This is a genomic window from Glaciecola punicea (genome assembly GCF_001756615.1).
GTDB classification, from domain to species: domain Bacteria; phylum Pseudomonadota; class Gammaproteobacteria; order Enterobacterales; family Alteromonadaceae; genus Glaciecola; species Glaciecola punicea.
Map to the genome: position 1 here is coordinate 115,344 of NZ_LZXY01000005.1, position 57,671 is coordinate 173,014.

Genomic DNA, 57,671 nt, shown 5'->3' on the forward strand with positions numbered 1-57,671 from the left:
GCTTCGCTTGTGGTAAGTGGGGGAACAACACCTAAACCACTATTTATGGTGCTGTCGCAGATAGACCTAGCCTGGGACAAGGTAGTGATCACCCTTGCTGATGAACGTTGGGTAAATGCGAGTCATCCTGACAGCAATGAGAAATTAGTGCGTGAAAACTTATTGCTAAATAAAGCTTCGATAGCTACTTTTGTGAGCTTGACAACCTCGCACAAAGATCCACAAGACGCAGAACGTGAGGTAAGTGTACGTGTAGATGCTATCGATGAGTCTTTCGATGTTTTGATTTTAGGCATGGGCGAAGACGGTCATACCGCCTCGCTTTTCCCCTGTAGTGAGCAAATAAGTGAAGGCTTGAATTTGTCGCGTAGCTTAAGTGCAATTGCGACAACACCCGCTACCGCGCCGCATCAGCGGATGTCTATGTCGTTGGCAAAAATTGTAAATGCAAAGCAGGTTTTTCTGCATTTAACAGGCACAAAGAAGAAAGCCATATTAGACGATGCCTTAGCTAACTTTTCCGAGTTAGAGAAGCCCATAATAGCCGTATGCCAGCACGCTAATGTTAATCTAATGTGGTCACCGTGAGGAATTTATATGAATACTATGATACAAGAAGTAACCGACCGAATTATAGCACGCAGCCAAGTGTCAAGAGCTGCTTACCTAGCCAAAATTGAACGTGCGCGCAAGCAGGGCCCATTAAGAGGCGAGCTGTCGTGTGGCAATTTGGCTCATGGCTTTGCTGCGTGTGGCAAAGAAGACAAAGTTGACTTGCGCAACATGATCAAAGCAAACATTGCTATTGTGTCGTCATACAACGATATGCTAAGCGCGCATCAACCTTATGAAGATTATCCGCAAAAACTCAAGAAAGCGATTTCTGAAGTAGGCAGCGTTGCACAGTTTGCTGGCGGTGTGCCGGCTATGTGCGATGGCGTTACACAAGGTAATCCCGGTATGGAATTGAGCTTAATGAGCCGCGACAATATTGCAATGGCCGCCGCTATTGGCCTTTCTCACAATATGTTTGACGGTGCGCTTATGCTGGGCATTTGCGACAAAATAGTGCCTGGTTTACTCTTAGCCGGCCTAAGTTTTGGCCATTTACCGACTATCTTTGTGCCTGCAGGGCCGATGCCATCAGGCTTACCTAACAAAGAAAAAGCGCGCATTAGGCAAGAATTTGCGCAAGGCAAAGTAGGTCGCGAGGAGCTGCTTGACGCGGAGTCACAGTCATATCATTCACCAGGAACATGCACTTTTTATGGTACCGCAAACAGTAACCAATTAGTGGTTGAAATGATGGGTCTACACTTACCAGGTTCATCTTTTGTGAATCCTGGTACTGAACTACGAGAAGCCCTAACCGGCGCCGCCGCTAGACAAGTAACACGATTAACCGACTTAGGCGATAACTACATGCCTATTGGTCATATAGTCGATGCTAAAGCGATGGTTAACGGTCTTGTTGGCTTATTAGCCACAGGGGGTTCAACTAATCATACGATGCATTTGGTGGCTGTCGCTCGGGCAGCAGGTTTGATTGTAAACTGGGACGATTTTGCTGATTTATCAAGCGCTATTCCTTTAATTACGCGTATCTACCCTAATGGCTCAGCCGATATTAATCACTTTACCGCCGCGGGTGGCATGTCTTTATTGTTTAAACAACTGCTAGACAAAGGGCTATTGCATAACGATGTAAACACAATCTGTGGTTACGGTCTTGAGCGATATACCCAAGAACCGCGCATTGTAGATGGAGAGCTTACGTGGGTTGAAGGGGTTGCAGAATCTTTCGACAAGGAGGTGGTTGCTGACATCAACTATCCATTCAAACCAGATGGCGGTTTGTCGGTGCTTACGGGTAATTTAGGGCGTGCGGTAATGAAAACATCGGCGCTGCGTGAACCGCATTGTAAAATCAAAGCACCCGCGGTTGTATTTGAAGACCAGTATTCTTTTGACGCAGCGTTCAAGTCAGGTGAGCTTGATAAAGACTGTGTGGTTGTGGTGCGTTTTCAAGGACCTGCGGCAATAGGCATGCCTGAATTACATCGTTTAACGCCGCCCTTGGGCGTACAGCAAGACAAGGGCTTTAAAGTCGCCTTGGTAACTGATGGCAGAATGTCGGGCGCATCAGGCAAAGTGCCAGCCGCCATACATTTAACACCAGAGGCATTTAAAGGCGGTCTTATTGGTAAAATTAACACCGGCGACTTAATTGAAATTGACACCTCAACGGGTAAGTTGACCCTGCACGTTAGTGAAGTCGATTTAGCCGCTCGCACCCAAGCAAGCCTAGATTTAACAGCCAGTCATCAAGGTATGGGCCGAGAGCTTTTTGCGGGTATGCGTTCAACCTTAACGGGTGCAGAACAGGGTGCCTGTTCTTTATTTATTGAGCAAGACAAACTAGATTCAGGATTGCTTTGAGATGTCGCACCGCTTTGTAGCTGACGTAGGCGGCACTAATATTAGGTTAGCGCTTATAGAAAATGGCAAGGTAGCTAAAATAGAGAAATACTTATGCGCTGATTTTGACAGCATCGGCGAAGCTATTTTGCAGTTTCAGGAAAATACCACTAGCGATCATTTTAGTGCAGGTTGTATTGCCATTGCGTGCCCTGTCAGTAATGACCTTGTGAAAATGACTAATCATTCATGGGCGTTTTCACAAACTAAGCTCAAAGCCCAACTGGCACTAGATAACTTGTATGTTATCAACGACTTTACTGCGGTTGCTCACTCACTGCCTACGCTAATTCATAATCAGGTGATTCAGCTTGGCCAAGGCAGTGCGAAAGAGCACGGCAACATTGCGGTTTTTGGTCCAGGAACGGGCTTAGGTGTTGAGCATTTAACGTGGACGTCTAGCGGCTGGAAAACGTTAGACGGTGAGGGTGGTCACGTTGATTTTGCGCCTACCGACGAAATCGACATAGTAATATGGCAGTACCTGCAGAAGAAGTACGGTCGCGCGTCTGCTGAAGAAGTACTCTCTGGGCGGGGGATTGTAAACATCTACAGCGCGCTTTGCCTGCACTATGGTCATGAAATTAGGCTTAAAAACCCTTCCAGTGTTACCGCCTCTGGATTAGACAACAGTGACGTAATGGCTGCGCTAGCCATAAAGCAGTTTTGCCGCATAATGGGCAGCTTTGCAGGTAATTTAGCGTTAAACCTTTGTACCACAGGCGGTATCTTTATTGGCGGTGGTGTAACGGGTCATTTAGGTGATTATTTCTTACAAAGTGATTTTAGGGCAAGATTTGAAGCAAAAGGGGAATTTGCCTACTACGTTAAGAATGTTCCCACTTATTTAATTAGAGAGCCTGACCATGGCTTGTTAGGAGCTTTGGCTTACCTTATACAACATACTGTAGAGAACGAATGAATATGAATAACTGGACCATCACCTCAGCGGATGTATTTAGTCAAGGCCCGATAGTACCTGTGCTTGTGGTAGAAAAACTGGAAGATGCCTTACCCATTGCCCGTGCCCTTTTAGCCGGGGGTATCAATGTGCTTGAAGTTACCTTACGCACTAAAGCAGCATTAGCGGTAATAGAAGCCATTGCAAAAGAATTACCCGAAGCCTACGTTGGTGCAGGCACGGTTACAAACGAAGAGCAATTAAGAGCGGTGACCAACGCTGGCGCAAAATTCGCCATAAGTCCCGGCTTAACAGAAGCCTTATTAAGCGCTGGAATAAAAGGCAGTATTCCACTTATTCCAGGTGTTTCCAATATTTCTGATTTGATGAAAGCAAATGATGCCGGTTACGATCATCTGAAGTTCTTTCCGGCAGAAGCAGCCGGCGGCGTTAAAGCACTTAAATCTATCGGCGGCCCTTTCCCCAATACTATATTTTGTCCCACCGGGGGTATTGGTCCCGACAATTATAAAGAATATCTCGCCTTACCTAACGTAGCGTGTGTAGGCGGCTCATGGCTCGTACCAAACGATGCTATCGAAAACAAGCAGTGGCATGTACTCACCGCGCTAGCTAAAAAAGCGATGGCTATTTAAATTTAGTTTTGACCTCTTTTATTTCATTTTAAAATATTGTTTGCGATAGTTTGTGGGTTTGAAGCGGTCCTAGTATTAGTGGTTTTTTTGCATTCGCTGTATTTGCAGCCTCTATACAAAGCATTGTTTTATAACCATTGTTTTGCATATCCTTCATGGCCGCTGATGTATCAACCCACGGGTTCCATACAACAGTAGCATCGTGTCCGGTTTGTTCTATCATTTGACTAACCATATGCTGGCTGTTTTGAGGCGGTGCAGCGTGTGTTTTGCATATATTTATTGTCTGCTTATGTGTGTATAGAAGGTGATTAAAGAGATGGATCCTATCCACCTCTTTTGTGAAATTGTAAACATCTGGCGGCTTGTTGTTTTTAGTAGCGTTGACTTTATCATCATAAGGCGTATTAACACCGCTAAGGTGAACTTGATGAATGTCGTCAACTAAAAAGTAGCTGTGCAATGCCTGCGTTAGCAAAACTGCTTCGCAGCCTTTATTTGTGGAAACTATTTCAACGCACAGCCTGTCACTGAGTGTAACAACTAATGACATATCAATATTTGAGTAAGCATATTGTTCTAATTGAGAGGGTACTAAGGTGACGCTAGTGCTATGTATCTTATTGCTACTTGCTGTTTCTTGTGCATTTAACAGGCGAAACATTTGCGTACGCGCATATCCATGACTTGGATAATCAGCATTTGTTGTGTGGTTGCTAAACCAAGGCCAGCAAATAGGAATGCCTCCTCTGATTGGGGCTTTGCCATCAAAAATAGCCAGTTTACTTAGCCATAGCCTTTCTTTATTATCAAACTTATTAATATACGATAAAACCTGTCCACCAAAGAGGCTTATTACCACGCGGCAATAGGCGTTTTCCAAGATTAAACAATGGCCATAACGCTCCAATTGCTGAATATCTACGCTGCCTACTTTATCTATTACCGCTAGACACTCGTTTACTATTTCTGTCTGGCCTTGCGACTGGTGTTGCATAGATGGATATCTCCTAATCAATAAAAAAGCGACCGAGGTCGCTTTTTAAGGTAATGCCTAGTGTGCTACATTATTATTTAGAGATATGCGCAACCAAGTCAAGCACCCTATGTGAATAGCCCATCTCATTGTCATACCACGATACCACCTTCACAAAGGTGTCAGTAAGTGCGATACCTGCAGCGGCATCGAACACAGAAGAGTGAGTATCGCCAATAAAATCGTTAGACACAACTGCGTCTTCAGTGTAACCCAAAATGCCCTTTAACTCGCCGTTAGCGGCTGTTTTCATAACTGCGCAAATTTCATCGTAGCTAGCTGGCTTTAACAAATTGACAGTTAAATCTACTACCGATACGTTTGCAGTAGGTACGCGCAGTGCCATACCCGTGAGCTTGCCATTCAAGGCAGGTATTACTTTTCCAACGGCTTTGGCAGCGCCAGTAGATGAAGGAATGATGTTTTGCAATGCGCCACGGCCGCCGCGCCAATCTTTTAAAGACGGGCCATCGACCGTTTTTTGTGTGGCGGTAGTAGCATGCACGGTCGTCATTAAGCCGTCTTTAATACCAAAACTATCATGTAGTACTTTTGCAATAGGCGCTAGACAGTTGGTTGTGCAAGAAGCGTTAGATACAATTAATTCTCCCGCGTAATCATTATGGTTTACACCCATAACAAACATAGGCGTAGCATCTTTACTAGGTGCAGATAAAACGACTTTTTTGGCACCCGCATCAATATGTTTTTGTGCGGTTTCTTGTGTGAGGAATATGCCCGTTGCGTCAATTACCACATCGACGCCAACATCGTCCCACGCTAGATTTGCGGGATCACGCTCACCAGTAACACGCACTGTTTTACCGTTTACGAGCAAATGGCCGTCTTTTACGTCAGCGCTGCCGTTGAAGCGACCGTGTGTTGAATCGTATTTAAGCATATAGGCAATATAGTCAATGTCTATTAAATCGTTTACTGCCACAACTTCTATGTCGTTGCGTGCCATGGCCGCACGCATTACTAAGCGACCAATTCTGCCAAAGCCATTTATTCCTAATTTAATTGTCATGATGCTCTCTATTTTTTTGTAATTTAATTACGAAATTATGCACAATATTTTACTATAAAGCAAAGTTTTATTGGCATCTGTTGTTTTATTACATATACAGTAGGCAATGAAATAAAGTGATTACTGCCTTCCTTAATATTATAATATGCATGAGATAATTAACTGATCAAAGCGAAACGATACGATGCGCGCTAGTAGTTCACTAAGGCCATAAAGTATGTGATCCTAGCAGTAGGCGACTACTTCATTTGCTGCCGCTGTCGATTTTTTAGTAAACAATTTTCATAAAAGCTAAAGCCACTTGGGATTTATACAATAATGACACAACTAACAGACTATTTAATTGAGCAACAAGGTATAGGTTCTAATTATATAGACGCATGGGGTAAACCAGCGATAATCCAGCGTGAAACCCAACAAGAGCTGCTCAAATCGATGGGCTATCAAGTAGACGACGAAAACATCTTAGCGCAGCAGCTCGAAGCCCAAGCCTCTGATTATTGGTTACGCCCGCTGGCGCCTGTTCTTGTGCTAAGAATAGGCGCCAAACTGACGGTTAATATGCGCACATCTATTAGCAACGCAGCTAAGCTTCACACCTTTAAATTTGTGCTGGAATCGGGTAAGTCGATTATCTATAAATTTACACCTGTTGATGCGCATCTCTTAGCAGCGCGAGAAATTGAAGGTTTAGAATGGCAAGAATACCTCATTGAGCTTCCGTTAAACGTGCAAAAAGATATTTATGCAGAAAAAAATAAGGCCCTTGGTTACCATGAACTACAGTTGCTAATGGGCCGCAAAATAATGAGCAAAAGCAATCTTATTATTGCGCCCCTTCGCTGCTTTATTCCAAAAGACATTCGCCAAGGCAAAAAAATATGGGGCTTGAGCGTCCAGCTCTACTGCTTGCGTAGCCAGCGCAACTGGGGCATAGGTGACTTTACTGATCTAAGTCGTTTAGTAAATGAGTTGGCTGTTTTAGGCGCAGACTTCATTGGCCTAAATCCTATTCATGCTTTATACCCGGTTAATCCAAATATATGTAGCCCTTATGGACCAAGCTCGCGCCGCTGGCTCAATTATTTGTACATTGATGTGACCATCATCGACGGTTTCACATCAAACGCAGTGCAAAGCTGGATGCAGGAAAATAACATTGAGCACAAACTGATTGAACTACGTGAAGTCGATTTTGTTGACTATGCAGGTGTGGCTGACATTAAGCATACTGTTTTATCACTGATATTCACTGAGTATAAAAAACAATTTCTAAGCAAAAAATCACCTCAAAATGAAGCCTTTAAAGCGTTTATTAAAACAGGCGGCAAAAGTCTACACACCTTAGCCACTTTCGAAGCATTGCAAAATACCTTAAAAAAAGAAGGCAAAGAACACTGGGGATGGCCAGCATTTGAGCAGCAATACAGTAGTGCAGATTCACCTGAAGTTGCTCAGTTTGCTAAGCAAGAAAAGAAACTAGTTGAGTTTTATTTGTTCTTGCAATGGGTAGCCGCTGATCAGTTTGCAACAGCTAGTAAGGCTGCTATTAAGGCTGGTATGGAAATTGGCTTATATCGCGACCTAGCCGTGGGCGTGAGCGAGGGCGGCGCCGAAATTTGGGGTAATAAAGATCTGTATTGCACTGATGTTAGCATTGGCGCACCGCCTGATGTACTTGGGCCATTGGGGCAAAAATGGGGCTTGCCGCCCATGATACCTAGTGTTATGCAAGAACAGCAGTATCAACCTATTATCGACTTGTTCTCTTCAAACATGGCAGGCTCTGGTGCGCTGCGTATAGATCACGTAATGGCGCTGTTGCGTTTATGGTGGGTGCATAAAGAAAACAATGCCACGAAAGGCGCATACGTTAATTATCCAGTAGACGACCTACTTGCTATTTTGGCCTTGGAAAGTGTTCGTCATAAAAGTATGGTGATAGGAGAAGATTTGGGCACTGTTCCTGACGCTATACGCGAAAAACTTGAGGCTAACGGCATATATTCATATCGGCTTTTCTTTTTTGAACAGGCCCACGATGGAGGATTTTATTCTCCGTCGCATTATCCTGTGCAGTCTATGTCAACCTTAACCACCCATGATATGCCCACTTTGAGCGGCTATTGGCACTGCGATGATTTGGCGCAAGGCAAAGAACTTGGCATATACCCAGACGCAGAGATGCTAAAAACGCTATACGACACCCGGCATGAAAATAAGCAGCATATACTAGATAGTTTACACGGTCACGGTGCTATTCCTCATTCAATTAGCTTGGATGTGCACCACGTGGGCATGACGCAAGCGCTCAACTTTGGTATGCAGACGCACATGGCGGCCGGCACGAGTGCCTTGCTTAGTTTGCAGTTAGAAGATTGGTTGCAAATGGATAAACCTGTTAACATTCCCGGTACATTTAATGAATACCCTAATTGGCGGCGTAAGTTGAGTCATGACTTGGAAGATATTTTTACCAAGCCAGAAATAAGAGTACTTGCTGAGCAATTAAATGCGCGTCGTAAATATGCCAGTGGTAATTAAGTCTGCGCTAATCAAGTTGCAAAATCCTAGCAGGCCATCGATATTATAACAACGAGGTTATACATGCACTTTGAGCAACAACTTTTAGAAGGCTGCTGTATGCATCCATTTTCGCAGTTGGGCTGGATAAGCAGTGCTAATAAAGCGTTTGTCAGTGTTTGGTTCCCCCAAGCTTCGGCCTTATCAATTCGAGATGCAAAAAGCCATGAAAAAATTGCTGATTTAAAAAAGTCAAACGCGGGCTTATTCACGGTAAACCTCAAAAGTGAAAAATCCAAATATCGGCTTTACGAGGTGGTTGCCCATACCCAAGACGGCGAATACATTTATACCGACCCTTACCAGTTTTCTGAAACGGCTTATAGCGCGGTGCACTTTATTGATCGTGCGCCACAAAACCTATATGAACAGGCTGGTGCGCAGCTAGTGACTAGCGACAATGGTGTTAAGGGTGTTCGTTTTGCAGTGTTTGCACCCAATGCCAGTGCAATATCACTCATTGGTGATTTCAACCACTGGGATAAGCAACTACATCCCATGCAAAAAACAGACATGGGCTACTGGGTACTATTTATCCCAAACTTAACGCCCGGTGCGCTATATAAATTTGCTATAAAAGACGCCCACGGTCATCAACTTCCAGACAAATCAGATCCCATAGGCTTTAGTCAACATCAGTATCCATCGCATTCATCAGTGGTGTATGACCATAAAGCTTATAAATGGAATGATGCTAAGTGGCATCAGACTAAAAAAGATCCTTATAAGTCGCCTATGAGCATATATGAGGTGCATTTAGGCTCGTGGAAGCGCCCAAGTGATCTTCACAAAACTTACCTAAGCTATGTGGAACTTGCGCATGACTTGATTGCTTATGTTAAAGAAATGGCCTACACCCATATAGAGGTCTTGCCCGTTTCTGAATTTCCGTTTGACGGCTCATGGGGGTATCAGCCGGTAGGCTTGTTTGCGCCTACTAGTCGTTTTGGCAGTCCCGACGACTTCAAATTTTTTGTAGACACATGTCATCAACAAAATATTGGCGTTATTGTGGATTGGGTGCCGGCGCATTTCCCTGAAGATGGCCACGGCCTTGCGCAATTTGATGGTACGCATGTCTATGAGTATGCCGATCCCCGTAAAGGCTGGCATCCAGACTGGAACTCATGTATCTATGATTTTGGTAAAGACACCGTGCGGCAGCTACTGGTGGCTAATGCGCTGTTTTGGTTTGATAAATATAAAGTAGATGGTATTCGGGTAGACGCCGTTGCCTCTATGCTGTATCTGGATTACTCTCGTAATCAAGGCGAGTGGCTACCTAATGTAGACGGCGGTAATCACAATTATGAAGCGATAAGCCTGCTGCAGTGGATAAACACAGCCGTGTATGCTCAATTTCCACAGGCCATTACGATAGCCGAAGAGTCAACCTCTTTTGCGGGCGTGTCAAAGCCGGTTTCTGCTGGCGGCCTAGGCTTTGGCTTCAAGTGGAATATGGGGTGGATGCACGACTCGCTTCACTATATTGCCAAAGACTCAGCTTACAGAGCTTATCATCATTGTGAGCTGACGTTTTCAATGGTATATGCCTATGACGAAAACTTTGTGCTGCCTATCTCTCACGATGAAGTGGTGCACGGCAAAGGTTCTATGATCCAAAAAATGCCGGGTGATGAATGGCAAAAATTTGCTAATTTACGCGCGTATTACGGTTTCATGTTCGGGCACCCGGGTAAAAAACTGCAGTTTATGGGAAATGAAATAGCACAAATCGCTGAATGGGATCACGACTTGTCTTTAGACTGGGACTGTTTGCAAACCCAAGGCGGCGATGGAAACTTTCACACTGGCATAAGTAATCTTTACAGGGCGCTTAACAAAGTATACGTAAAGGAGCCATGCTTGCACGCACTTGACCATGAACATAGTGGATTTAGATGGATAGACATTAACAATGCGCAGCACAGTATTCTATCCTTTGCCCGATTTAGCGGCTTACAAAACGATGTGGTCTTAGTTGTGAATAACTTCACCCCATCGGTATATGAACACTTTAAAATAGGTGTGCCTTTTGCGGGTAAATATAAATTAATACTCAATACCGACGATGCAGATTTTGGCGGCAGTGGCTATAAAGTTAAGCAAACCGTTAGCAGTAAAGCCATCGCCGCGAATGATTTTGATAACAGCGTCGATATTATTGTGCCGCCTCTGGCAACAATGTTTTTTAAAATTTTAGCGCGCTAGTTCGCCTGCATATACCTTCGCTACTAGCCTACAACAGAGTATCTTATTAACATGAGTCAGCAGTCTCAAACGACAAATATTGAAAAAGAATTCGTGGCCAGTGCCTTTGAATTACTGCCTGGAAATATGCAAGAGCTAGGCGCCGTATTATGTAAGCAAGGCTGTAATTTTGTGGTGTACGCCCCCGACGCTGAAGAAGTATTTATTTGCCTTTTTGACGAGAATGAGCAAGCTTTAGCGCAAATTTCCTTGCAAGAGCGAAGTAAGTCCAAATGGTTTGGCATCATTTCAAATGTTAAGCATGAGCATTTATATGCTATTCGTGTGCGGCCTAAAAAAGATAAACGTAGCCATCCGAATTCTCATATGAATAAGTTGCTCATCGACCCGTATGCAAAGGCACTTAATAGGCCATTGCAGTGGGACCCGAGTTTATATGAAGGTGACTCGCATGCTTTAGTGCCTAAAGCGCGCATAATGCAAACGTCCAGTACAAAGCTTGAACCCCTCAACGTTAAACCTGAGCAGCGAATTATTTATGAAACACATATTAAAGGTTTAAGCGCGAATCACCCTGAGGTGCCTCAAGCCATTAGAGGTAAATATTTAGGCGCGTGTCATCCTGCAATTATTGCTCATTTAAGCGAATTGGGAATTAGTAGCGTGCAGTTTTTACCCTTAATGTCGTTTATGCCTGAACCCTTTATTACTAAAAAGGGTCTGAGCAATTATTGGGGCTATAATCCTATTAATTTTTTTGCTGCTGAGCCGCGCTATGCGTTAAATGACGCGTTTACTGAATGCAAAGAAATGATACAAAGCTATCGAGATGCAGGCATAGAGGTCATTTTAGATGTGGTATTTAACCATACCTGTGAAAGCGGCCCCGATGGTCCAGTGCTCAGTTTTAGAGGCTTATGTGAGTCGCACGCTTACCTAATGCAGCATATTGATGAGTCAGAAACACCCCAGTATGTTAATTATTCAGGCTGTGGCAATACCGTAAAGGTGTCTGATCCGTTTATGCTGAATTTGCTGGTGGATGCCTTGCGTTATTGGGTCAGTGAGATGGGGGTTAGCGGTTTTCGCTTTGATCTGGCCAGTATTTTAGGCAGAGAAGCGTTTGACTTTAAAAGTAACGCGACTTTTTTTACAATTTTAAGACAAGACCCTATTTTAAACAAAGCGCTCATGCTTGCAGAGCCTTGGGATATCGGCCCTGGAGGATATCAGCTTGGGCAATATCCCGATTATTGGCTAGAAGTGAACGATAAATACAGAGACGTTGTGCGCGGCTTCTGGCGCGGCGATAAAGGTCTAAAAGGAGAGTTTGCAACCCGTCTCTTAGGCTCCAGAGATGTGTTTCATAAAAATGTTAGGCCTATGCATGCTAGTGTGAACAACGTGAGCTATCACGACGGTTTTACGCTGCATGATATTGTGTGCTATGAGCAAAAACATAATGAGGCAAACTTAGAAGAAAACCGTGATGGGCATGATCACAACTTAAGCGCTAATTATGGCGTTGAGGGGCCCAGTACTGATAAAAAAATAATTGCTCTGCGTGAGCAGCAAAAACGTAATTTATTTGCGACTTTAATTCTCAGCCAAGGCACGCCGCATATTTTAGGCGGGGATGAGATAAGCCGCACGCAAAGCGGAAACAACAATGCCTACTGCCAAGACAATAATATCAACTGGTACGACTGGACTTTAGATTCAACTAAGCACTCTTTTCTCGAATTTTGCCGCTATATGACTAGCTTGCGCAACAACAATCCGTTACTGCAGCAAATGAATTTCGATGATGATCTTTACGATAATAGACAAAACGTCACGCAAGCCAACTGGTATCGTCGCGATGGTAGCCTTAAGACAGACATAGACTGGGTTAATCATGAGCATCATTGCTTTGCGCTGCACATTGTGGGCGAAATAGTCATTGACAACAACGCAGAGTCCCAAGAATGGTTGCTGTGCATCAACAGCTTAGATAAAGATCGCGATTTCACTTTACCTATTTTAAAAAGCAGTGAGCCATGGCAGTGCTTTTTAAACACGGCGCAGGCAAATATGAGTACTTATGCAACTTTGCCAATTGAACCATCGTTTAGTTTACAAGCGCGTTCTATGCACTTATATAGAAAAACTAGTGTTGAATCAGCGGCTGGTCTTGCGCCGCTATGACGCTTATATTACTCAGGCGGTTTTATTATTTTACTGGTTATTACCCCAGAGATCATGGAGCCTGATACATTCAACGCGGTGCGCGCCATATCAATTAAAGGTTCGATTGAAATGAGTAAGGCGACCACCTCAATCGGCAAGCCCATGGTGGGTAGAACCACTAAGGCTGCAAAAGTAGCGCCGCCGCCAACGCCCGCGATCCCAAATGAACTAATCACCACAATGCCAATGAGTGGCAGTATAAAGCCTAAGGTCATAGGATCGATGCCTACGCTTGGCGCGACCATTATGGCTAGCATGGCAGGATAAATGCCGGCACAACCGTTTTGTCCTATAGTGGCACCAAATGAAGCTGATAAGTTGGCAATAGCCGGTGGCACCTTAAGCTGATTAATTTGCACTTCAATATTCATAGGAATAGCGGCTGCTGAACTGCGCGAACTAAAGGCAAAGGTAAGTACCGGCCAAATCTTTTTGAAAAACTCTTTAGGGTTAACGCCCGCTAAACTAAGCAAAAAGCCATGCACTATAAACATCAGCAAAATGGCCACATACGAAGCAACAATAAAGGCGAGTAAGTTTAGAATATCACTGCCGCTTGAGTTTGCTATTACGCTAGCCATAAGCGCTGCAACGCCAAAGGGTGTAAGTGAAATTATCATCTTAACTAGGCTCATAACGGTCGCCTGTAAAGCGTTTACACCTGTTTTGATGGGGCCTGCTAAGTCAGTGCGCTGTAATACCACTTTGCGCGCCGCAATGCCGACTAACACACCAAAAATAACAACGGCAATAATCGAGCTAGAACGATCATTGCTTAAATCAGCAAAGGGGTTTTGTGGGATGAAACTTAGCAACATTTGCGGTACCGTTAAGTCTGCAACATCGTTTGCTTTGCTTTGTAAGTTCGTCATTTGCGCAGTTTCGCGGGCGCCTGACACTAAGCCATCTATATTTAAGTTAAATCCGTAGGTTACGGCGATACCTATAATAGCGGCAATAGCCGTGGTAAATAATAAAATGGAAATGCTCACAAAAGAGATTTTGCCTAAGGAACCTTGCTTTTCAAGCTGCACTACTGCGGCAATCATAAACACCAGTACCAACGGCATTATTATCATCTTCAACAGCCCAACATAGCCTTGACCCACGAGCGCAACCCAACTTAATACTGCGCTGGTGACCTCGGGCTGAGTTGCAAATAAAAATTGTAGCAACAAGCCATAAACACTGCCTAGCAGCAAGCCAAATAATACATTGCGAGAGAGGCTTTCGCTCTTTTTTGAAAATGCATAAATAGCAAACAATAAACCAACAAATAGTGCGAGCATTAAGACTACGCTAAACGACATGACATTCTCTTTTACACGATAATTCAGCGCGGCACTTTAACGCTTTAAAAATATTTAAGAAAATACGCTTTTGCTATGACTTAAACGAAATTGATATGGTCTTATTATTTTTGCTACGCATTAACCGACACGTGAAATGCACATCGACTTTGTCAATCATGATGATATTGCTATGAGGCACTACTAAATGTCTTTATACTTATAGGGTCGAATCTAATGGGGCCACAAATATGACAAATAAAATAGTAGAACATGGCGAAGAAGGGCACGTTCATGGTCCAGAGTGCGGCCATCACCATGAGTCTCAAACTCCTATTGTTAGAGGCGGCGCTAAAATTGGCCGAAATGACCTTTGTCCATGCGGTAGTAACAAAAAATACAAAAAGTGCTGCGCTAAATAGAGCTCCCTCTTGCCCGTCTACTTTTTTAGATGTAAAGGAAGCTATGCGCAAAGCACTCGCTCAAGCTGTTTTTCGACGTCATGTAGGTGGTTTTGTTTTAGCCACAGCCGTACAGGTGTTTTTGCTGTTAACACTAGCGGCTCGTCAACAGCTTTACGCAACCATGAGAACTTAAACATAGTAATTGCGTGTGTATTGCTTTGCAGATCAGCTTCTCCGTGTAGCATAAATATTTCAATCCCCTTGTGATGGTTAATTGCGAATACTTCATTAGGCCTTAATGTCACGCAAAACACTTGTTCGTATTTACTTTCAAATAACGACTGTTTGTGAGATTGATCCACATTTTTTATCTTGGCGGCCATTTGATGTTGGTCATTTGGATCAAACTGCCACAGCTTCACAAAAATAGTACAGCCTACTTCAGAGCCAGGAGTGTGCGATGATTGCGGCGGATTTCTCATATAAGTACCGACAGGATAATCGCCGTGTTCGTCTTGAAAAACACCTGTAAGAACAACGAATTCCTCACCACCATTGTGAACATGAGGTGAAAATTGACTGCCTGGCGCATATCGCACGATGCTAGTAGCACGGGCTACTTCATTCCCCACACGATCAAGCATCTTTCGCTCAACACCTTGCATAGGCGACGCTATCCATTTACGTTCCTGAGCATGAACCACCACCGTGGTATCGAAATTTGCATTTATATTCATATGTACTTTAGCCTGAAGGTGATCTACTTGATTTTACGCTTTTGCTTATTGCTTTTCTTCAATAGCTTTTACTCTAGCACGAATATCATTGAGCACTAGAAAAGCTCCGAAAAAGACTGCACCAAATATTGCAGAAGCAACAAGGCCCACTATTGCACCTATGACGCCTCCCGATTGCCAGCCGCCAACGAAACCTGCAATGAGTAAAAGCCAAAGTCCTATTTCCAAAAGAAGCGTGTAAAGATTTACCACTATTTTTGATAACATTATAATTTCCTTTTTATTAATCCCCCTCGTTTTTTCACACAAGATTTGTGAGGTGGAAACCAAATCTTTACTTCTATAAAAACTCTAAAGGAGTTAGTGCTAACGTGTAAGCTATTTATTGCATATTAACACCAACCCCTTTAAATCGCTGATTTCTCAAAAGTAAAAGTGAGCTAAGAATAAGGCAAATACCCTAAATTACCGGTGTTATTAGGCTGATAAACACCTTGATGCCCATAAAAGTCGGCATATTGAAAAGACATTAGTCGTATACCCTTTTTTTTAAATGTAATTTAATTACGGTTACCATTGAATACTTTACATATCTATCGGTTTATACCATTGCTTTTAGTGACAAGCTTGTTGAACGCTGTCTTATTGTCAACGAATTACAGAAGTAATGGTGTATATAACAACAAATGTCATAAATCTGAAAGTTTCCATCAATTTGGTGTTTTAGTGTTCTTTGCATAGAATATCCACTGGCGTAAAGTTGGCAAGTGCACAAGCAAAGGAAACGTTATATGAATCAGCAGTTTGAACAAGAATTACAGTCAAGTTGGCAAGAAAGGCAAGAATTTGCAGAGAAAATGTTACCGATAGTTGGCAGATTGTATCGCGGTAGTGCCGTAGAAATTTTAGTGTATGGTCGACCAGTGCTCAATGCCAGTGTAATTGACATTATTAAAGCGCATCGCCGAGTACGACAGTTTGAAGGCTCAAAGCTACGCCTACGTGAAAGCTGGCCTATCCTTGAGGCAATAAGCGAAATGAAACTTGCCCCTTGTCAAATCGATATTGGCAAACTTGCTTACGAATTTAATTACGGTGAGAAGGCTGTTGAAAATGCCAATATTCAGGCTTTTTTACGCACCAAACTTAGCCAGGTATTAGATAAAGTTGACGAGCACAAGCCACGAGATGTCGTACTTTATGGCTTTGGTAGAATAGGGCGCTTGCTAGCTCGGCTTATGATTGAACGCCAAGGCAAAGCCAACAAGCTACGTTTAAAAGCAATAGTGGTGAGAGGCGGCAGCGACGGCGATTTAGAAAAACGCGCAAGCTTGTTGCGTCGAGATTCCGTTCACGGCCCGTTTAACGGCAGTATTACGATAGACAAAGAGCGCAATGCGATAAAAGCTAACGGCTCATTTATTCAAGTCATTTATGCCAATCACCCAAGTGAAATAGATTACACAAAATATGGCATAAGCAACGCTATAGTTGTAGATAACACCGGCATGTGGCGAGACGAAGAAGGTTTGTCGCAGCACTTACAGGCTAAGGGCGCTGCTAAAGTGCTGCTGACCGCGCCAGGCAAAGGCAACATTAAGAATATAGTGCATGGCGTTAATCACCGCGATATTTTGCCCAGCGACACTATATTGTCTGCCGCGAGTTGCACCACCAACGCAATTACGCCGGTATTAAAAGCCTTAGATGAAGAATATGGCATCGACAGTGGACATGTTGAAACAGTGCATTCTTTCACTAACGATCAAAACCTGATTGATAATTACCATAAAGCAGAACGCCGAGGCCGTGCCGCCACCCTCAACATGGTTATTACCGAAACAGGCGCTGCAAAAGCAGTATCTAAAGCTTACCCTAAACTAGAAGGTAAACTGACCGGCAATGCGATTCGTGTGCCTACGCCTAATGTGTCTATGGCAATTTTGAATTTGAATTTACAAAAAAACACCGACAAAGAGAGCATCAATACTTTCTTGCGTAACACCTCTTTATTCAGTGATTTACAGCATCAAATCGATTACACCTCGTCAACCGAAATAGTGTCTACCGATCTGGTGGGTACACGCGCTGCAGCTATTGTGGATTCGCAAGCCACTATTGTTGCCGACAATCGCACAACCTTGTACGTGTGGTATGACAATGAATTTGGCTATAGCGTGCAAGTAATGCGTGTGGTTACCGATATGGCTGAATTAACGGTGCCAACCCTGCCTTAGTTAGCATAAGGGGCGTTGTCAAAACCATGCTTGAACAAACTAAAAAAGCTGTTTAGTGCAATCTACGCCGCTTTTTTTTATTACAGGTTTTGCAAATCTACTTTGTTTGCTAGTATACAGAAAAATAACAATAACAAGCGTGCGTGCCTGCTTATGTCAAATACCGTAAATGCGTCAAATAAGTCACTTAAGCCCATTCTTTCAATTAGTAGCAATTTCGATAGTGGCAATATTAAAGTGCTAGGGCTCAACGCGCCCAACGATATTCAACTGGCCATAAATAAAGACAATGATTCTGAATTTTACCAGTGGTTCCATTTTAAGCTGCATGCCACTGCCTTCATTGAATATAAATTACATATTAATGACTTGGCCAAATCGGCTTATCCAGACGGTTGGAAAGGTTATCAGGCTGTAGCGTCTTACGATCGTGAAACATGGTTTAGAGTCGACACTGAATTTACCGGTAATCAACTCATTATCGATTTAACCCCAGAGTACGACAGCGTTTATTTTGCTTACTTTGCCCCTTACAGCTACGAGCGTCATCTAGACCTCATTGCCAACGCGCAAATGAGCTTTGACTGCAGACATGAGCTGCTTGGCTTAACGCTCGACGGCAGGGAACTTAACTTACTTGTTATCGGTGAGCTTGATGCCCACGCATCTAGCAACGATACAGACAGTTCCCAGCAAACACCCGCAAAACATAAAGTATGGATAACAGCCCGTCAACATCCAGGTGAAACTATGGCGCAGTGGCTAATCGAAGGCCTACTGGGTCGATTGTTAGATGAAGACGATGGTCTTGCCAAAATACTGCTGCAGCACTGCGTTTTTTATGTTGTGCCTAATATGAACCCTGACGGCAGCGTTCGAGGACACCTGCGTACCAATGCCGCTGGCATAAATCTTAACAGAGAATGGGCAAAGCCAAGCGCCGATAAAAGTCCAGAGGTATTTCACGTACTCAACAAAATGCAAGAAACGGACGTAGATATATTTCTTGACGTTCACGGAGATGAAGCCTTACCGTATAATTTTGTGGCGGGAAGTGAAGGTATTCCAGGTTACGATGAGCGTATTAAAATGCTCGAAGACACTTTCAAAGACTCACTAATGGCAACCACGCCTGAATTTCAGGATGTTTATGGCTATGACAAAGACGAACCGGGCAAAGCTAATCTTTCCATAGCCAATAACGCCGTTGCGCATAAGTTTAATTGCCTTGCCTACACTTTAGAAATGCCCTTTAAAGACAATGCGGATTTACCTGATGAAAGCTTCGGCTGGTCGATAGCAAGGTGTCAGCAATTGGGCGAAGATGTACTGGTGGCGGTTAACGCTGTTGTTAAAAAACTTTCTTAAGAAGAACGTATAAATAAACATTATTAGTTTGAGCGAAAATAAAACCTAAGTTAAACAAGGTAACAAAAGCTCAACGTCAACGGTTTTACACGCCAACAATAAAAAGGAATAATAAAGTGGACGTATTACACGATTTTTTTAAATTACTCGACAGTTTTTTAGGCTCTGCTGTCTGGTTTCCGTATGCGCTATTAGGTACTGGTGCTTTTTTTACTATTTATTTAAAGTTTCCGCAAATACGTTATTTTAAGCATGCCTGGAGAGTAGTAACAGGCAAGTTTGACAAAAAAGGCGCTCCAGGAGATACCACGCATTTTCAATCTCTCACCACGGCGCTTTCGGGCACGGTGGGCACCGGTAATATTGGCGGTGTTGCACTGGCTATTTTTCTAGGCGGCCCTGCTGCACTATTTTGGATGTGGGCCACTGCATTTTTTGGCATGACGACCAAGTTTGTGGAAGTAACCTTGTCGCACAAGTACCGCGAAAAAACTGCCGATGGTACCTTCTCAGGCGGTCCCATGTACTACATGGATAAAAAATTAAACATGAAATGGCTAGCGGTGGTTTTCGCGGTGGCCACGGTTATCAGTTCATTTGGCACCGGTAACCTACCGCAAAGTAACAGTATAGCGATCACCATGGAAGCCACCTTTGGCTTTGAACCTTGGATAGTGGGCAGCGTGTTAGCCATACTGTTGGGTTTAGTCATATTAGGCGGCATAACCCGTATTGCGGCAGTTACTTCTAGGGTTGTGCCGTTTATGGCCGTGGTATATATCGTGGGTGCATTTTCGGTCATTTTTTTCAACATCGAAAATGTGGGTCCTGCTTTTGTATCAATCTTTACCGACGCTTTCACCGGCTCAGCCGCAGCGGGTGGTTTCTTAGGCGCAACCTTTGCATACGCTTTTAACCGCGGTGTCAACCGAGGCTTATTTTCAAACGAAGCTGGACAAGGTTCAGCGCCTATTGCCCACGCAGCTGCTAAAACAGAAGAGCCTGTTTCTGAAGGTATGGTGTCAATATTAGAGCCTTTCATCGATACCATTATAATATGTACTCTTACCGGCTTAGTTATTTTAAGTTCTGGGGTGTGGAATGAAAAACACGAAAATATATTCGACCGCTCTGATATGTATTACGTGCAGGGTTCTCTTTCGCAAGACAATATCGCCGATTCCACCAATGTATTTCAATATTTAAACAAACTAGACGGCACTACAATAGAGCCTTTCAATGGCACGATTGCGGTAGTGAATGGTGTCGCAGTCTCTGACGGTTTTACGCTAATTAACGCCCGTTCTTTCGCTGAAGAAGTGACTTATCATGTAGGTTCGCTAGATGATCTGTTTTCGGGCACCTTAATTATTGAAGACGGATCTATCACGCGCGACAATATTATTGTACATGGAAAATCGCTCATTCACTCAGCGACCCTCACCACATTGGCATTTACCAAAGGTTATTTTGGTGACTTTGGCCAATACATCGTTTCTATAGGGCTGTTACTATTTGCGTTTTCAACTGCTATCGCTTGGTCCTACTATGGCGATAGAGCCATGACTTATTTATTTGGACCCGCCTCGGTAATGCCTTACAGGGTGGTATATGTATTTGCCTTCTTGTGGGCTGCAGTGTCAGATACCACCTTAGTATGGACTTTGTCAGCGGTGGCAATAGTGGTCATGACATTACCAAACTTAGTGGGTATCTTATTGCTGAGAAAAGATATGAAAGATTCGGTTAAAGCATACTGGGATAAAGTAAAAGTGGCTAAATAGAGCAATGCTTTAGCGCTTGATATTAGACTACCTTTCATCGGAACGTTACGTTTGAAAGAGCGTCCTTGCTGATATATTATGCAAGGGCGTATTTCAATATAAAAATATTGATGAGTAAGGGCTTTTGATTATCAGGCCATTTAACGTGGGTTTGTAGGGTGAAAAGTACGAAGTAATTAATATAGGGGAAATGCAAAGGTATTATGGCAATTATTAACTGTCCATCTTGTAACAAAACAATTTCTGACAAAGCCAAAAGCTGTTCTCACTGTAAACATGAATTTGGTGATATCAGCGCAGAGGATATTCGTAGAAAAGCCGCGGCTAAACGCTACAAAGCGATGCAGAAAATTCAAAACCAATCCATGCTAGCAATGTTACTGTTCATTATAGGGTGCTATTTCGCTTTTTTAGGTGATTTTCCCGCAGGCAAAAATGGTATATTGATGTACAATGCTTCCATTGCGATTACGATCATTGGCTTTATATGGTACGCCATTAACAGAGTGCGTATTACACTTATAAAACGAAGCTAACATTCGGTGTTTTTTATCAGGTATAGGGTATTTTATGCAAGCTGAACAGCTACTGGCGGTAATGTCACCAGACATTTACGGCAAATTTAAACAGGCCATCGAAACTGGTAAATGGCTAGACGGAAAGCCCTTAAGCCCACAGCAGCGTGAAACGGTGCTGCAAGCGGTGTTGATGTATCAAGCCAAAGTAGAGCAGTCTGAAGAACATATGACCGTGGGGAAAAATGGCGAGATTGTGCAAAAATCTCGACAGCAGTTACAGCAAGAGCTTAAACAAGCACAGTCTAAAGAAATAAATATAGCGCGGTTTAAACAGGATGATTTTTAGTCAGTTTTTTTCCCCCAACCACAAGAGTAGTGATCCTGAAAAGCGTATTGCTAGCATAGACAAACTTAATAAAGACACAAAAAAAGACAAGAGCATACTGCACGAGCTTGCTTTTAACGACGATAATGACGCGGTATCTCTTACTGCACTCAACAAGCTCGATTCCTTTGTGCTATGGATGAAATCGGCAGAAGCATCGGCATCGCTGCGCATAAAAAAACATGCTATGCAAGTTTGTATTGCGCAGCTTGAAGATGAAAAAATTGTCTCAGATAAGTTGTTTTTAGCATTTATAGGTGAAAGTAAAAACAAGCCATTGTTAGAGCAACTGCTTTTTTCCAGCAAGCGCTTACAAAGACAAGATACACTAGCATTAAACACACTATTTTCACTCAAAAATGCAAACCATATTCGCCGCTTTTATCAAGAACATGCCAGCATAAGCCAGCAAATCCTCATTGTCGATAAAACCCACGATGTTAAAACACTGTCTAGAATGAACAAATACGCAAAAGATGCGCGCGTTGCGAGCGCGATTAGCGATAAAGTCACGAACGTGTCGCTTATGGCGGAAAAGCCACTAAAAATCACCCAGCAAATAAGCATGATTAATTCTAGATTGTTGGCGCTAAAAGACGCCCAAGACTACGAGTATTTGCGCACACAGTTAGAGCAGCTTAGCCGCGAATTTGAAAGTTTACAGCCCGACATTGAATGTTTAGGCGACGTTGTGCAGTGTTCATTAAGTGAAAAATATGAAAGCCTAAAAGCGGTAGTTGTAAGTAAGTTAGCCACATTCGAAGAGGCACATAGAAAAACACAAAGGCTTGAACAAACAAGCTCACAGTTGCGCGATCTGCAGGAACGATGCAAGCAAGTGCAAGTGCAAATAGAAGCATTAAATCGCCAGGAGCCTCACGCTCATAAAACTGCCGAAAACACAGCTGAAAACAACGCTATAAATCCTGCCGACAGTACCACGGATAATGTACAAGCCTTCGTCACGATCTTGAGTACAACCTTAGAAGATGTCACAAAGACGATAAGCGTAATTGATCAAAAAACGCATACACAAACTCACATTCAACAGCTTGCACGCCTAAGATCTTTTGTTGAACATCTGCAAGCTCAGTTAGCAAATGTATTTGATATTGTTGAGTTTGCATACAAGGGTAAGCTTATAAGTGAAGCATTAGCGCAGCTATTTTTAGATCACGAAAAACAAAGTGAAAGCCTGATATCACAGGGAGAAATTGTGGTTTTAAAGGAAAAAATCAGTGTGCAAAAAGCCGCATTTGCGCAGCTCAAAGAAGATGCTAAGGGACTACTACCATCGCACGTTAGTAAAGAGTTCTCTCAAACACTGTCAACCGTAAATGCGCTAGTTAAACAGCTAAACGATCACTACAAGCAAATTGAATATAAATGTGAAAATAAGCTGAAAGTAGTTGACAGAATGATAACGCAGGGTAAGTTTAAACCCGCAATGGCGATGTTTCATAACGTACAAAATTTATATGAAAGAGTGGCAGGAAATGCGCCAGTGCGTTTACAAAAACTGTTTGACCATACCTCTGCCCAGATTAATAAGCTGCAAGAATGGCAGGCTTACATTGCTCAACCTCGTAAGCCGGCATTGCTTGAGCAGGCCGAAGCATTAGCAGACAGTATATTTGAAGATCCCTATGAGCGCTCTCATAGAGTTAGAATATTAAGGCAAGAATGGAATAGCTTAGGTCAATTGCATACGCCTGAAGATGAAGCTGATAACAAAGCTTTCGACGCACTTGTAGAAAAAGCGTTTGTGCCCTGCAGAGCCTTTTTTGCCGAATTAGAAAGACAACGAGAGTTAAACTACCAAAAAGCTCTAGACCTTATTCAAGAAGCAAAAAGCTTAGACAATGAACTGCCAGCACCAGAGTTAGCCTCGAAAATGGGGGCCTTGAAGGTGCAGTTTAATAAACTAGGTGAGCTTGAAAAAAGCCAAATAAGTAAAGTGCGACGTGATTTCACCAAGGCATTAAAGCCACTAGGCGCTATCATTAACAGCGCGCAGCAGCAGTGCGCACAGCAAAAGCAGGGATTGATTAATCAAGCTAAAAAAATTGCAGATGAGTCCACAGAAGAAGCACAACTGTCCCAAGGCGTCGAAAAAGCTAAGCTGATGCAGCAAAAGTGGCAGCAAATTGGGTTTGCGGGTAAAAATATCGACAATGAGCTTTGGCAGGCATTTAGGCAAGCTAATGATGAGCTCTTTAACCGTTTTCATAAACATATGAATGCTAAAAAAGACGCCAGCCAAGCGCAATTTAAAGGTATAGATAGAGAGATAAGTCAGCTTATCGCTAAAGTAAAAGCGGCCAAAAACAGCGGTGAACTTCAGTTTTATGAATCTGAGTATACTGCGCTAGAAGAAAAAGTTAAAGCGTCAGACGCGCAAAGCTTTAAAAAATTACAGCCACACTTACGCAAAGCTGACGATATATATACGCAGGCCAATGAGCGCCTAAAAAAGCAGCAGAGCACGTCGGCGCTCAATAATTTGTTTGGTTTTCTCCAGTCGTATAACACCATTGAATTGCCTGATGAGCATGAGTATTTGCTAGGGCGATACAAATCATGGGTAAAAGGCGATGTGCCCAAAGTCGATTTACTGGTTGGTTTGGATAGACTCGCGCTTACGCAAGTTGCGGCGCTATTAATAGACGTACCTTATGCAAGTATACCTGTTGGTGATGAAGCCACACGTCAAAATTTACAGTTACAGATGATGGCCGCAAAACTTCAAGGCGACAGTGTAATTGAACCAGAGACGGTGTTAGCCACGTGGGTGAGTAGGGGGCCAATTCAAAACATAGAACAAGATAGTTTGCAGGCGATGAAGAAGCTTTTTACGCGTTAGTTAAGCCCGTTATTATATGTAAAGTGAACGACAAAAAATGAGTAAAAAAAAGCATATTTATGTAGCCTATACCGGCGGCACTATTGGCATGAAACCCTCTGTTAAGGGATTTGTGCCTGCCGCGGGCTACTTGTCTGAAACGGTGGCAAAAATGCCAGAGTTTCATCGCAGTGAAATGCCAAACTTTACCATTCATGAATACAGCAAACTACTCGATTCTAGCGATATGAGCCCCTCTGATTGGCTAGACATTGCCCAAGATATTGCCTCTAATTACGACCAATATGACGGTTTTATTATACTGCATGGAACCGACACCATGGCGTATACCAGCTCGGCCTTGTCTTTCATGTTGGAAGGGTTGCAAAAGCCAGTCATTATAACGGGCTCACAAATTCCGCTGGCTCAGCTGCGCTCAGATGGCCAAGCCAACTTGCTTAATGCGCTCTACATTGCAGCCAACTACCCGATAACAGAAGTGACTTTGTTTTTTAACAATAAGCTTTTTAGAGGTAATCGCGCGCGTAAAGTTGACGCAGATGGTTTTGATGCATTCGACTCGCCTAATTTTCCGCATTTACTTAGCGCTGGCATTCATATTGAAGTGAACACACAACTACCTGCTTTGCCCACAAAAGCCTCTAGACTGACGGTTAGCCCAACTAAAAGCCAGCCAATAGGGATGGTCAATTTATACCCAGGCATTAGCAGTTCGGTGCTAACAAACATTATTCAACAGCCTGTGAATGCCTTAATTCTGTTGAGCTACGGGGTGGGCAATGCGCCGCAAAATTCTCAGCTTTTGAGTCAAATTGACAAAGCCACCAAGCAAGGAATTATCGTGGTTAACTGCACGCAGTGTATGCGCGGCACCGTAAATATGTCGGGCTATGCAAACGGCAAGTTCGTTGAAGAAACAGGCGTAGTGTCGGGTAAAGATATAACCCCCGAAGCGGCATTGGCTAAACTGCATTACTTGTTAAGTAAAGACGATCTTTCTAATGTGCAAATGCGCCAGTCTATGGCGCTTAATTTGCGCGGTGAAATGACGGATTAAGTCTCAATTACGTGCTTTATGTGCACTGCTAGGTCGTCAAATTACTTGTTATTCTACTTTTATAATCATTACGAAAAAAATCCAACGCTTTAACAAGTTAAGCTTTGGTCAAACGAAGACTGCTTAAAAGTGTCTTTTAAAACAAAAACCGCAGCATTTCGGCTATAGATACTATTACTTTTTACTTAGTGTTAATAAAGTTGGCTCAATTTAAATAGAGATGGCTCAAATGGTCTTTTTGTTTAAACAAAGTGGGCTCAATTCAATTTTGTTCTGGCTCGGATTAACTGCAATGGAAGTCTGTCAGCGATGGAATTTGCAAAGTAAGCGATGATTGCGAACAGTAAATTTAATGAAAACGTTTCTGATTAATCTAATTACCGTTACCTACAGCAAAAGTAAATCGACTATCTTAATAGCCGATTTAGATCCATTGCAGATGTTTCCCTTTGTTTTGCATGACACATATCGCTCTTTATAATAGGATCAGTAGCGTAGCGCTGTTACCTTTTTGATTAGATTGTTATGTGTCTCGTGCACCTACTTTAAGAGTCACAACAGTGATAACTGTCTTAAGTTTGTGGCTGATTATTTGACAAACAGTGGGCTGCGTAAAAATGATACTGTTGCGCGTTGGGGCGGTGAAGAAATAGTAATATTACTGCCCAATACTTCTTTAGATGACGCTTATATTATGGCGCGGCGCTTGTGTGAAGGACTCAGCCAAAATAAGATGCACATAACGCGCTTTATTTAGCGCTGGTGATATGGGGGGAATTCGGTAATAATTACGCCATAGTCATGACACGAGTGCTTTATTTGAATTACCTAAATCTTAACGACAATGCCGCAACGTACATACAAAGCTCATTTACAGGCAGTGTGTTAACTATCATGATGAACAAACCAAAGAAGTTAAACGGTTGGACGTCAGAAATGATGGAAGCTATCGCAATTGCGTTTGAAAAAGCCACGCAAGACGAGCCAACTAAGGTCGCTATTTTCACCGGCACCGGTGATTACTTTTCAGCTGGCGTGAATTTGAGTGGCACAATCAAACTGATGGCACCTAAAAAGCTGCATCGTTTGATTGTGCAACACAATGAAGAATTATTTGATAGGTTTTTAACCTTCCCAAAACCTTTATTAGTCGCCATTAATGGCCCCGCTATTGGTGCAAGTGTTACCTCAGCAAGTTTATGTGACGGTATTATTGCGTCTCACACCGCTACCTTTTCAACGCCTTTTGCTGCGTTGGGCGTTAGCCCTGAAGGCTGTTCAAGTGTTCACTTTGCTAGGCTAATGGGAGAAGACAATGCCCAGCGTATGTTGGCAAGTGAGGGCTGGAAGCCAAATGCAGAAGAAGCATTGACAGTAGGCTTGGTTCAATGGGTAGTCCAAAAAGATCGACTTCAAGCAGAAGCCGAAAAAATAGCACAAGCTTGGGTCGCCAGTGGTCGCAGTCGGACCATTTTAGGGGGCAGTGAGTTAGCAGAGTTACAGCTTGTAAATGCAAGCGAATCAATCGAGCTTGCTAATCGATTTTTAGGCGCTGATTTTTTACGAGGACAATTTACTTTTCTATGGCGTAAGAAGAAGCGCCTAGCGTCGCTTATGTTTCTATCGCTGTGGTTGCTTCGACCGTTATGGAAACACCTCTTATAATGAGCATTTAAAGAAACAGATTAATGAAATTTAGGGAATTACTTAATCGCCGCCGCGAGGGCCAGAATAATTCGTCAAGTCACTGGCTGCGGCTTTTTCAACGCGAACAACGCCGCGTCCTGAGTCGTGTCGCGCCCAGACATCACCGGGCCCTTTATTGGATACAACCCGACCAGCAATACCCTGGCAGCCACGCTTAAAATCGCTGGGATTACCCCTCTGTTCTGGCGACGTGCCACTTCCTTTATCATCAATCGCGGCTCGCAAGATATCTGGATTATTCGTAAAAATGGCATCAACACCTAAAGCAAGCAGATAGTCCATTTGCGTCCGTTCATTTACGGTCCAGGTATGCACATCATGACCATTGGCATGAAAACGTTGAACGGATGTTGGATCGTTGAAAATCGCCGCAGAATTTGGCGCGAATGCGTCGATATAATCTGGGCCATTGCCGCTTGCCACCCACTGCAAGAGTTCAAACGACGTGCGCCTAGCAAACAAAAAGGCCGTCGGCAGTTCCGATAACTGTTTAATGCGTTTTAGACTAGACGCATCGAAGCTTTGCATGACGATCGTTGATGTCTGTATATCACCGGTATCCAGCAAGCCTTTGCGAGCCAGAACCTCGACCAAAACTGCTTCGGCACGGCCTTGCGCCGAATCTTTGGTTTCCACATGAAAGCGCATTAAGGGATTGTGATCCAGATAGCAATCAAGTTGTTCTTCGAACGGTACTATTTTCGCGCTGGAAAATTTAATGCCAAACCATGAGCCAAAATCCAGTGCGCGCAGCTCGTCCAAGGTAAAATCTTGCACCCGGCCAGACCCGTCGGATGTGCGATCTACGGTGCTGTCGTGAATACAAATTAGCACCTCATCTTTAGTCAGAAAAAGGTCGCATTCTAGCATATCAACGTCCATTTCCATGGCGAGGTCGTAAGCGTAAAACGTGTGTTCTGGGGCGTAAGCGGAGGCACCTCGATGGCCGATATTGAGTTGAGGCCCCAAGGCGGTGTCGATTTGCGCCAGCGCAGTGCTACTCACGGCGATCGAAGCCAAGAGCAAAGCGGATACGACGTTGGAATACAGATTACATTGATACATAGATATCCTTTGCTTACTTTGCTAGTTCAAAAAGAACTGCCAATCTATTCACAGAGTCTCGCAAAAAGTTTTGCACAATATAGGAAAGATAATACATATACCTTTATAAATCCAGAGCTTGCAACTTCCTTGCGCCCAGTCTCAAGCTTGCGCTTGTGGAAACTTAAACTATGCGCTTTAAGGTCGTGCTTTTTACAATATTGTGCCTAGCTTAAGGTAGACTTTTGCCATAGGCTAACATGTTGCTGCCAATATGATTCTATTTGGTCTAGGCAGAATTTTTTCACCACTTACACTTCCTCAGAAAAAAGAAAAAAAGACAAGCTGCGGCTCTGGTTCAGCAAACGCGCTATACAACGACGCGCGTCATTAATATAAAGCGGGTGCTGGCTTCACGCAATTTACGGCACGGCTGTTGTTTGAAATGAAGCAGGTGTTTGTGAGTCCCGGTTTTATTGTGCTGCTTATTATTGCATCGGCTATTATTATAAAAGAGTTTATAAACCCTATCGGTATGTACGGTGCAAGCAACTGGTCGTTAACGTATTATATGGTTGAGCTTATTCAAGGCGCATTTTCACTTTCTATTATTATTGTGATCACTTTTTACACCGCAGAGGTGGAGTGGCGTGCGCGTAATACGGGTATTGTCGATATTGTCGACAGCATGCCAGTGCATAACTTTATCTTTTGGTTATCTAAACTGCTCGCAGTAAGCTTAATTGTAGTGGTTTTGCTTGGCTTTGGCATGCTCTTTACCTTAGCAAATCAGCTGCGCGATCCCAACAAAATAGATCCCGTTTGCTATGTTTCGGCTAACGAAGTGGCGCAACAATGGTTTGGGCATCAGTTGCTACCCGCAAATGTGCAAGGTAGCGCGGTGCTAAGTGAAACCTTATCCCAATATGCAGCATTACAATTAATGGTGAATAAATATGGTGAAACTAAATTACGACAGTTTCTTAGCTCCGAATTAGATGACTATTTACGAGGACGATCCACCGAATATTTACAAGAAATGCCGCTAATGCGAGCTGAAAATCAAGCCTATATTTATTACAATAAAGGGTCAATTGTAATGATGGCAATAGCTGACAGAATAGGCTTTGACAAACTCAATAAAGCGATTAAAGGACTGCTCGAAAAATTTGAAAATTCAAACTCACGTAAGGCCACTACACTTGACTTATTAAGTGCTATAAAAGAGGTTGCTGATCCTAAGGCGCATGCTTTTATTAATCAGCAGTTTTCTGATATAAATCTTTACAACATTAAGTTACTTGCCGCAAAGTGGGAAAAAGAAACCTCGCAAGTAAACTTAAAAATAGATGCTGCTAGGGTAATTGCTGACGGCCTAGGCAATGAAACTCCGGCTGTATTTGATGATGTGGTTGATATTGTGGTCTTTGCCAATGACCCCAGCGACTTTAGCAGCGAAACGGTGGTTTTATACCGTCAAAAACATCGCTTAGTAAACGGTGAAAACGAACTTGTTATACGCCTTAATGGCAGTTTTAATGATGGTTCACAGCCTGCTTATGTGGGTGTGGATCCTTTTGTTCGTTTTATTGGCACAGATGTTAAAGATAATGTATTGCGTATAAAGACTAAAGCCGAGGAATAATGTTTATTGCCCCATTTTCCACTTTTAAATCTAGAGGAAGTTTACTCAGCAATACTATTTTTGGGTCATTGCTATTCAAGGTATACACAGGGTTTTGTGCTAAAAACGCATTGATAATACTTATTGCCTCGTTGTTAAGCGTACCTAAGTTGCCCCTAAACCGACCCGCATCGATGCTTGAGTCGAGTAAGCTTACGTCGCGTAAAAAAATTGCTTTTTTCTGACTGTCATAAAAAGGACTGCCTTGAACTTGCAGTTTAAGGCCTACTGGGTAGGTAAAGGCGAAGGCATCAATTATAGCGCTAGTATCGAGTCTTATTAACACTACATCGCGATTACCGGGACCGATAACAACATCCAAATCGTTTACAGCAAACTTTACTGGTAAGCCCATTAAATTCACATTTTCGCTCAATTTAGGCAATTGCTTAATGAGTACGGACTCGATATCTTCATTGCTAAATGAATAAACTGACAGGCCTTGTGTGCTGGTGCAGGCTGATAACATGAGCGCGCTTAGAATGAGTAAAATTCTCATATTGGTCCTTTTGGTGTAAATAATAAAATGGTTACGACGCTAAATATCTTAACAGCCAACTATTAACAAGTACTAGCGACTTAATTACTAGGGCTACATTTTAACGCTATCAAGAATGCTTGACGTGGTGAAGCAAAAAATACACATTTGCGAAGTAAATAGTAGGCCTATGGGGGTGCTTAAAAAGAGTGAAAAAACGAGCATGCTGAGCAATTTATACCACTGTGCCTAATTACATTATGCGAAGCCGCAACGATTGCGCCGCTTGCTCTTTCAACGCAAAGCGACCAGTTCAGCATTGACGGGTTGCACTGTTAGGCGAGGTCACGTTAATTAGCCCGTGTAGCCTTATATATGACAGTATTCACTATTATATTAGCGCATCAGGCAGCGGCTCAATATGAAAAAAGCATCGTTGTTTACCGAGCATTCTATCGTAAACTATAGCGTTAGTGAGCATCTAAACGCTGAGATTACGATGTTATGCGAAGTCTGTGCTATGAAATTGCGCATCTAAATTGGGTGATTATTTTTGCTCACACCAGTACCAATAACCTTACGAATGTTCAGTAAGCTTTCCTCCAAATTGGCCTTAGTAAGATGGATCTACGTAAATATGGTAAGCTTCTCGCATTAGACGTCTATACGCATTTGAATACAGTCTAACAAAACTTGTATTCATGTGAGTGTTGTCAATTATATTAATCACATAAGATAGTGCTGCTAACTTCGTCATGGCCTTTATGCCCTTTTATCATTTGAAACGCTTTACTTTGAGTATCTACTTTGAAACATAGCCCTACAGAAAAAGATTTATGGTTTGTACCGCTAGGCGGAACAGGCGAGATTGGCATGAATGTCAATCTTTACGGACACAACAAACAATGGTTAATGATCGATTGCGGGGTAACTTTTAATGTGCCGCTGGATCGCGAGCAAGATGAAAAAATAGGGGTTATGCGCCATAATATGGTGACTGCCGATTTATCTTTTATTGCAAATCGTCGCGACAGTTTATGTGGCATTGTATTAACGCATGCGCACGAAGACCACCTTGGTGCGGTGTTAAGCCAATGGGAGCAGCTACGGTGTCCAATCTACACGACTGCTTTTACCGCAGAGGTGCTAAGACGTAAAGCTTACCGCGCAGAGATCCCCTACGAGTTACCCATAGTCGTAGTAAAAACAGGCAGTGTGCTCGACATTGGTCCATTTACAATTGAATGGATACCCACCACACATTCTATTCCCGAAGCTAACGCACTGCTTATTACTACCGCAGTAGCGCGCGTATTACACACCGGCGATTGGAAAATTGATGCAAGCCCTGTGGTTGGCGAAGGCTTTAATAAAGAGTTGTTTAAACAGTTAGCCAGCAGGAATATTACGGCTATGGTGTGTGATTCAACAAACGCTAACCGGCCCGGACATTCAAAGTCAGAAAAGGACTGTGAATTAGGCTTAGGCACGGTCATTAGCAAAGCAAAAGGCAGGGTAGTGGTAACCTGTTTCGCCAGTAATGTAGCGCGTTTAATTACGCTAGCAAAAATAGCGCAAGCGACCAATCGCTACATGTGTTTATTAGGCCCCGCGCTTGAAAACATGGTTAGCATTGCCAGAAGCACAGGCTTTTGGCCCGCAGAGTTTAAAATTACGCCACGTCGTCATATCGGCTATCTGCCTAAACATGAAGTGCTCATTGTAGCAACGGGAAGCCAAGGAGAGCCTCGTGCAGGCTTATACAAACTAGCATTAAACAATCACAGAGACTGCGATCTTGAAAAAGATGACACCGTTATTTTTAGCAGTATTGTCATCCCTGGAAATGAAAAACCCATAAAGAGATTAATCACTTTGCTTGAAGAGCGTGAAATACAAGTAGTAGAGTCTGCAAACTGCGAGCATATTATTCATGCTTCCGGGCATCCGAATGAGGGAGATTTAGCCCAGTTGTTTAATTGGGTAAAACCAAGCTGTATTGTGCCTGTGCACGGAGAGCCTAAGCACCTGCTAGCTTGTTCGCAGGTTGCAAAAGCGCAGGGCATAAACCAGCAGTTGGTGGGTTTAAATGGGGATTTATATAGTCTTGCGCCGCGATTTTCCATAAAGCGTGGTGAAATAAGCGCGCCCCGAATCGCCTTATAAAAACGTGTTGTTACAAAGTCTAACGTAAATTCGATTTGACTAGCACCGGCAATAGCGCAGAAAATCAACACAAATTGCTGTCAGATCGGACCACCAACTTTTTTCTTGATATTTCTTGCAGGGGTAATTTCCTCAGGTAAAACCTGTAAACTCGGGCTCATCGTATTTAATTGATGAAATCTTGTATAAAAAACAGTTGTTAAATATTACAAATACCGCATTATTACATGTAAAAATTATGTAAAGAATTTAATTGGGATGAAATATGTCGCTAGATAATAACGCCGCAGTAACGACTCAGGTTGTATCGCCATTAGCTATGCTCTACAAAAGAGAATCTGAAACACCAAACGACCATTACATGACACAGCCCAGTGCTGAGGGCCCAAGAACATTTACCTGGGCGCAAACGATGGAGCAGGCGCGCAGGCTAGCTGCCAGAATCAACACCTATCGCTATCCTAAAGGCACCCGCATTGCTATTTTAGGCAAAAACACCGCTGAATGGATCGTTACCGATATCGCCATAATGCTATCAGGAAATGTGTCTGTGCCTATTTTTGCCACTGCTGGCAAAGACACCATTAGCTATGTATTGGAGCACGCTGAGTGTCCAATGATGTTTGTGGGTAAACTCGACAATTATAAAGCCGCGCATGAAGCCACTTTCGATGAACTCGTCACGGTGAGCTTTCCTTATCCTAGTATAGAGACGAAAGTAGCGTGGGACGAATTTACAGATATTGAGCCCTTGGATAAAAGCCCTATTCCTGATTTGAACGATATTATGACCATTATCTACACCTCAGGCAGCACAGGGCAACCCAAAGGTGTTGTGCACACCTATCAAACTATATGTTGGGCGGCGCAAAATTCCTTGCATGCAATGAGTGTGACAAATCAAGATAGAGCAATGAGCTATTTGCCCCTTGCACACATAACTGAGCGAGTATTAGTAGAACTGGCCAGTATCTACAGCGGCATGACCCTGCACTTTGTAGAGTCACTTGACACCTTTACGCGTGATGTAAAATCGTGTCAACCTACCCTGTTTATTTCGGTACCTAGGCTGTGGACAAAATTTAAAATGGGCGTGCTGGCAAAAATCCCGCAAAAGAAGTTAAAATTTCTGCTCAGCATTCCTTTAATCGGTAAGAAAGTTGCTAAAAAAATACGTGAAGAACTAGGCCTAGGTTCAGCTCGGCTATGGGCATCGGGTTCGGCGCCCTTAGCGCCCTCTACTATTGAATGGTTTCATAAAATTGGCATAGATATATCAGAAGGCTGGGGTATGACCGAAAACTGCGCATACGGAACCAGCAGTGTTCCCTTTAGAGTGGATAAGATAGGCGCCATTGGATCTGCCTACGAGGGCGTCACAATTCGAATTGCTCAAGATGGCGAAATACAGGTAAAATCTCCGTGTAATATGGTTGGCTACTACAAGGATCAAGAAAAAACCTCTGGGGTATTTACTAATGATGAATATTTGCGCACAGGCGATAAAGGTAGAATGGACGAAGAGGGCTTTATTTATATTACCGGAAGACTTAAAGATATCTTCAAGACAGAAAAAGGCAAGTATGTTGCGCCTGCGCCGATTGAATCTAAAATAATGGAAACATCTATTGTTGAGCAAGTATGCGTCACGGGTACAAGCTTGGCCCAGCCTATTGCACTTTTAGTGCTCTCTGAAGAAGCCAGAAAACATTCCAAGGAAGCGGTAGTACAGACACTTACCGCTATGCTTACTTCTATTAATGAAACCTTAGAGAGCCATGCGCGGCTTGACCGCATCGTTATTTTTAAAGAGGAATGGTCAATTGAAAACGATTTGCTTACACCTACTCTAAAAGTAAAAAGACATATAATTGAAGAAAAGTTCAAATCGGTGATAGTTGGGGAACACAGCGACAAGATTGTATGGGTTGATTAAGTTTTAGCGCAACTTTACACTGTAGATTGTTATCATTAAAAGGGCTTTACGCCCTTTTATTTTTTTTGTAAAACATTAGCGCTTTATTGTTTGCTTACATACCCTATAAGTGAGGATTGCTTGCTTTATTTGTATCCTTCTAATCGACTAGAAGATTTGGCAGTGTTGCTAGCCGAAGTCGTTAAAACACGTCCTAGGAACATTCTCAGCCCTATTAGTGTGCTGGTGCCTAATCCCGGCATGCAGCATTGGTTAAACATGCAGCTGTGCGACTACTTAAGTATATCAATGAATATTGATTGCCCTATGCCCACGCGCTATATATGGGATCTATGCCGTGACGTGCTTGGCGCTGAGAATATTCCGCAAAAGAGTCCATATAAGCGCGAGGTACTAAGCTGGAAAATATATCAGCTTTGCCAGTCGGCGCAGTGTAAGCAGGCTGATTTTTATCCTGAGTTAAGTCGATATTGGCAGCAGTCCAGCACCGAGCTTGACCGGCGAAGACGAATATTCAGTTTTAGTCGCCAGTTAGCCGACTTGTTTGAGCAGTACTTAGTGTTTAGACCCGACTGGCTTGAGCAATGGGAAGACAATAAAAACGTGGACTTTGTGTCTCCCCGCTATCAGCTTTTTGAGCAATGGCAGAAATGGTTCTGGCTTGAGCTAATAAAATGGATGCCAGCACACCCAGTGAATCTTCAGTTTGAAGCTATCGCGTCTTTTGCCGAGCGAAAACCAATGCTGCCAAACGACATATATATTTTTTCGATCAACAGTATTTCGCCTATTTACCTAACTTTTTTTGATGAAATAAGTCAGCACACCAATGTACATTTGTTTCAGCTTAATCCATGCGTGAATTACTGGGGCGATGCGCAATCAGATATTGCCATAGCAAAGTTTCAGCGCAAGCAGGCTTTGGACCTTTCTTTGGATGAAAATACTGTTCACCCACTGTTGCGAAATTTAGGCACACAAGGCCGTGATTTAAATAATTTATTAGTGGATATGCAGCATCAAGAAATAGCAGCCTTTGATATTGATAGCAATGAAGCGTCAAAGCAAGGTGTGCCAAGTGTATTGCTGCAGCTGCAGCAAGATATATTGTCTGGCAACACCCAAAAGCGTGATCTTGAATACGATAACAGTATTGCGGTGCATGCTTGCCACAGTGAAGTACGTGAGCTTCAGGTACTAAAGGATGTATTGCTGCAAAAGTTTACACACATACCTGACTTGCAGCCAAAAGATATTTTGGTGATGTGTCCTAGTATTGAAGTTTATTCGCCGTATATTCGCTCGGTGTTTACGCAGTCGTCGCAGTCTTCACAAAACTTACCCGTGAGTATAAGTGATCGACAGCCAATAGAGTCACAGGCTTATATTGTGGCTTTTATGCAACTCTTAGCACTGCCTACCACACGCTTTGACGCCACCAGTATTGTTGATTTAATTTCACTTCCTGCATTGGCGCACAAATACCAATTAACCCCCCAAGACATAGATATTTGCGCAATTTGGTTAAAAGATGCCGCAATAGATTGGGGTAAAGATTCAGCGCATCTTTCGGAGCAAATTGGCGAGCCGGTGTTTGATGAGATGCACACTTGGCACTGGGGGTTGTCCAGACTATTGATAGGCATGATAAATGCTGTTAACGACACTTTGGTTGATGGCTACTGTGTGGTGAATTATGTAGAAGGAAATACGACCGTAGTGCTGGGTAAGTTTTTGCAAGCCTTAGAGTCACTTGAAAGCGTGTCGCAGCGTCTTAAAGTAAGTCAAAACATAGCACAGTGGACACACGTTTTATTAAGTGTAATAAACGATCATTTAATAGCAGGTGAAAGCGACAGCTTTGCGCGAAAGCTACTGGTAGACGCGATATACAGTCTTGAAAAGAATGCGATTGTCGCCAACTTTGAAGACCCTATAGAACTGCCTATTTTACATGAAGCTTTAAGCAGTATTTTGAGCATTCCTGAGGTAAGGTCGCAATTTTATTCAGGCAATATTACCTTTTGCTCTATGCTGCCTATGCGCAGTATCCCTTTTAAAGTGATTGCTATCTTAGGCTTAAATCAAAGCGAATTCCCGCGCCAAGACACGCCTGTTGAAATTGATTTGATGCAGGCAAGTCCAGCTCGGCGGGGCGATCGCTCACGCCGAGGTGATGATCGCTACTTATTTTTAGAATCGCTGGTGTCGGCAAGACAGTATTTACATTTAAGCTTTCAATATCGACACATTAAAAACAACAGTGTGCGAGAACCATCCTTGGTCGTTAAAATGCTGCTTGACTACTGCCATGAGCATTATTCACATGCTTCAATTCAAGTCGTTGAACACGCCTTACATCCTTTTAGTGTTGACAGTTTTCAGCCTAGACTTGGCTATAGCGGCAGCTTCGATGCGCGCTGGTTTACTTGTTTACAAGATGTGCAAAAGTCATTAATTAAGGGTCACATAGGCGACAATATATCATTGAGTAAAGCTGCTCAAGAGCACACTAAACTTGACTTAAGAACGATCAATATTCAAGAAGTTACTAAATTTGTTAAAAGCACATTGACTTATTATGCAAAGCAAGTGTTAGGGGTATATTTAGACGAACCGAGCGCCCGAGATTATGCGCCTGTTTACGCAATAGATAGTCTTTTTCAGTATGCGCTGCGGGCAGAGGTCGCGCAGCTATTTAAGCAGTATAAAAAGTCTCAGCTTGCTAAGGACTTCGTCGTTCAAAGCGTTTTAGCCAAGCCTAATGATGCAAACGCTGCTCACGCTAGTAATCCCAACATCAATAATGTAAAAAGCGAATTACTTAACGATGCATGGGATAAGCTTAAAAAGAGCTGGCTGCAGTCGGGTAAATTGCCGTTTTTATTGGGTTTGGAAGAAGCGCTAAATCATGCTTTCGAAGACACCTTAGCGCTTGAGTTAAGCATTGCTAATACACAGCACCGCAGGCGCGCTAAAGGTCAGTTAGTGCTTGGGCATATTACGCTAGAATACGATTTTCCCTACGACTTAGCATCAGGCATTATCTTGCTAAAGCTGAATCCCAAAGCCCCCAGCTTGCGTCACTTTATTGAGCCTTTCATTCAGTACTTAGTGCTGATGATCCATATACAAACAGATGAAGAATTTCAGCAGTTTGAAAAAACTAGACGCCCGGACGAGTGGTTGAGCGCTGTGAGTAATATTTCACAAAATGCGGAGGATATGACAGACGCGCCAAGCGCTCACCATAAGAATGAATCCAAGGAAGTGCTGCCAGCGTTTGGCGTGCATATTCATTATGTAGAGCCGCCCGCTAAAAAGAATTACGTTGCGCATACGCCAGCGCAAAAGCAAGTCAATATTTGCCTGTTATTACTAGCGCAAGAAGCGGATCCAGCCTCTACACTACAAAAAATATTGTCTGTTTTTGAGCAGGGTTGTCAACGCCCTATTTTAATCGACTTATCACTTGCAGACGACGTAATGAAGCATGCATCGCTTGATCAAGCGCTGGCCTCTAAAGCCTTAATGGCTAAATGGGAAACGTGCAATCAGCCAAATGAAAATGGCCCCGATTTATTTCCAAGGACGTACTTTGATTTTCTGTTAGGAGAAGTTCCCGCCTTTGAAGCAAACAATGTGCAAGCATATTTTGACTGCTTCGGTAACATAGAACAGCATAATCTTAAGCCTATAAACGTGGATATAAGTGCACCAGATATGCGTGTTTTATGTAATCAAGAAAATGCGTTTACTAAGGGTGATATATGAATACCAGTGATATTTTAAATCCGCTTACCATTCCACTTATCGGTCGGCATATGATTGAGGCCAGTGCAGGTACGGGCAAAACCCATAATATTACTCGCATATATGTTCGGCTTCTGGTTGAAAAGAAATTATCGGTACAGCAAATTTTGGTGATGACCTTCACCGAAGCCGCTACCGAGGAAATTAAGGCCCGCATTGCGACTTTTATTGACACCCTCATAAACGATTTTGAGAGCAATCCCTGTGAATGCTCATCCGCGCTGCAAGTCACTGTGGGAGCCGATGAAACACTGCGCTTATTAAAAATAGCCCAGCTAGAAATTGATTTAGCGTCTATCTATACCATCAACGGATTTTGCCAGCGTATTATTGGCCGTTTTGGCCTAAGTATGTCACTGCCTCAAAACGCCGATTTAGTCACCGATTTTTATAAAATACAACGTGCGTATGTGAGCGACGCTATTAGAGCCCTGCGAACTAAGCCGGATAAATATCTATTGCTGCAAAATGAAAATCTGCACGATCCTAGTGTATTTATGAAAAATTTCAGCAAGGTGATAGGCAAGACTGAAACGCTGACGGTGCAAAGTGAGCAGGAGTTAAAAACGAAGCAAGTTCTACAATTTAATAAGCTTTGGCAGAAACATGGAGTGCTGCGAGCGCAATTAATTGCAGATATTAACGCGCAGCGCTCATTCTTTTATCAAGGTACTAAATCGAGCACCCCTAAAAATACTGATCCCTTAATTGACGAGGTGCTAAGCTGGTTAGGGTCAACAATGCTGATTAATAATAAACAAAGTGTTGCTTTTATTAATGCTTGGCTAGGCATTGAAGGCGCGACAAAAGACGCTGTCAAAGAAGCCGACCAAACCTTAATTAACAACGCGTTTAAAAATTTATTCAGTGCCGCTAGAATTAAAAACTACGTTAATGAAGGCATGCAAACAACACAGCCATTATTAGCCAACGCTAATGCGCTACTCGAGGATATAAAACGTGTGGGTGTGTTGGCCGCTGACAAAAAATCACTCAAAGATAGTATTAATGCGGTTCCTTTTTATGCAGTGATTTATGCGCTTGTGAGTAAGATAAATAAAAAAATAGAGCAGCATAAACAAACATTTAGTGTCATAGGTTTTGACGACCAAATTCAGGGTGTTGCACACGCTATGAACTGCGGTGGAGAAGCGCTTATTGAAAGCCTACAGCAGGAGTATCCGGCCGCCTTAGTGGATGAATTTCAAGATACCGATAAGCACCAATATGCCATATTGGAACATCTGTATCCACAGCATAATGATGCACGTTTGCTCTTAATGATTGGCGACCCGAAACAGGCTATTTACTCTTTTAGAGGCGGTGATATTCACACTTATATGCGTGCAAAAGACATGGCAGATAAAGCCTGGGGGATGGATATTAACTATCGCTCAAGTGAGCCCGTTATCACCAGTTATAACCGTATTTTTCACGGTGCGCCGCTGCAAAAGGACGCAGTGAGCCTGTTTGACGAGAATATTAGCTACCCAATTATAAGTGCGCCTTTCAAAGCGCTGCCTGGGAAACGCAGTTTAATTGACAACGATCCCACTCAAGCTAGCGCTGCGTTTACGTTTGTCTGTGCAAATGCATCGCGAATGCTTAGCCCCAGCAGCAAACGAAACGTAAAAGTAGACACTTCAAAAGATATACAGATAGACGAAATAATGTACTGGTGCGCTAATGAAATAAAACGCCTGTTAAGCGACGTGCATATTGAACAAGGCGGCCAAGCACGTTTAGTCAAAAGTGAAGACATTGCCATATTAGTGCGCAGTCATAAGCAAGTTGCAATGGTTAAAAAAGTACTTTCTGCGCAGGGTTTAGCGAGCGTGTTTTTAGGCGAGCGATCAGCCCTGTTTGAATCGCAACAGGCACTGCATGTGCTGTGGCTACTCCAAGCAGTACACCATCCTAGCAGAGATAATATGCGCAGAGCCTTAACTACCGGCCTTGTGCTTTTTGACACAAGCAGAACGAGTACCGTGCAAGACTTACTGCTACTTGATAATCACCCTAAGTGGGAACAAGCATTTAATAGCATAAGCCACTATGCTTTGCTGTGGCAGCAAAAAGGGGTTCACGCTTTATTACAAACGCTCATACAGCAGTCGTCACTACCCACATTAGAAGCACAAAGACAGCTTACAAATTATCTGCATATAAGCGAACTGCTGGCCAAAGCCTCCGTAAAGGCAAGTTCTCCTTTGCAGCTGATTTACTGGCTACATCAGCAAATTACTAATCCAGAACAAATGGAGGCGAATGAACTGCGATTAGAAAGCGATCAGAAGCTCATAAAGATTGTAACGCAACACAAATCTAAAGGCTTAGAGTACCCAATAGTTTTTCTACCTTACGCTAATTACGTGAACACGAAAATGTCTAAGCATATTGCCCAATATTACCTTAATAATAATAGCGTGAACGAGTTAGGGCTTAGTAATGCGGCCAAAGAGGCTGTTATCAGCGAGTCTTTAGCCGAAGATATGCGAGTGTTATACGTGTCGCTAACGAGGCCAATATTACGATGCTACTTGGGCGTGTTTAGCTCGATTAGCTGCAATAGCAGCGCACTTAGCCGAGCGCTAAACATTCCGATAGATAAAGACAGTGAAGATGAGGATAGCGGCGGCACAATGCTCAATAATATTAAACAAAATTTATCTGATATAAGCGATAATATATTTGTGGGCATGGCTGATAAACTTCTACCAATACGAAACGATATTCCCGCTGAGGATTTACCCAGGACCAGTTTATTGTCGTTTACGCAACATATAAACCGAAGTTGGCATGTTACTTCATTTAGCAAAATATTACGTAAGCTCGACAGCTACGCCAGGCAAGACAATTATTTACCTAAGGCTAAACCACCAAGTTTAGGCCTTGCTAATGCTAACGAGTCTCCTGATCTAGTGTTTGAGCGAGATGAAGAAGGTTACTATGAAGCAGGATTTTCTGGCGCCCACCATAACGACGTACAAAGTGCTTATTGCTTTACCTTTCCCAAAGGCGCTAACGCCGGTACATTTCTTCATGACGTGTTAGAAAAAATTGACTTTAAAAACCCTAATATTAGCACAGCATTAAGCAGTCTAAATACATACGCGCTTGATCAACACGCAATTGATCAAGCGCAGCTCAGTCAGTGGTTTGACACTGTTTTAACAACGCCTTTATTAAGTAATTTGGCATGCAATAATGTTTGTTTACAAGATTTATCATCGGCTGAAACCCTAAAAGAAGCTGAGTTTTATTTTCCGATAGAGGGGCTTAATTTAGGCGCTATGTCGCAGCTCATTAATACTTACAGGCAGCAAATATGCGCGCAATATAATTTAACTAATTGTCCATTACTGAGCCTCACCAGCGATATGGTTGAGGGGGCAATGCACGGCTATATCGATTTGATATTTGAACATGAAGGTCAATACTACGTTGCTGACTATAAATCTAATTATTTAGGAAACGATGCGCAGTATTATCAGCCAAGTGCAGTCGCACAGGATTTATTGCTGCATAATTACGATGTTCAATATCTAATTTATAGTGTTGCTCTGCACCGTTATTTGAAAACGTTTTTGGGGCAGTATCGCTATGAAGAACATTTTGGTGGCGTGACTTACTTGTATCTTCGGGGTATGCGGGGGCCGCTTAGCTTGCCCCTAAAAACATCAGAAAGTACAAGCGCCAACGGTATCTTTTTTACTAAAATTGAGCAGGGTATGCTGCAAGCATTAGACGATTTGTTTGAGACAAAAAATACCAGCATGCATCATCGCATTGCTAGCAACAAAGAAAGCGCGCTATGAGTATTTTCTCGGAGGTTAAATATGTTCCTTATGCAGATAGTCGTGACTGCATGAATGCGCTGGCGACTATTGAAGCCATTGATTTCTTTTTTGCACGGCAAATATTGCTTAGCCAACAGCAAATAGGTTCATCGCTTAGCCCCACGCAGTACCAAGAAGTATTTCACGTTCTGCTAGCGCTGTCGCAATATCAACGCCGCGGCAGCGTATGCATCTACTTGTCTACCTTAGCCAATGTGCATATGTGGCAAGCTGCTAGCCCTGACACTGAAATAGAGGCTAATGACATTGATGTTCAAAGCGGCTCAAATGCCCACGAACGCCAAGATGCGCAAGGTGCGGTAGCTGGTGCACCAGAGTCATTCGTTAGAGGGTTTCAGTTTTCTGGCATTGATGAACTACACAACATGCTAGCGCTGTTTACGCAAGGTTTACGCCCGAACTCGTACCTAGTACTGGAAAAAAGTCGCTTATACAGTAAGCGCTATTGGCATTATGAACATACTCTTTGCCGCTATATAGCCGCTAGCGTGCAACAAGCAACGATAGATAAACAACACGGTCGACTTATATCTCAGCAGATGCTGGTAAGTGAAACGATGGGCTTGCTGTTTGCTACGCCTGTGGTGTCCAATAACATTCCTGATTTACAGCAGCTGGCGGTGCTAAACTCACTCGCCTTGCCACTGTCAATTATTACAGGCGGCGCAGGCACCGGTAAAACCTACACCATTACGCGTTTAGCGATACTCATTAGTATTGTCAATTCAGTGCCCATTCATGCAATAGAAATGGTGGCACCTACCGGAAAAGCGGCGAATAGAATGGCGCAGTCCTTAACGGAAGAACTGGCGAAGCTAACTTTAGTGCCTCAGCTTGCCGATATTTGTCAATCGTTCAGTCAACTGCAGCCAAAAACCCTTAATCGCTTGCTGAAAACAAAGCCTATTACGGGCCAAAGTGCCTACTCCGCGCAGCGGCCTTTGCCTGTTAAACTTATCATTGTTGACGAAACATCAATGATAGATATTAGCCTTATGCACAAACTTATTGATAGTTTGTCCCCAGGCACTCAGCTAATATTAGTGGGCGATCCTAATCAGTTACCGTCTGTTGAAACAGGCTGTTTGTTAGCCGATTTGGTGGCGCATCCTTTTGCTCACATGCCTGTGCAGCATTGGCAGTCACTTTGCAATATTTACCCAGCATTAAGGCTTGCTGAAGATTTTGCACAGCAGCATTTGGTGACTAATCATAAAGCAGGCAGAGGCGTTGTTAATAAGCTTGTTGGCACCCGGCGAAGCCATCAAATTGTAGATAGCTTTGCAAACGCTATTTTGGCAGGTGATGCAGCCCACGCTTTAAACATTGCGCAGGTAGAACAATATGCAAGTAGGACTATGCCTAGCGCTTTACTTAATTCTGTTGTTACTTTTGAGCAAAGCAGAGGGCAGGTTCAAATACTCCCGTTAATGTCAGCTAACACCGAGCAAAGCAATAGCCTAAAATATGCGGTCGATAAGGTAATCGCAGATCATATACTGCCTCATTTATTCAACTTATTTAAGGCTAATTCGCCTGATGAGGCTTTCCTAGCGTTAAAAAAGTACGCTTTATTGACGCCATTTCGAAAGTCTTACCTAGGTACTGCATCTTTGAATCAGCTCATTGAGCTTGCGTTAAGTAAGCATCTTAATTGGATTAAGCCAAACCAGCTCTACAAATGTAAGCCCATTATGATTTTACAAAATGACTATCAATTATCATTGTTCAACGGCGATATTGGCATTATGTGGGAAAATAGCGATAAAGAACTTGTGGCTTATTTTACGGTAGATAAGCACTTAGTGGCATATCCGGTCTACAATTTACCCGCATTTGACACAAATTTTGCAATGACTATCCATAAAACCCAAGGATCAGAGTTTGAGAATGTCGATATCATACTGCCGCCATCCGACAGCGACTTTTTAAATAAGCAATTGCTGTATACAGGGGTTACACGCGCTCAAAAGAGCGTCAGAATATTCACCAGTATACAAACATTCAGGCAAACAATAAGCACAAGCGCAGATAGAATTAGTGGTCTTGACGCTAGCTTAAGTGCAGCGCTTGCGTGTTTCGGCCAGCAGGAATAGCACTGTTAACTTAGCAGTGAAGTGTTATAAGCCCTGCTTAGGCGAATAAATGACTGGTGTGCGTGCGGCCAGTATAATATTGTTAAAAGAGATGAACATAACCGAACAATTCAATTTAATAGAATAACAGGAGTTAATTTTGACGCGTTTCATACAGATAATAATATTAGTTGGTCTAACTGTTTTTGCGCTTAACGTAATGTCTAATGTGCCTGATAAGCCCAAAGACTTTATAGCGAATAAACAAATTCTCAGCGGCATGATAGATATAATGCATGAGCCAGCAACAGACTCAGTATTTTTGCGTTTGGACAAACAGCAGCTAAGTAACACCTACATTTTTCAAAGTAGCTTACCCCAAGGGATTGGTTCAAATGATATTGGCCTAGATCGCGGACAGCTTGGCGATACCCGCTTGGTTAAATTTGAGCGCTTCGGCAATAAGCTGCTGTTGAATCAGCTAAACACAGACTATCGTGCGGTGACTGACAACGTCGCTGAGCGTAAAAGTATTAACGAAGCCTTCGCCAGTTCAGTCATCGCAGGCTTTGAAATAGCCAATGAAACACCCACCACCGTATCGATTAACTATACCGCGTTTTTGCTATCTGATATCCATGGTATTGTAGATCGCCTCGAGCGCATAGGACAGGGCGCTTATAGCCTAGATACAGCTCGTTCGGGCATATACTTACCGCGCACTAAAGCGTTCACCAACAACATCGAATTAGAAGCATTAGTCACCTTTGGCGGCTCACCAAAAGGTCAGTTTATTAAAGATGTGACGCCCGATCCAAAAAGTGTATCGGTGCACTTGCATCATTCTTTCATCGCTTTACCAGACGATAATTATCAAACGCGACAGTTTCATCCCTTTTCAGGCTATTGGAAACATAGTTTCATGGACTATTCCGTGCCCATTGAAGCTGACATGGAGCAGGCCTTCATTCCTCGTCATCGATTAGCGAAAAAAGATCCCCGCGCTGCACGGAGCGAGGCGGTAGAACCCATCATTTATTACCTAGACCCTGGCATTCCAGAGCCCGTCTTGAGCGCGTTAAAAGAAGGCGCCATGTGGTGGAATGAAGCGTTTGAGGCAGCCGGCTATATCAACGCATTTCAAGTTAAAGTATTGCCCGATGGCGCCGACCCTATGGATGTTAACTATAACGTAATTCAATGGGTACACCGCGCCACACGTGGCTGGTCTTACGGTAGTTCAGTCATTGATCCGCGTACAGGTGAAATTATTAAAGGTCATGTAACCTTAGGCAGTTTGCGCGTAAGACAAGACTTCTTAATCGCCACAGGTTTCACCGCGCCTTACACATCTTCGTCTGCTAATGAACTTGATGATACTAGCAAAGAACTCACCCTAGCACTTGACCGAATAAAGCAGCTATCGGCGCATGAAGTTGGGCACACCCTTGGCATTGCGCATAATTTTGCGGCAAGTGAAAACGATAGAGCGTCGGTAATGGACTACCCGCACCCACTTATCGAATTAACAAACGGTAAAATAGATATATCAACGGCATACGCATCAGGAATAGGAGATTGGGACAAATACGTTATTGCCTATGGCTATCAAGATTTTGCCAACAAAAAGGAAGAACCTGCAGCCCTATTAGCCCTTGTAAAGAATGCCATAGACACTGGTTTTTTGTATAAATCAGACCCTGACGCGCGTATTTCGAAAAGAGCCTCTGCCAACGGCCATTTGTGGGATAATGGCAAAAATGCAATCGCTGAGTTTAAGCGGGTAAGCGAAGTGCGAGAATTTGCTTTAAATCAATTCGGTAGCGACAATTTACCGTTTAATGGGAACTACTCAGATTTAGAAAGAAGGTTAGTGCCGGTGTATTACTCACATCGATACCAGTTAGACGCGTTGGTGAAACAAATATCGGGGGTCAACTATCGCTATTCGGTTAAGCAGGATCAACAGGCAGCGAATGTGAGCTTTGTGGATGGAAAGCAGCAGGAACGTGCTTTAGGTCTTATAATACAAAGCGCCACAGCCGATTATTTGCGCCTGCCACAGGACTTAATAGCGCAAATTCCGCCCAAAGCCTACGGCAGTCAACGAACCCGAGAGAGTATGCCTTCAAGAATGGGCATTGCTTTTGATCCCATAACGGCAGCAGAGTCAATTAGTGCGCACACGCTTACTATATTACTTCAGGCTGAACGGCTAAACAGACTCGGTTTTCAGCATGCAATGTACACAGATATTCCCTCGGTAACCAAAGTAAGCACCTTGGTATTTAACCGGCTGATTAAAAATAACGACCCAGATAGATTAAGCCAGCGCATTAAAATGGTGGCGCTGTCGGTATTTTTTGATGCACTAGCTAATGATGAACTAAGCCCTGATGCCAAGCTAGAAATGCAGAACGTATTAATCGATTATCAAAAATGGCTGAAGAAATACGACGATAAGCTAGCCAATAGAGTTCTGCTTAAGCATGTTGAGCATTATTGGCAGCACGACAAATGGCCTATGGCCGTTGTGCTAAAGCCTATGCCGCCGGGATCGCCCATTTAGTTGTCGGTCAACAACATAAATGTTAATACGGTAAGATCTAATCTTGCCGTATTAATTTGAGGGTTTGATTGCTTAACAAGAGAGGCTAACAAGAAAGGCTAAATTACACGACTGTATCGTAGCTTATGGGCAGGACTCATCAGGTATTGATCGAAGCTCATGCAAATGTTGCGCACCAGCAAGCGCCCTCTGGAACGTATAGTAATACTGTCTGAATTGTTTGTGACTAAATTGTCACGTTCAAATGGCTGCAGCTGCTGCAAACAATCTTTAAAATATGCGTCAAAATCAATCTCAAATTTTTCGCTAAATTCTGCTTTGTTCACGTAAAAGTTGCACATCAGCTGATTAATAATAGCTCGATGAATTATGTCATCATCGTTTAAGGCAAGGCCTTTTTCAAGCAGGGGTTGCAAGCCGTCTATGGCCTTATAATATTCACCTAGTTTTTTTACATTTTGAGCATAGGCGCTGCCTAAACTACTGATTGATGAAACTCCTAAGCCCAACAAACAGTCTGACTGGTCGCTGGTATACCCTTGAAAGTTTCTAGATAAAGTACGTGCTTTTGCTGCCAGACTGAGTTCATCACTTGGTTTAGCAAAATGATCCATGCCAATAAATTCATAACCTTGATTGCACAAAGTAGTAATACTTTGCTGAAATAAAGAAAATTTGGTGTCGCTTGACGGCAACCATTCATCTTTAATTTTGCGCTGTGCGGGAAACAAACTAGGCATATGCGCGTAACTGAATAAGGATATTCGGTCTGGGTCCATGCGGTTAACTTGCTTGAGCGTATTGGCAAGTTTATCTGCATCTTGGCTTGGCAGACCGTAGATAAGATCGATATTAACGGAGGCGAAACCAACATCTTTGGATCTTGCAATAAGTTTGCAGATGAAGTCGGTGCTTTGTACGCGATTTATTCTTTCTTGCACACAGGGGTTTACGTCTTGCACACCAATGCTGAGTCGGGTAAAACCGATATCTCGCAGTTCGTCAATATACTGAAGGTCAATCTGGCGGGGATCTATTTCAATGCTCTGCTGTATACTGTCGGCAAAGATATAGCTGCTGCGAGCTTCCTGTAACAAGGCGTTCAACTGTTGGGCGCTAAAACAGCTAGGCGTACCGCCGCCAAAATGCACTGAGCTTACTTCAAATCCTGGAAATTGAGTGGCTCGAAGGCGAATTTCCTGCTTTAAATAAGACAAATATTTAGCAAGCTTATCTTGATTACGAGTGACTATTTTATTGCAGCCACAGTAATAGCAAAGTGAATGACAAAACGGGATATGCAAATAAAGTGACACGCTAGGCTTTATTTTTGTGGTTTTTAAGCGGCTAACACTATGAACAAAATCAGCTTCGTTAAATGCTTTGTTAAATGCCAATGCGGTTGGGTATGAGGTATAACGCGGGCCTGTGGTGTTATATTTGTTTAGCATGTTTTTGTCAAAAAATTCGGCAGTGCTCATAAATGTGGCTCTTGTAAGAATGTTGGGTAGACAATAGCAGGCATTGAAACATGTGCATTTGATCTGCATTAAACAAAGGGTATATTTTCGGTTGATGTACTTATATCAAGATAAACAATTACTATTATGCTTTTAAAACAATTAACCTTAAATTTACAATTGTGAATGGACAAAAAATGGCACAAATGATTTTAGTACGTCATGCCCAAGCTTCGTTTGGTGCGCATGATTATGATAACTTGAGCGACTTAGGTCACCAGCAGGCCGCCTTACTAGGGGATTATTTTGCCCAGCGCAAACAAAGCTTCGACTTGGTGGTTGCTGGCAATATGCTTAGGCACAAACAAACCGCTAGCGGTATTGTAGGCCAAAGCAATGAGCACCTTATTACCACTGACGCAGGCTGGAACGAGTTTGATTTTGAAATGATTGTCGCTGCCTATTTACAAGCAAGTCCAGAGCAAGCGCCTGTTTCTGGTGCGCCGCGAAGCCAGTGGTATAGAGTCTTAAAAAAAGCCATGCTGGCGTGGTCAAACGAATCACTGGTATTATTAGGCGGTGAAACGTGGGTGCAGTTTTGTGCCCGTGTGCAAGAAAGCGCGCAAAGCATCCACCAAAGCGATCATCAAAATGTACTGGTAGTGAGTTCAGGCGGGGCAATGGCAGTATTTTTGATGGCCTTGCTAAATACATCGGTAGAACAGGCCATTGCCTTTAATTTACAAATTAAAAACACTAGCGTGAATCATTTTTACTTTAACCGCGCAGGTTTTCAGTTAAATAGCTTTAACAATGTGCCTCACTTAGATACGTTCGCACATTTAGCAAAAATTACTTACAGTTAATAGCCGCAAAAACGGCAAGGAGAACACCATGAATTTTGACCATAGTAGTAAAGTCCAAGATTTGATGGCAAAGCTGTCTACCTTTATGGACACAGAAATTTATCCCATTGAAGAGCATTATCATAATTTAGTGGCCAGTAGTACTGACCGCTGGCAAACGCCCCAGCTTATGGAAGCACTCAAAGACAAGGCGAAAGCCCAAGGCTTATGGAATTTATTTTTACCCAAAGAGTATTTACCGCACGGTGCTGGCCTGACTAACTTGGAGTATGCGCCGCTGTGTGAATTAATGGGCACAGTAATGTTCAGCTCTGAGGTATTTAACTGTAGCGCGCCCGACACTGGCAATATGGAAGTAATAGCCAAATATGGGACGCAAGCACAAAAAGATAAATGGTTGTTACCCCTTCTAAACGGTGAAATACGCTCTGCGTTTGCTATGACTGAGCCTGAGGTTGCCTCCTCGGATGCTACAAATATAGAAACCAGCATCGAAAATAAAGGCGACCACTACCAAATTAACGGACGTAAGTGGTATACCAGTGGCGCAATGAACAATAACTGCAAAATTCTCATTGTAATGGGAAAAACTGACCCATCGGCCGCACGTCATGAACAGCAGTCTCAAATTTTGGTGCCCCTTAATACTCCGGGTGTTACCGTGGTAAGACCAATGGCGGCAATGGGGTATTTAGACGAGCCAATTGGCCATGCCGAGGTGCTGTTTGAAAATGTCAAAGTTCCTAAAGAAAATTTAGTATTAGGGGAAGGCCGCGGTTTTGAAGTGGCGCAAGGACGATTAGGTCCAGGTCGTATTCATCACTGCATGCGCCTAATTGGCTGCGCTCAGCGCGCGCTAGACATGACCTGCGAGCGGATCGAAAACCGCATTGCCTTTGGCCAACCTTTAAGCAAGCAGCAGTCTGTGCGCGAAAGTATTGCGCAAATGTACTGCAAAATTGAACAAGCACGATTACTCACACTAAAAGCCGCTGACAACATGGATAACTACGGGAATAAAGTCGCTAAAAATATTATTGCCGCCATTAAAATAGTCGCACCTAAAATGGCCTGTGAAGTAATTGACGAAGCGATTCAAATACACGGCGCCTTAGGTACGTCTCAAGACACTATTTTATCGGCAACTCTTGCCTATGCTCGTACTATTAGACTAGCAGATGGCCCTGATCAGGTGCATATGATGCAGTTAGGTAAAAACCTTGTGCTAGGTCGTAACAAGAAATTATAAAGGAGTCATCTTTAATGAAAGCAATCTTATGTAAATCATTTGCACCCGTATCTGAATTAGTTTACGAAGAAGTCGACACGCCTAGTGCAGGTAAAGGCGAGGTATTAATTGACGTTGTTGCAGCTGGCGTAAATTTTCCAGACAGCCTGCTGGTGCAGGGGCTGTATCAGATGAAACCTGAACTGCCGTTTATTCCAGGCACCGAAGTCTCTGGTACTATTTCGCAAGTAGGTGAGGGTGTCTCTCATCTGAAAGTAGGCATGAAAGTTATTGCCATGTGCCAGCTAGGCGGCTATGCACAAAAGGTAGCGGTGCCGTACATGCAGGTTATGCCCATTCCTGATGCTATTCCTTTGCAAGAAGCATCGGGTTTGTTAACCGCGCATGCTACTGCACACCACGCTTTAAAACAGCGAGCGCACTTACAATCTGGGGAAACCTTGCTAGTGACAGGTGCGGCTGGCGGAACCGGACTTGCTGCGGTGCAAATTGGAAAAACAATGGGCGCGACCGTTATTGCCGTGTGTTCAAGCGATGAGAAGTGTAAAGTAGCTAAACAAAACGGCGCCGACATTACTATCAATCATAGCCAACAAGATTTAAAAGAAACAGTAAAAGCCCTCACCAAAGGAAAAGGCGTAGACGTAGTTTACGAATGCGTGGGCGGCGATACGTTTCATGCCTGTACGCGCGTAATGGCGTGGTCAGGACGCTTGCTTGTTATTGGTTTTGCAGGTGGTGACATTCCTAAGTTTCCGGTAAATCTTGCACTGGTTAAAGGTTTCTCCGTGGTGGGGGTGTTCTGGGGGTCTTTTACTCAGCACCAACCACAAGATTTTATGATGAATATGAAAGAATTGGTAACATGGTACACGCAAGGCAAAGTAAAAGTGGTGGTAGATGAAGCTTTTAGTTTAGCAAACGCGGTTGACGCGATTAATAAAGTGACGTCGCGCTTGGTAAAAGGAAAAGTGATTTTACTGCCGTAAGATAACGCTGCCGTAAAATAAAAAAGTGACCTCCGGGGGTGGGTACAAGTAATTTTTTCGACATGATACTTCTGCAAGCTGAGTTGTGTTTACGGCATTACTATACAAAACAACTCAGGTGGAGAGCGATACCTTGGCGATACAATCGTATTACATAAAATACTCTACATGAGCTTGAATAAAGAATGTAGCGATGAATTAATAGGCTATTAGCCATTAGTTAAGGGTGTAAGCGCTCTATAAAGCAATCATTTGCAGGCCTTTAAAATAATAGCGCTAATATCAAAGTGGTTCTGGCAACGATCCCTGCTAGAAGATTGGCCTTGCTTATCAGCATGTGCAGATGTAGTAAACTAGTCGCTACAATCAAACTTGCTTATTGTGGTGTATAACAGCAATAAATTAGCGGTAAACGCTTACTTGTTTTAACATTTTGTTAATAAAATAATGTAAGTTCAAATAGGTTACGGTGGTGATAGTGAGTGTAGTCAATTATGCAGTTAACGAAAATATATGCATTATAAGCATGGCTAATAAGCCTGTGAATGCACTTTCAAAGGCGATAAGAACAGGTTTAATAGATGCCATGAATATGGCTTTAGCCAATGACAATGTTGAAGCAATCGTCATTACAAGCGAGTTAGCCTTGTTTAGCGCCGGCGCCGATATCTCAGAATTTTCAAGTGGTGATTTAGCGCCAATTTTACCTGATGTGCTAACGCTTGTTGAAAACAGCAGCAAACCTGTTGTTGCGGCGGTTAACGGCGGTGCTTTTGGCGGCGGTTTAGAATTAGCCTTGGCATGTCATTATCGACTAAGCACAAATCACAACAAAGTCGGCCTTCCGGAAGTACACTTAGGCATACTCCCAGGTGCAGGCGGCACGCAACGCCTGCCTCGTTTAATTGCACCTGAAAAAGCGTTGCAAATGATTGTTACGGGAGCGCCAACGTCGGTAAAAGCCATAAGCGAGCTGTTTGTCAGTATTGTTGAGCCAAGCGAGTTGTTGGTGCAAGCCATAAAAGTAGCAAAACAAGCGGTGGGTAAAGTAATTCCAGCCACAAGTCTCATAAAATTAAGCAGCAGCCCCGAAATTGAGGCCTTATGTGAGCAAACGAAAGTGCAAACCAGCGCTAAGGCACGTGGTTTTTTTGCTCCTGCAAAATGTATCGAGGCTGTAAAAGCTGCTTTTGAATTGCCTTTTGCCCAAGGACTCAAGCGAGAAGGTGAATTATTTGAAGAGTGTATGCATACCCCCCAGGCTCGCGCGCAACAACATTTCTTTTTTGCTGAACGCGTCGCCGGCGCACTTCCCCAAATTGCTAAAGACACTGCGCTTCGAGACATCAAACAAGTAGCCATAATCGGTGCCGGCACAATGGGTGGCGGTATCGCCATGAATTTTGCCAATGTTGGTATTCCGGTGGTACTGCTCGAGCTAGAACAAGCGGCGCTTGACAAAGGTCTAGAACTGATACGTCGTAACTACGAAAACTCAGCGAAAAAAGGCAAGTTGACCCAAGAGCAAGTAGAGCAGCGTATGGAATTGTTAACGGGCACAACCTCCTATGACGATTTGTCAGAGGTAGATTTGGTGATAGAGGCTGTATTTGAAAAAATGTCGGTTAAAAAGCAAGTCTTTGAAGCACTTGATAAGGTGTGTAAGCCAGGTGCAATATTAGCCAGTAATACCTCTACCCTCGATTTAGACGAAATTGCGCAGTGCACATCTCGTGAGCAAGACGTAATAGGCTTGCATTTCTTCTCGCCTGCTAACGTAATGAAACTGCTTGAAATAGTGCAGGGCGCAAAAACAGCAGACGATGTAATAAAAACAGCGATGCATTTAGCCAAGACCATTAAAAAGGTGGGCGTGCTGGTGGGCGTATGTTTTGGTTTTGTGGGCAACCGAATGATAGAAGTGTATGGTCGAGAAGCCGGAAGACTTATGTTAGAAGGCGCTACACCGCAGCAAATCGATAAAGTGATATATGATTTTGGCCTGCCAATGGGCCCTTTTACCATGGGTGATATGGCAGGTTTAGATATTGGTTATTTTGTGAGGCAGTCGCGCAAAGAGTTTATCAGTCACGATCCATCTTATTGCACTGTGGCTGATGAACTAGTTGAAGCTGGCAGGGTGGGCTTAAAAGCTGGGAAGGGCGTGTATTTATATGATGCAGGAAGCCGTTCGCCCATACCCGACCCAAGCGTACTTGATATCGCCAAAAGAAAGGCGAAAGAACTAGGCATTCAACGGCGCGATATAAGCGATCAAGAAATTCTTGAACGCTGTATATACCCACTAATAAACGAGGGAGCCAACATCCTATTAGAAGGCATTGCCCAGCGAGCTAGCGACATTGACGTCATTTACGTGTATGGGTATGGGTTTCCTGTATATCGCGGAGGGCCTATGAAGTTCGCGGACGAAATAGGCGTGAAAGAAGTATTAGCAAGAATGAAGCATTATGAAACAGCTTTAGGCGAATATGGTAAACATTGGTTTACACCGTCGCCACTTTTGGAAGAACTTGCTCAAAAACAGCAAACATTTGCGGGTTTCAAAGCGTAATCATCACGATAAATTAATTATAAAGGTAGTAAACATGCAAAATTATAAAGCGCCACAGCGCGACACACTATTTATAACCCACGAATTATTAGATATGCAGTCGCACTATAAAAAACTTGGTTTTGAAGATGCAAGCGAAGACCTGATAAGAGCAATTTACGCAGAGGCGGGAAAGTTTGCTGAAAACGTGCTCGCTCCCATCAACGCAATTGGCGATCAACAAGGGTGTAAAATAGACGACGGCGTTGTTACCACCCCTGACGGTTTTAAAGAAGCCTACGCGACTTATGTTGAAGGTGGTTGGCCGTCAATGGCGCATCCTGAAGAGTTTGGCGGCCAAGGCTTACCTTATTCACTCGCTACCTCTATGGCGGAATGGTTTTCAGGGGCTAACCATTCATGGGCCATGTATCCGGGCTTGAGTCAAGGCTGTATGGAAACCTTAAAAGGACACGGTACTAAAGAACAGCAAGACTTGTACTTGCTAAAACTAATCGAAGGTTCATGGACCGGCACAATGTGCCTAACTGAGTCACACTGTGGATCAGATCTAGGCATGCTTAAATGTAAGGCCCAGCCAAACGACGACGGTACCTATAGCTTAACAGGTACTAAAATATTTATATCAGCCGGTGAACATGACATGTCAGACAACATTATTCACCTTGTATTGGCAAGATTGCCAGACGCTCCCGCTGGTACAAGAGGCATTTCCTTGTTTATAGTGCCTAAATTCAACCTTGATGAAAAGGGTGAACCAGGCGAGCGCAACGCGGTTAAATGTGGCTCTATTGAGCATAAAATGGGTATTAAGGGCAGCGCGACCTGCGTGATTAATTTTGATGGTGCTACAGCGCACTTAATTGGCCAAGCTAACCGCGGTTTGAACTGCATGTTCACGTTCATGAACATTGCCCGTATAGGCACCGGTGTTGAAGGTTTATCTGCCATTGAAGCAGCGTTTCAAGGCGCATTAGCCTATGCACAAGACCGCACCCAATTCCGTTCAATGACTGGCGTGAAAAATCCAGAAGGTCCTGCCGATCAAATTATTGTTCATCCAGATGTGCGGCGCATGCTATTAACCCAAAAGTCTTTAGCCGAGGGTAACCGAGCATTAGCCAACTACTGCATGAAGCTGGTGGATATTACCACTTACGGCAAAGATGAAGCTGAAAATAAAATAGCCGATTCTAAACTAGCTCTGTTAACGCCAATCGTAAAAGCATTCTTAACAGAGACTGCGCAAGAAGCGACTAGCTATGGTATGCAGGTATATGGCGGACACGGCTATATTGCAGAATGGGGCATGGAACAATTGGCTCGCGATACCCGCATTTGTACCATGTATGAGGGCACGACCGGTATTCAAGCCATTGACTTATTGGCACGAAAAATAATGGGATCTAAGGGCGAACTGCTTAATGTTTTCACTAAAGAAATTAAGGATTATTGCGCTCAGGTTAGAGGTGAATCGCAATTCACCACATGGATAAACTCAGTTGATTCTCATGTTGATGAATGGCTACAAATCACCCAAGACATTGGTAAAGCAGCCGCTAATAACCCTGACGAGTTAGGCGCAGCATCGGTCGATTATTTAATGTATGCAGGCTATGTAACGGTAGGTTATTTCTGGCTACAAATGGCCGTAGTCGCGCAGAAGAAGCTAGACGAGGGCACTACAGAAAAAGATTTTTATGAAGCTAAAATACACACTGCTAAGTTCTATTTCGATCGAATGCTGTCGCGCACGCGCTCACTTGTGTCATCAATTCATTCAGGCAGCGACAATCTGATGCAAATGAAACCAGAGCTGTTTAAAGTAGGTTAAGCGCTTAGCCGAATTAGGGCTCATTGTCAGCAACTTGTATTGTTGGCAATATAAAGTTGCTAATTATAGACTGAGAATTAAAACTAAAGGTGGGCATATTAGCCCACCTTTTTTTTGGTGCAAGCAAAGCTGTTAGCACGCAACACTTTTAGGAATCACATAGGCGCATGCATATTCAGCAAAATTCTATCGCATTGTCAAACACCACAATTACTTATTTGCACGCAGGAGAGGAGATAAGCGTGGTAAATAAACCCATCATGATAATGCTGCATGGATTTCCAGAAAACAGCTGGAGTTGGGAGTATTATTTATATCACTTTAGTGACACCCATCATGTTTACGCGCCTGATTTACCCGGTTATAATTTTAGTCTCGGTTTAGGCGATGCCAAAAACTATACAATAGAAAACTTAATAACCTGCATGGCTGAATTTATTGAAAGCGTGAACAAAGGCCAAAAAATAGTCTTAGTTGCACATGATTGGGGCGGCGCCATCGCTTGGCCGTTAGCCGCGTTTCACGCCCCGCTAATAGATAGAATTATTATTATGAATGCAGCCCACCCTTCAACGTTTACGCGCGAAATGGCAAGCAATATCTTACAACAGCAGCGCTCTGATTATATTACTGACTTAATATCCGAAGAAGGATACGCGTTGGTGACTGCAGACAATTTTTACCGCTTGAAAAAGTTGTACGGCGGCTGGTTTACTAAATTATCTGCGCTGCAACAGGTGCATTATTTAGCCCAATGGGATGACCGATTGAGCATGCAACATTCGTTTGCCTACTACAAATGCATGCCCAACTTAGTGACCACTAGAATTCAAGGCAAGCAGACCCTAAAACTGCCTAATATTCGTATCCGCGTGCCTACTTTAGTGCTGTGGGGTATGAAAGACACCGCATTTGTCCCAGAAGTGCTAAATGGCTTAGATAATTGGGTCGAGCACCTGCAGATAATTAAATTTGATGATGCGAACCACTGGCTGCATCATCAACTACCCGAGCAGGTAAGCGTTTGCATGCGCAAATTTTTGGTCCCATAAACTTTCAATGGTCCTAGACGTGCCGAAACGTTGCGCTATTGCTAAGTATTCTTATTATACAGGGCTTGTGCTTTCGTCTATAGGCCTTAGCCGTGATCGTAGGCTTTTGCAACCTCCGCAATTTGATCGCGCATCCATTGATGGGCAGCATCATGATCGGCGCTTAAATGCCAATATAAAAAGTATTCAATGCGGGGGAGCTCAAATGGTAATTCAAACATTGCTAGCTCGTAGTGTTTTGCCAAATGATAGGGCATACACACGATAAGATCAGACTTTGAAACCGCGCTAGGCGCGGTTAAAAAGTGTTGACCGCGCATTACGACCCTTCTTTTTTTGCCGAGCTTGTCTAAGGCTACATCCACAGGTCCTGGACCTGATTTACGTTGAGAAATATTAATGTGACCTAATTTCAAAAAGTCATCCATGTTCATACTATTTTTTACCACAGGGTGGTTTTTTCTGGCGAGCACAACAAAGCGGTCAGTGGCAATAACTTGCTTCTTCAAATGAATATCGCTGAAGGTAGAGGCATCGGCATAAAAGTC

The 57,671-nt window shown here is 43.2% G+C and carries 39 protein-coding genes (2 of these 39 cut by a window edge); 30 read left to right on the forward strand and 9 right to left on the reverse strand.

Going from position 1 to position 57,671, the window contains the following annotated elements; translation table 11 throughout:
• The 4 genes in view from pgl to BAE46_RS08205 are tightly spaced (at most 9 nt apart) and all read left to right on the forward strand, a layout consistent with a single transcriptional unit that may run on beyond the window.
• Positions 1-588: the 3' portion of a 6-phosphogluconolactonase gene (gene pgl / locus BAE46_RS08190; protein ID WP_006003289.1), read on the forward strand. 105 nt of this gene lie to the left of the window's left edge; only the last 588 of its 693 coding nucleotides appear in the window; its start codon lies beyond the left edge, outside the window; its stop codon occupies positions 586-588.
• Between the two features lie 9 nt (positions 589-597).
• Positions 598-2,439 carry a phosphogluconate dehydratase gene (gene edd, locus BAE46_RS08195; RefSeq protein WP_006003290.1) on the forward strand — a complete coding sequence of 614 codons (1,842 nt, stop codon included), beginning with the start codon at positions 598-600 and terminating at the stop codon, positions 2,437-2,439.
• A 1-nt stretch (position 2,440) separates the two neighbouring features.
• Entirely contained in the window at positions 2,441-3,400 is a 960-nt protein-coding gene (glk, locus tag BAE46_RS08200) for a glucokinase (RefSeq protein ID WP_006003293.1), read from the forward strand.
• Complete coding sequence (locus tag BAE46_RS08205; protein ID WP_006003295.1) at positions 3,397-4,035, forward strand: bifunctional 4-hydroxy-2-oxoglutarate aldolase/2-dehydro-3-deoxy-phosphogluconate aldolase; 639 nt, start codon at positions 3,397-3,399, stop codon at positions 4,033-4,035. Before glk ends, BAE46_RS08205 begins: the two co-directional genes overlap by 4 nt.
• Before the next feature lie 28 nt (positions 4,036-4,063).
• On the opposite strand, the gene BAE46_RS08210 is transcribed toward BAE46_RS08205, so the two are convergent.
• Together BAE46_RS08210 and gap are read right to left on the reverse strand one after the other, a co-directional pair.
• On the reverse strand, positions 4,064-5,032 hold the full coding sequence (locus BAE46_RS08210; RefSeq protein ID WP_006003297.1) for a D-hexose-6-phosphate mutarotase: 969 nt from the start codon (positions 5,030-5,032) through the stop codon (positions 4,064-4,066).
• Between the two features lie 73 nt (positions 5,033-5,105).
• A complete protein-coding gene (gene gap / locus BAE46_RS08215; RefSeq protein WP_006003299.1) occupies positions 5,106-6,101 on the reverse strand; it encodes a type I glyceraldehyde-3-phosphate dehydrogenase in 996 nt (331 codons plus the stop codon).
• 318 nt (positions 6,102-6,419) lie between these two features.
• On the opposite strand from gap, the gene malQ reads away from it, so the two are divergent.
• The 3 genes from malQ to glgX all read left to right on the forward strand — a co-directional run bounded on the left by malQ (position 6,420) and on the right by glgX (position 13,082).
• Positions 6,420-8,645, forward strand: a complete 2,226-nt coding sequence (gene malQ, locus BAE46_RS08220; protein WP_006003301.1) for a 4-alpha-glucanotransferase — start codon at positions 6,420-6,422, stop codon at positions 8,643-8,645.
• Between the two features lie 63 nt (positions 8,646-8,708).
• Positions 8,709-10,895, forward strand: a complete 2,187-nt coding sequence (gene glgB / locus BAE46_RS08225; protein ID WP_006003303.1) for a 1,4-alpha-glucan branching protein GlgB — start codon at positions 8,709-8,711, stop codon at positions 10,893-10,895.
• A 51-nt stretch (positions 10,896-10,946) separates the two neighbouring features.
• Entirely contained in the window at positions 10,947-13,082 is a 2,136-nt protein-coding gene (gene glgX, locus BAE46_RS08230) for a glycogen debranching protein GlgX (RefSeq protein ID WP_083256836.1), read from the forward strand.
• Positions 13,083-13,090: 8 nt separating this feature from the next.
• Here glgX and BAE46_RS08235 read toward each other — a convergent pair whose 3' ends face one another.
• Positions 13,091-14,434 carry a cation:dicarboxylate symporter family transporter gene (locus BAE46_RS08235; RefSeq protein ID WP_070112327.1) on the reverse strand — a complete coding sequence of 448 codons (1,344 nt, stop codon included), beginning with the start codon at positions 14,432-14,434 and terminating at the stop codon, positions 13,091-13,093.
• 230 nt (positions 14,435-14,664) lie between these two features.
• On the opposite strand from BAE46_RS08235, the gene BAE46_RS08240 reads away from it, so the two are divergent.
• Complete coding sequence (locus BAE46_RS08240; protein WP_006003307.1) at positions 14,665-14,835, forward strand: SEC-C metal-binding domain-containing protein; 171 nt, start codon at positions 14,665-14,667, stop codon at positions 14,833-14,835.
• Between the two features lie 41 nt (positions 14,836-14,876).
• On the opposite strand, the gene BAE46_RS08245 is transcribed toward BAE46_RS08240, so the two are convergent.
• A complete protein-coding gene (locus BAE46_RS08245) occupies positions 14,877-15,554 on the reverse strand; it encodes a cupin domain-containing protein (protein ID WP_006003308.1) in 678 nt (225 codons plus the stop codon).
• 45 nt (positions 15,555-15,599) lie between these two features.
• The gene (locus tag BAE46_RS08250) at positions 15,600-15,821 is read right to left on the reverse strand and encodes a hypothetical protein (protein WP_006003309.1); all 222 of its coding nucleotides are present in this window, start codon (positions 15,819-15,821) and stop codon (positions 15,600-15,602) included.
• A gap of 524 nt (positions 15,822-16,345) precedes the next feature.
• Between BAE46_RS08250 and BAE46_RS08255 the strand changes: the two genes are divergently transcribed.
• The 9 genes from BAE46_RS08255 to BAE46_RS08290 all read left to right on the forward strand — a co-directional run bounded on the left by BAE46_RS08255 (position 16,346) and on the right by BAE46_RS08290 (position 27,431).
• Positions 16,346-17,791 (forward strand): glyceraldehyde-3-phosphate dehydrogenase, encoded by a 1,446-nt coding sequence (locus BAE46_RS08255; protein ID WP_070112329.1) that lies wholly within the window; start codon positions 16,346-16,348, stop codon positions 17,789-17,791.
• A 153-nt stretch (positions 17,792-17,944) separates the two neighbouring features.
• Positions 17,945-19,159 carry a M14 family metallopeptidase gene (locus BAE46_RS08260; protein ID WP_051987280.1) on the forward strand — a complete coding sequence of 405 codons (1,215 nt, stop codon included), beginning with the start codon at positions 17,945-17,947 and terminating at the stop codon, positions 19,157-19,159.
• A 116-nt stretch (positions 19,160-19,275) separates the two neighbouring features.
• Positions 19,276-20,943 (forward strand): alanine/glycine:cation symporter family protein, encoded by a 1,668-nt coding sequence (locus BAE46_RS08265; protein ID WP_006003314.1) that lies wholly within the window; start codon positions 19,276-19,278, stop codon positions 20,941-20,943.
• Between the two features lie 203 nt (positions 20,944-21,146).
• Positions 21,147-21,479: a zinc ribbon domain-containing protein gene (locus BAE46_RS08270; protein ID WP_006003319.1), complete on the forward strand. Its 333-nt coding sequence runs from the start codon at positions 21,147-21,149 to the stop codon at positions 21,477-21,479.
• A 34-nt stretch (positions 21,480-21,513) separates the two neighbouring features.
• Positions 21,514-21,807 carry a YeaC family protein gene (locus tag BAE46_RS08275; protein WP_006003321.1) on the forward strand — a complete coding sequence of 98 codons (294 nt, stop codon included), beginning with the start codon at positions 21,514-21,516 and terminating at the stop codon, positions 21,805-21,807.
• The gene (locus tag BAE46_RS08280; RefSeq protein ID WP_006003323.1) at positions 21,797-24,709 is read left to right on the forward strand and encodes a DUF349 domain-containing protein; all 2,913 of its coding nucleotides are present in this window, start codon (positions 21,797-21,799) and stop codon (positions 24,707-24,709) included. The genes BAE46_RS08275 and BAE46_RS08280 overlap by 11 nt, the downstream gene beginning before the upstream one ends.
• Positions 24,710-24,746: 37 nt before the next feature.
• The gene (gene ansA / locus BAE46_RS08285; RefSeq protein WP_006003325.1) at positions 24,747-25,766 is read left to right on the forward strand and encodes an asparaginase; all 1,020 of its coding nucleotides are present in this window, start codon (positions 24,747-24,749) and stop codon (positions 25,764-25,766) included.
• A 520-nt stretch (positions 25,767-26,286) separates the two neighbouring features.
• A complete protein-coding gene (locus tag BAE46_RS14335; protein ID WP_274378073.1) occupies positions 26,287-26,523 on the forward strand; it encodes a diguanylate cyclase in 237 nt (78 codons plus the stop codon).
• A gap of 44 nt (positions 26,524-26,567) precedes the next feature.
• The gene (locus tag BAE46_RS08290; protein WP_006003329.1) at positions 26,568-27,431 is read left to right on the forward strand and encodes an enoyl-CoA hydratase/isomerase family protein; all 864 of its coding nucleotides are present in this window, start codon (positions 26,568-26,570) and stop codon (positions 27,429-27,431) included.
• 42 nt (positions 27,432-27,473) lie between these two features.
• On the opposite strand, the gene BAE46_RS08295 is transcribed toward BAE46_RS08290, so the two are convergent.
• Positions 27,474-28,538 carry a glycerophosphodiester phosphodiesterase gene (locus BAE46_RS08295; RefSeq protein WP_006003330.1) on the reverse strand — a complete coding sequence of 355 codons (1,065 nt, stop codon included), beginning with the start codon at positions 28,536-28,538 and terminating at the stop codon, positions 27,474-27,476.
• 424 nt (positions 28,539-28,962) lie between these two features.
• Here BAE46_RS08295 and BAE46_RS08300 point away from each other — a divergent pair, with 424 nt between their 5' ends.
• Complete coding sequence (locus tag BAE46_RS08300) at positions 28,963-30,162, forward strand: M1 family aminopeptidase (RefSeq protein WP_141729326.1); 1,200 nt, start codon at positions 28,963-28,965, stop codon at positions 30,160-30,162.
• On the opposite strand, the gene BAE46_RS08305 is transcribed toward BAE46_RS08300, so the two are convergent.
• A complete protein-coding gene (locus BAE46_RS08305) occupies positions 30,146-30,700 on the reverse strand; it encodes a YceB family lipoprotein (protein ID WP_070112333.1) in 555 nt (184 codons plus the stop codon). The two genes, BAE46_RS08300 and BAE46_RS08305, sit on opposite strands and share 17 nt — an antisense overlap.
• 852 nt (positions 30,701-31,552) lie before the next feature.
• Between BAE46_RS08305 and BAE46_RS08310 the strand changes: the two genes are divergently transcribed.
• From BAE46_RS08310 to BAE46_RS08335, 6 genes are all read left to right on the forward strand, one after another.
• The gene (locus BAE46_RS08310; RefSeq protein ID WP_083256837.1) at positions 31,553-32,845 is read left to right on the forward strand and encodes a ribonuclease J; all 1,293 of its coding nucleotides are present in this window, start codon (positions 31,553-31,555) and stop codon (positions 32,843-32,845) included.
• Between the two features lie 265 nt (positions 32,846-33,110).
• Complete coding sequence (locus tag BAE46_RS08315) at positions 33,111-34,781, forward strand: AMP-binding protein (RefSeq protein WP_070112337.1); 1,671 nt, start codon at positions 33,111-33,113, stop codon at positions 34,779-34,781.
• A gap of 129 nt (positions 34,782-34,910) precedes the next feature.
• Positions 34,911-38,555 (forward strand): exodeoxyribonuclease V subunit gamma, encoded by a 3,645-nt coding sequence (gene recC / locus BAE46_RS08320; protein WP_171901017.1) that lies wholly within the window; start codon positions 34,911-34,913, stop codon positions 38,553-38,555.
• Positions 38,552-42,412, forward strand: coding sequence for an exodeoxyribonuclease V subunit beta (gene recB / locus BAE46_RS08325; protein ID WP_070112340.1), 3,861 nt, complete (start codon positions 38,552-38,554; stop codon positions 42,410-42,412). Before recC ends, recB begins: the two co-directional genes overlap by 4 nt.
• Positions 42,409-44,550 carry an exodeoxyribonuclease V subunit alpha gene (gene recD / locus BAE46_RS08330; RefSeq protein ID WP_070112342.1) on the forward strand — a complete coding sequence of 714 codons (2,142 nt, stop codon included), beginning with the start codon at positions 42,409-42,411 and terminating at the stop codon, positions 44,548-44,550. The genes recB and recD overlap by 4 nt, the downstream gene beginning before the upstream one ends.
• Before the next feature lie 199 nt (positions 44,551-44,749).
• The gene (locus BAE46_RS08335) at positions 44,750-47,098 is read left to right on the forward strand and encodes a zinc-dependent metalloprotease (RefSeq protein ID WP_425307102.1); all 2,349 of its coding nucleotides are present in this window, start codon (positions 44,750-44,752) and stop codon (positions 47,096-47,098) included.
• A gap of 98 nt (positions 47,099-47,196) precedes the next feature.
• On the opposite strand, the gene hemN is transcribed toward BAE46_RS08335, so the two are convergent.
• A complete protein-coding gene (gene hemN, locus BAE46_RS08340) occupies positions 47,197-48,579 on the reverse strand; it encodes an oxygen-independent coproporphyrinogen III oxidase (RefSeq protein WP_070112344.1) in 1,383 nt (460 codons plus the stop codon).
• Positions 48,580-48,755: 176 nt separating this feature from the next.
• Here hemN and BAE46_RS08345 point away from each other — a divergent pair, with 176 nt between their 5' ends.
• The 6 genes from BAE46_RS08345 (at position 48,756) to BAE46_RS08370 (ending at position 57,123) form a co-directional block, all read left to right on the forward strand.
• Complete coding sequence (locus BAE46_RS08345; protein ID WP_070112346.1) at positions 48,756-49,424, forward strand: histidine phosphatase family protein; 669 nt, start codon at positions 48,756-48,758, stop codon at positions 49,422-49,424.
• Positions 49,425-49,452: 28 nt separating this feature from the next.
• A complete protein-coding gene (locus tag BAE46_RS08350; protein ID WP_070112347.1) occupies positions 49,453-50,673 on the forward strand; it encodes an acyl-CoA dehydrogenase family protein in 1,221 nt (406 codons plus the stop codon).
• Between the two features lie 14 nt (positions 50,674-50,687).
• Complete coding sequence (locus BAE46_RS08355) at positions 50,688-51,662, forward strand: NADPH:quinone oxidoreductase family protein (protein WP_070112349.1); 975 nt, start codon at positions 50,688-50,690, stop codon at positions 51,660-51,662.
• Positions 51,663-52,140: 478 nt separating this feature from the next.
• Positions 52,141-54,237 (forward strand): 3-hydroxyacyl-CoA dehydrogenase NAD-binding domain-containing protein, encoded by a 2,097-nt coding sequence (locus BAE46_RS08360; protein WP_274378071.1) that lies wholly within the window; start codon positions 52,141-52,143, stop codon positions 54,235-54,237.
• Positions 54,238-54,271: 34 nt separating this feature from the next.
• Positions 54,272-56,071, forward strand: coding sequence for an acyl-CoA dehydrogenase C-terminal domain-containing protein (locus BAE46_RS08365; protein ID WP_006003359.1), 1,800 nt, complete (start codon positions 54,272-54,274; stop codon positions 56,069-56,071).
• A gap of 167 nt (positions 56,072-56,238) precedes the next feature.
• Complete coding sequence (locus BAE46_RS08370) at positions 56,239-57,123, forward strand: alpha/beta fold hydrolase (protein WP_006003363.1); 885 nt, start codon at positions 56,239-56,241, stop codon at positions 57,121-57,123.
• Positions 57,124-57,209: 86 nt separating this feature from the next.
• Here BAE46_RS08370 and BAE46_RS08375 read toward each other — a convergent pair whose 3' ends face one another.
• Positions 57,210-57,671 carry the 3' portion of a LysR family transcriptional regulator gene (locus BAE46_RS08375; protein WP_006003365.1) on the reverse strand. It continues 441 nt past the right edge of the window, so 462 of the gene's 903 nt are visible here — the last part of the coding sequence; its start codon lies beyond the right edge, outside the window; the stop codon is at positions 57,210-57,212.

Bases quoted from the DNA above. Each gene is read 5' to 3' on its own strand.
- edd (WP_006003290.1), top strand. From the start codon at position 598: ATGAATACTATGATACAAGAAGTAACCGACCGAATTATAGCACGCAGC.
- glk (WP_006003293.1), top strand. From the start codon at position 2,441: ATGTCGCACCGCTTTGTAGCTGACGTAGGCGGCACTAATATTAGGTTA.
- BAE46_RS08205 (WP_006003295.1), top strand. From the start codon at position 3,397: ATGAATATGAATAACTGGACCATCACCTCAGCGGATGTATTTAGTCAA.
- BAE46_RS08210 (WP_006003297.1), bottom strand. From the start codon at position 5,032: ATGCAACACCAGTCGCAAGGCCAGACAGAAATAGTAAACGAGTGTCTA.
- gap (WP_006003299.1), bottom strand. From the start codon at position 6,101: ATGACAATTAAATTAGGAATAAATGGCTTTGGCAGAATTGGTCGCTTA.
- malQ (WP_006003301.1), top strand. From the start codon at position 6,420: ATGACACAACTAACAGACTATTTAATTGAGCAACAAGGTATAGGTTCT.
- glgB (WP_006003303.1), top strand. From the start codon at position 8,709: ATGCACTTTGAGCAACAACTTTTAGAAGGCTGCTGTATGCATCCATTT.
- glgX (WP_083256836.1), top strand. From the start codon at position 10,947: ATGAGTCAGCAGTCTCAAACGACAAATATTGAAAAAGAATTCGTGGCC.
- BAE46_RS08235 (WP_070112327.1), bottom strand. From the start codon at position 14,434: ATGTCGTTTAGCGTAGTCTTAATGCTCGCACTATTTGTTGGTTTATTG.
- BAE46_RS08240 (WP_006003307.1), top strand. From the start codon at position 14,665: ATGACAAATAAAATAGTAGAACATGGCGAAGAAGGGCACGTTCATGGT.
- BAE46_RS08245 (WP_006003308.1), bottom strand. From the start codon at position 15,554: ATGAATATAAATGCAAATTTCGATACCACGGTGGTGGTTCATGCTCAG.
- BAE46_RS08250 (WP_006003309.1), bottom strand. From the start codon at position 15,821: ATGTTATCAAAAATAGTGGTAAATCTTTACACGCTTCTTTTGGAAATA.
- BAE46_RS08255 (WP_070112329.1), top strand. From the start codon at position 16,346: ATGAATCAGCAGTTTGAACAAGAATTACAGTCAAGTTGGCAAGAAAGG.
- BAE46_RS08260 (WP_051987280.1), top strand. From the start codon at position 17,945: ATGTCAAATACCGTAAATGCGTCAAATAAGTCACTTAAGCCCATTCTT.
- BAE46_RS08270 (WP_006003319.1), top strand. From the start codon at position 21,147: ATGGCAATTATTAACTGTCCATCTTGTAACAAAACAATTTCTGACAAA.
- BAE46_RS08275 (WP_006003321.1), top strand. From the start codon at position 21,514: ATGCAAGCTGAACAGCTACTGGCGGTAATGTCACCAGACATTTACGGC.
- BAE46_RS08280 (WP_006003323.1), top strand. From the start codon at position 21,797: ATGATTTTTAGTCAGTTTTTTTCCCCCAACCACAAGAGTAGTGATCCT.
- ansA (WP_006003325.1), top strand. From the start codon at position 24,747: ATGAGTAAAAAAAAGCATATTTATGTAGCCTATACCGGCGGCACTATT.
- BAE46_RS08290 (WP_006003329.1), top strand. From the start codon at position 26,568: ATGACACGAGTGCTTTATTTGAATTACCTAAATCTTAACGACAATGCC.
- BAE46_RS08295 (WP_006003330.1), bottom strand. From the start codon at position 28,538: ATGTATCAATGTAATCTGTATTCCAACGTCGTATCCGCTTTGCTCTTG.
- BAE46_RS08300 (WP_141729326.1), top strand. From the start codon at position 28,963: ATGAAGCAGGTGTTTGTGAGTCCCGGTTTTATTGTGCTGCTTATTATT.
- BAE46_RS08305 (WP_070112333.1), bottom strand. From the start codon at position 30,700: ATGAGAATTTTACTCATTCTAAGCGCGCTCATGTTATCAGCCTGCACC.
- BAE46_RS08310 (WP_083256837.1), top strand. From the start codon at position 31,553: ATGAATGTCAATCTTTACGGACACAACAAACAATGGTTAATGATCGAT.
- BAE46_RS08315 (WP_070112337.1), top strand. From the start codon at position 33,111: ATGTCGCTAGATAATAACGCCGCAGTAACGACTCAGGTTGTATCGCCA.
- recB (WP_070112340.1), top strand. From the start codon at position 38,552: ATGAATACCAGTGATATTTTAAATCCGCTTACCATTCCACTTATCGGT.
- recD (WP_070112342.1), top strand. From the start codon at position 42,409: ATGAGTATTTTCTCGGAGGTTAAATATGTTCCTTATGCAGATAGTCGT.
- BAE46_RS08335 (WP_425307102.1), top strand. From the start codon at position 44,750: ATGTCTAATGTGCCTGATAAGCCCAAAGACTTTATAGCGAATAAACAA.
- hemN (WP_070112344.1), bottom strand. From the start codon at position 48,579: ATGAGCACTGCCGAATTTTTTGACAAAAACATGCTAAACAAATATAAC.
- BAE46_RS08345 (WP_070112346.1), top strand. From the start codon at position 48,756: ATGGCACAAATGATTTTAGTACGTCATGCCCAAGCTTCGTTTGGTGCG.
- BAE46_RS08350 (WP_070112347.1), top strand. From the start codon at position 49,453: ATGAATTTTGACCATAGTAGTAAAGTCCAAGATTTGATGGCAAAGCTG.
- BAE46_RS08355 (WP_070112349.1), top strand. From the start codon at position 50,688: ATGAAAGCAATCTTATGTAAATCATTTGCACCCGTATCTGAATTAGTT.
- BAE46_RS08365 (WP_006003359.1), top strand. From the start codon at position 54,272: ATGCAAAATTATAAAGCGCCACAGCGCGACACACTATTTATAACCCAC.
- BAE46_RS08370 (WP_006003363.1), top strand. From the start codon at position 56,239: ATGCATATTCAGCAAAATTCTATCGCATTGTCAAACACCACAATTACT.